This window comes from Mycobacterium sp. 852002-40037_SCH5390672, from assembly GCF_001665875.1.
Classification (GTDB): domain Bacteria; phylum Actinomycetota; class Actinomycetes; order Mycobacteriales; family Mycobacteriaceae; genus Mycobacterium.
This window is the reverse complement of record NZ_LZTA01000059.1, coordinates 1-57,671: the sequence shown is the minus strand read 5'-3', so window position 1 is coordinate 57,671 and position 57,671 is coordinate 1. Positions and strand designations below refer to the sequence as shown.

48 protein-coding genes, 2 tRNA genes and 2 pseudogenes (1 of these 52 running past the window's edge) are annotated in these 57,671 nt (G+C 65.7%); 20 read left to right on the top strand and 32 right to left on the bottom strand.

From position 1 onward, the window contains the following. Nucleotides 1-1,170, top strand: the 3' portion of a protein-coding gene (locus A5782_RS09625) for an NRAMP family divalent metal transporter (RefSeq protein WP_067098564.1). 510 nt of this gene lie to the left of the window's left edge; 1,170 of the gene's 1,680 nt are visible here — the last part of the coding sequence; the start codon falls outside the window, past its left edge; its stop codon occupies nucleotides 1,168-1,170. Here the strand turns inward: A5782_RS09625 and A5782_RS09620 are convergent. Then, nucleotides 1,160-2,182 (bottom strand): TIGR03617 family F420-dependent LLM class oxidoreductase, encoded by a 1,023-nt coding sequence (locus tag A5782_RS09620; RefSeq protein WP_067098561.1) that lies wholly within the window; start codon nucleotides 2,180-2,182, stop codon nucleotides 1,160-1,162. The genes A5782_RS09625 and A5782_RS09620 overlap by 11 nt on opposite strands. Nucleotides 2,183-2,451: 269 nt before the next feature. Here A5782_RS09620 and phnC point away from each other — a divergent pair, with 269 nt between their 5' ends. From phnC to A5782_RS09600, 4 genes are read left to right on the top strand one after another with little or no spacing between them, the layout of a single operon-like run. Beyond that, complete coding sequence (gene phnC / locus A5782_RS09615; RefSeq protein WP_067098558.1) at nucleotides 2,452-3,216, top strand: phosphonate ABC transporter ATP-binding protein; 765 nt, start codon at nucleotides 2,452-2,454, stop codon at nucleotides 3,214-3,216. Further along, nucleotides 3,216-4,097, top strand: a complete 882-nt coding sequence (phnD, locus tag A5782_RS09610) for a phosphate/phosphite/phosphonate ABC transporter substrate-binding protein (protein ID WP_067098556.1) — start codon at nucleotides 3,216-3,218, stop codon at nucleotides 4,095-4,097. Before phnC ends, phnD begins: the two co-directional genes overlap by 1 nt. Then, entirely contained in the window at nucleotides 4,094-4,933 is an 840-nt protein-coding gene (gene phnE / locus A5782_RS09605) for a phosphonate ABC transporter, permease protein PhnE (protein ID WP_082942855.1), read from the top strand. The genes phnD and phnE overlap by 4 nt, the downstream gene beginning before the upstream one ends. Next, nucleotides 4,930-6,000 carry a phosphonate dehydrogenase gene (locus tag A5782_RS09600; protein WP_067098552.1) on the top strand — a complete coding sequence of 357 codons (1,071 nt, stop codon included), beginning with the start codon at nucleotides 4,930-4,932 and terminating at the stop codon, nucleotides 5,998-6,000. Before phnE ends, A5782_RS09600 begins: the two co-directional genes overlap by 4 nt. A gap of 8 nt (nucleotides 6,001-6,008) precedes the next feature. Here A5782_RS09600 and A5782_RS09595 read toward each other — a convergent pair whose 3' ends face one another. Together A5782_RS09595 and htpG are read right to left on the bottom strand one after the other, a co-directional pair. After that, on the bottom strand, nucleotides 6,009-6,224 hold the full coding sequence (locus A5782_RS09595; RefSeq protein ID WP_067098549.1) for a hypothetical protein: 216 nt from the start codon (nucleotides 6,222-6,224) through the stop codon (nucleotides 6,009-6,011). A gap of 69 nt (nucleotides 6,225-6,293) precedes the next feature. Further along, nucleotides 6,294-8,231, bottom strand: coding sequence for a molecular chaperone HtpG (gene htpG / locus A5782_RS09590; RefSeq protein ID WP_067098546.1), 1,938 nt, complete (start codon nucleotides 8,229-8,231; stop codon nucleotides 6,294-6,296). 117 nt (nucleotides 8,232-8,348) lie between these two features. On the opposite strand from htpG, the gene A5782_RS09585 reads away from it, so the two are divergent. Together A5782_RS09585 and A5782_RS09580 are read left to right on the top strand one after the other, a co-directional pair. Next, complete coding sequence (locus A5782_RS09585) at nucleotides 8,349-8,969, top strand: TIGR03085 family metal-binding protein (protein ID WP_067098542.1); 621 nt, start codon at nucleotides 8,349-8,351, stop codon at nucleotides 8,967-8,969. Nucleotides 8,970-8,987: 18 nt separating this feature from the next. Then, a complete protein-coding gene (locus A5782_RS09580) occupies nucleotides 8,988-9,899 on the top strand; it encodes an NAD(P)H-binding protein (protein WP_067098538.1) in 912 nt (303 codons plus the stop codon). Between the two features lie 13 nt (nucleotides 9,900-9,912). Here the strand turns inward: A5782_RS09580 and A5782_RS09575 are convergent, their stop codons facing one another. From A5782_RS09575 to A5782_RS09565, 3 genes are all read right to left on the bottom strand, one after another. After that, a complete protein-coding gene (locus A5782_RS09575) occupies nucleotides 9,913-11,445 on the bottom strand; it encodes a class I adenylate-forming enzyme family protein (RefSeq protein ID WP_067098535.1) in 1,533 nt (510 codons plus the stop codon). A 19-nt stretch (nucleotides 11,446-11,464) separates the two neighbouring features. Then, the gene (locus A5782_RS09570; RefSeq protein ID WP_067098532.1) at nucleotides 11,465-12,307 is read right to left on the bottom strand and encodes an acyl-CoA thioesterase domain-containing protein; all 843 of its coding nucleotides are present in this window, start codon (nucleotides 12,305-12,307) and stop codon (nucleotides 11,465-11,467) included. A 120-nt stretch (nucleotides 12,308-12,427) separates the two neighbouring features. Then, the gene (locus tag A5782_RS09565; RefSeq protein WP_067098528.1) at nucleotides 12,428-13,141 is read right to left on the bottom strand and encodes a VIT family protein; all 714 of its coding nucleotides are present in this window, start codon (nucleotides 13,139-13,141) and stop codon (nucleotides 12,428-12,430) included. A gap of 223 nt (nucleotides 13,142-13,364) precedes the next feature. Here A5782_RS09565 and A5782_RS25325 point away from each other — a divergent pair, with 223 nt between their 5' ends. Then, complete coding sequence (locus tag A5782_RS25325; RefSeq protein ID WP_082942854.1) at nucleotides 13,365-14,045, top strand: chitin-binding protein; 681 nt, start codon at nucleotides 13,365-13,367, stop codon at nucleotides 14,043-14,045. A gap of 98 nt (nucleotides 14,046-14,143) precedes the next feature. Here A5782_RS25325 and A5782_RS09555 read toward each other — a convergent pair whose 3' ends face one another. From A5782_RS09555 to A5782_RS09535, 5 genes are all read right to left on the bottom strand, one after another. After that, on the bottom strand, nucleotides 14,144-14,779 hold the full coding sequence (locus A5782_RS09555; RefSeq protein WP_067098521.1) for a class I SAM-dependent methyltransferase: 636 nt from the start codon (nucleotides 14,777-14,779) through the stop codon (nucleotides 14,144-14,146). Continuing rightward, entirely contained in the window at nucleotides 14,776-15,708 is a 933-nt protein-coding gene (locus tag A5782_RS09550; RefSeq protein WP_067098518.1) for an SAM-dependent methyltransferase, read from the bottom strand. The genes A5782_RS09555 and A5782_RS09550 overlap by 4 nt, the downstream gene beginning before the upstream one ends. Before the next feature lie 525 nt (nucleotides 15,709-16,233). Further along, nucleotides 16,234-16,665 (bottom strand): nitroreductase family deazaflavin-dependent oxidoreductase, encoded by a 432-nt coding sequence (locus tag A5782_RS09545; RefSeq protein ID WP_067098507.1) that lies wholly within the window; start codon nucleotides 16,663-16,665, stop codon nucleotides 16,234-16,236. A 109-nt stretch (nucleotides 16,666-16,774) separates the two neighbouring features. Further along, nucleotides 16,775-17,101, bottom strand: coding sequence for an STAS domain-containing protein (locus A5782_RS09540; protein ID WP_067098504.1), 327 nt, complete (start codon nucleotides 17,099-17,101; stop codon nucleotides 16,775-16,777). Continuing rightward, entirely contained in the window at nucleotides 17,101-19,671 is a 2,571-nt protein-coding gene (locus A5782_RS09535) for a SpoIIE family protein phosphatase (RefSeq protein WP_067098501.1), read from the bottom strand. Before A5782_RS09535 ends, A5782_RS09540 begins: the two co-directional genes overlap by 1 nt. A 239-nt stretch (nucleotides 19,672-19,910) precedes the next feature. Between A5782_RS09535 and A5782_RS09530 the strand changes: the two genes are divergently transcribed. Genes A5782_RS09530 through A5782_RS09520 form a run of 3 tightly spaced genes read left to right on the top strand, consistent with a single transcriptional unit; the run spans nucleotide 19,911 to nucleotide 29,226 of the window. Next, nucleotides 19,911-28,199 (top strand): BTAD domain-containing putative transcriptional regulator, encoded by an 8,289-nt coding sequence (locus tag A5782_RS09530; RefSeq protein ID WP_067098490.1) that lies wholly within the window; start codon nucleotides 19,911-19,913, stop codon nucleotides 28,197-28,199. Then, the gene (locus A5782_RS09525) at nucleotides 28,196-28,897 is read left to right on the top strand and encodes a Type 1 glutamine amidotransferase-like domain-containing protein (RefSeq protein ID WP_067098487.1); all 702 of its coding nucleotides are present in this window, start codon (nucleotides 28,196-28,198) and stop codon (nucleotides 28,895-28,897) included. Before A5782_RS09530 ends, A5782_RS09525 begins: the two co-directional genes overlap by 4 nt. A gap of 26 nt (nucleotides 28,898-28,923) precedes the next feature. After that, nucleotides 28,924-29,226, top strand: a complete 303-nt coding sequence (locus A5782_RS09520) for a hypothetical protein (RefSeq protein WP_067098484.1) — start codon at nucleotides 28,924-28,926, stop codon at nucleotides 29,224-29,226. 71 nt (nucleotides 29,227-29,297) lie between these two features. On the opposite strand, the gene A5782_RS09515 is transcribed toward A5782_RS09520, so the two are convergent. Next, nucleotides 29,298-30,215 (bottom strand): YgcG family protein, encoded by a 918-nt coding sequence (locus A5782_RS09515; RefSeq protein WP_067098483.1) that lies wholly within the window; start codon nucleotides 30,213-30,215, stop codon nucleotides 29,298-29,300. 219 nt (nucleotides 30,216-30,434) lie between these two features. Between A5782_RS09515 and A5782_RS09510 the strand changes: the two genes are divergently transcribed. Together A5782_RS09510 and A5782_RS09505 are read left to right on the top strand one after the other, a co-directional pair. Then, nucleotides 30,435-31,841: an aldehyde dehydrogenase family protein gene (locus tag A5782_RS09510; protein ID WP_067098482.1), complete on the top strand. Its 1,407-nt coding sequence runs from the start codon at nucleotides 30,435-30,437 to the stop codon at nucleotides 31,839-31,841. 103 nt (nucleotides 31,842-31,944) lie between these two features. After that, nucleotides 31,945-32,018, top strand: a tRNA-Cys gene (locus A5782_RS09505). A 114-nt stretch (nucleotides 32,019-32,132) separates the two neighbouring features. On the opposite strand, the gene A5782_RS09500 is transcribed toward A5782_RS09505, so the two are convergent. The 8 genes from A5782_RS09500 to A5782_RS26075 all read right to left on the bottom strand — a co-directional run bounded on the left by A5782_RS09500 (nucleotide 32,133) and on the right by A5782_RS26075 (nucleotide 39,118). Next, entirely contained in the window at nucleotides 32,133-32,519 is a 387-nt protein-coding gene (locus A5782_RS09500) for a YchJ family protein (protein WP_067098480.1), read from the bottom strand. A gap of 20 nt (nucleotides 32,520-32,539) precedes the next feature. Then, nucleotides 32,540-33,286 carry a hypothetical protein gene (locus A5782_RS09495; protein WP_067098477.1) on the bottom strand — a complete coding sequence of 249 codons (747 nt, stop codon included), beginning with the start codon at nucleotides 33,284-33,286 and terminating at the stop codon, nucleotides 32,540-32,542. Continuing rightward, entirely contained in the window at nucleotides 33,283-34,251 is a 969-nt protein-coding gene (locus A5782_RS09490; protein ID WP_067098474.1) for a VWA domain-containing protein, read from the bottom strand. The genes A5782_RS09495 and A5782_RS09490 overlap by 4 nt, the downstream gene beginning before the upstream one ends. Then, nucleotides 34,248-35,234, bottom strand: a complete 987-nt coding sequence (locus tag A5782_RS09485) for a hypothetical protein (RefSeq protein ID WP_067098471.1) — start codon at nucleotides 35,232-35,234, stop codon at nucleotides 34,248-34,250. Before A5782_RS09485 ends, A5782_RS09490 begins: the two co-directional genes overlap by 4 nt. Next, nucleotides 35,225-35,698 carry a hypothetical protein gene (locus tag A5782_RS09480; RefSeq protein WP_067098468.1) on the bottom strand — a complete coding sequence of 158 codons (474 nt, stop codon included), beginning with the start codon at nucleotides 35,696-35,698 and terminating at the stop codon, nucleotides 35,225-35,227. Before A5782_RS09480 ends, A5782_RS09485 begins: the two co-directional genes overlap by 10 nt. Then, nucleotides 35,688-36,566, bottom strand: a complete 879-nt coding sequence (locus A5782_RS09475) for a DUF58 domain-containing protein (protein ID WP_067098465.1) — start codon at nucleotides 36,564-36,566, stop codon at nucleotides 35,688-35,690. Before A5782_RS09475 ends, A5782_RS09480 begins: the two co-directional genes overlap by 11 nt. 17 nt (nucleotides 36,567-36,583) lie before the next feature. Further along, entirely contained in the window at nucleotides 36,584-37,585 is a 1,002-nt protein-coding gene (locus tag A5782_RS09470) for a MoxR family ATPase (RefSeq protein WP_067098462.1), read from the bottom strand. 156 nt (nucleotides 37,586-37,741) lie between these two features. Then, on the bottom strand, nucleotides 37,742-39,118 hold the full coding sequence (locus A5782_RS26075) for a hypothetical protein (RefSeq protein ID WP_156623868.1): 1,377 nt from the start codon (nucleotides 39,116-39,118) through the stop codon (nucleotides 37,742-37,744). A 242-nt stretch (nucleotides 39,119-39,360) separates the two neighbouring features. Here A5782_RS26075 and A5782_RS09460 point away from each other — a divergent pair, with 242 nt between their 5' ends. After that, nucleotides 39,361-40,134 (top strand): potassium channel family protein, encoded by a 774-nt coding sequence (locus A5782_RS09460; protein ID WP_067098456.1) that lies wholly within the window; start codon nucleotides 39,361-39,363, stop codon nucleotides 40,132-40,134. Between the two features lie 10 nt (nucleotides 40,135-40,144). On the opposite strand, the gene A5782_RS09455 is transcribed toward A5782_RS09460, so the two are convergent. The 6 genes from A5782_RS09455 to A5782_RS09430 form a co-directional block, all read right to left on the bottom strand. Continuing rightward, a tRNA-Ile gene (locus tag A5782_RS09455) sits at nucleotides 40,145-40,218 on the bottom strand. A 147-nt stretch (nucleotides 40,219-40,365) separates the two neighbouring features. After that, entirely contained in the window at nucleotides 40,366-40,746 is a 381-nt protein-coding gene (locus tag A5782_RS09450; protein WP_067098617.1) for a DUF732 domain-containing protein, read from the bottom strand. A gap of 381 nt (nucleotides 40,747-41,127) precedes the next feature. Continuing rightward, on the bottom strand, nucleotides 41,128-41,550 hold the full coding sequence (locus A5782_RS09445) for a hypothetical protein (protein WP_067098453.1): 423 nt from the start codon (nucleotides 41,548-41,550) through the stop codon (nucleotides 41,128-41,130). Nucleotides 41,551-41,898: 348 nt separating this feature from the next. Continuing rightward, nucleotides 41,899-42,756: a carboxymuconolactone decarboxylase family protein gene (locus A5782_RS09440; protein ID WP_067098451.1), complete on the bottom strand. Its 858-nt coding sequence runs from the start codon at nucleotides 42,754-42,756 to the stop codon at nucleotides 41,899-41,901. 40 nt (nucleotides 42,757-42,796) lie between these two features. Continuing rightward, the gene (locus tag A5782_RS09435) at nucleotides 42,797-44,170 is read right to left on the bottom strand and encodes a metallopeptidase TldD-related protein (RefSeq protein ID WP_067098448.1); all 1,374 of its coding nucleotides are present in this window, start codon (nucleotides 44,168-44,170) and stop codon (nucleotides 42,797-42,799) included. Between the two features lie 102 nt (nucleotides 44,171-44,272). Continuing rightward, nucleotides 44,273-45,790, bottom strand: coding sequence for a TldD/PmbA family protein (locus A5782_RS09430; RefSeq protein ID WP_067098612.1), 1,518 nt, complete (start codon nucleotides 45,788-45,790; stop codon nucleotides 44,273-44,275). Between the two features lie 58 nt (nucleotides 45,791-45,848). Between A5782_RS09430 and A5782_RS09425 the strand changes: the two genes are divergently transcribed. The 3 genes from A5782_RS09425 to A5782_RS09415 are packed head-to-tail and all read left to right on the top strand — an operon-like array spanning nucleotide 45,849 to nucleotide 48,881. Continuing rightward, nucleotides 45,849-46,733: a carbohydrate ABC transporter permease gene (locus tag A5782_RS09425; RefSeq protein WP_067098445.1), complete on the top strand. Its 885-nt coding sequence runs from the start codon at nucleotides 45,849-45,851 to the stop codon at nucleotides 46,731-46,733. Next, complete coding sequence (locus A5782_RS09420) at nucleotides 46,720-47,544, top strand: carbohydrate ABC transporter permease (RefSeq protein ID WP_067098443.1); 825 nt, start codon at nucleotides 46,720-46,722, stop codon at nucleotides 47,542-47,544. The genes A5782_RS09425 and A5782_RS09420 overlap by 14 nt, the downstream gene beginning before the upstream one ends. Beyond that, entirely contained in the window at nucleotides 47,541-48,881 is a 1,341-nt protein-coding gene (locus A5782_RS09415) for an extracellular solute-binding protein (RefSeq protein WP_067098435.1), read from the top strand. Before A5782_RS09420 ends, A5782_RS09415 begins: the two co-directional genes overlap by 4 nt. 7 nt (nucleotides 48,882-48,888) lie before the next feature. Here A5782_RS09415 and A5782_RS09410 read toward each other — a convergent pair whose 3' ends face one another. The 3 genes from A5782_RS09410 to ddaH are packed head-to-tail and all read right to left on the bottom strand — an operon-like array spanning nucleotide 48,889 to nucleotide 52,488. Next, nucleotides 48,889-50,343: an amino acid permease gene (locus A5782_RS09410; RefSeq protein ID WP_156623867.1), complete on the bottom strand. Its 1,455-nt coding sequence runs from the start codon at nucleotides 50,341-50,343 to the stop codon at nucleotides 48,889-48,891. 28 nt (nucleotides 50,344-50,371) lie between these two features. After that, nucleotides 50,372-51,622, bottom strand: coding sequence for an ornithine--oxo-acid transaminase (gene rocD / locus A5782_RS09405; protein WP_067098429.1), 1,251 nt, complete (start codon nucleotides 51,620-51,622; stop codon nucleotides 50,372-50,374). Further along, nucleotides 51,619-52,488, bottom strand: a complete 870-nt coding sequence (gene ddaH / locus A5782_RS09400) for a dimethylargininase (RefSeq protein WP_067098425.1) — start codon at nucleotides 52,486-52,488, stop codon at nucleotides 51,619-51,621. The genes rocD and ddaH overlap by 4 nt, the downstream gene beginning before the upstream one ends. Nucleotides 52,489-52,612: 124 nt before the next feature. Here ddaH and A5782_RS09395 point away from each other — a divergent pair, with 124 nt between their 5' ends. Beyond that, on the top strand, nucleotides 52,613-53,059 hold the full coding sequence (locus A5782_RS09395) for an Lrp/AsnC family transcriptional regulator (RefSeq protein WP_067098422.1): 447 nt from the start codon (nucleotides 52,613-52,615) through the stop codon (nucleotides 53,057-53,059). A 16-nt stretch (nucleotides 53,060-53,075) separates the two neighbouring features. On the opposite strand, the pseudogene A5782_RS09390 reads toward A5782_RS09395, so the two are convergent. The 3 genes and pseudogenes from A5782_RS09390 to A5782_RS09380 all read right to left on the bottom strand — a co-directional run. After that, a pseudogene (locus A5782_RS09390) lies at nucleotides 53,076-53,423 on the bottom strand (hydrolase); the annotation flags it as partial. Nucleotides 53,424-53,554: 131 nt separating this feature from the next. Continuing rightward, a complete protein-coding gene (locus tag A5782_RS09385; RefSeq protein WP_067098416.1) occupies nucleotides 53,555-54,409 on the bottom strand; it encodes an energy-coupling factor transporter transmembrane protein EcfT in 855 nt (284 codons plus the stop codon). Next, on the bottom strand, nucleotides 54,406-56,448 hold the full coding sequence (locus A5782_RS09380) for an ATP-binding cassette domain-containing protein (RefSeq protein ID WP_197694176.1): 2,043 nt from the start codon (nucleotides 56,446-56,448) through the stop codon (nucleotides 54,406-54,408). Before A5782_RS09380 ends, A5782_RS09385 begins: the two co-directional genes overlap by 4 nt. A gap of 108 nt (nucleotides 56,449-56,556) precedes the next feature. Between A5782_RS09380 and A5782_RS09375 the strand changes: the two genes are divergently transcribed. Continuing rightward, on the top strand, nucleotides 56,557-57,045 hold the full coding sequence (locus A5782_RS09375) for a MarR family winged helix-turn-helix transcriptional regulator (RefSeq protein WP_067098409.1): 489 nt from the start codon (nucleotides 56,557-56,559) through the stop codon (nucleotides 57,043-57,045). A gap of 129 nt (nucleotides 57,046-57,174) precedes the next feature. Beyond that, nucleotides 57,175-57,561: pseudogene (locus A5782_RS25300) on the top strand (FHA domain-containing protein); the annotation flags it as partial. Between the last annotated feature and the right edge of the window lie 110 nt (nucleotides 57,562-57,671).

The window sequence follows — 57,671 nt, the reverse complement described above, 5'->3', positions numbered from 1 at the left end:
TCCAAATACGTTGTGGTACCGATCTCGGCGGTGGCGTTGGTGGCGATCATGGCCAGCGGCAGCTTCCGTCGATGGGAGCGGGCCATGTTCGTTTTCATCGCCGTCACGCTGCTGCAGATCCCGATGCTGCTCATGTCACACCCGCAATGGGGACATGCGGCGAAGTCATTTGTCGTGCCTGGCATTTCGGGTGGGATCAGCTCGGATGCGGTGCTGCTGATCATCGCCATCGTCGGCACCACCGTGGCACCGTGGCAGCTGTTTTTTCAGCAGTCCAACGTCGTCGACAAGCGCATCACGCCCCGGTTCATGGGCTACGAACGCGCGGACACGGTGCTGGGCGCCTTCGTGGTGGTGGTCGGCGCGGCCGCGCTGATGATGACCGGCGAATGGGCGGCCCGCTCCACCAACACCATTGGCGGCTTCACCGACGCCGGTGCTACGGCGCATCTGCTGGGCGAGCACCGCCCGGTACTCGGCTCGATCTTCGCCATCGTGCTGATGGACGCCTCGATCATCGGGGCCGCGGCGGTGACTCTGGCCACCAGCTACGCCTTCGGCGACGTGTTCGGACTGAAGCACTCGCTGCACCGCGGCTTCGCCGACGCCAAACAGTTCTACCTGTCCTATACCGCGATGGTGGCGCTGGCCGCGGCGATCGTGCTGATTCCCGGCGCCCCGCTCGGGTTGATCACCACCGCCGTTCAGGCCCTCGCCGGCCTATTGTTGCCCAGCGCCAGCGTGTTTCTGCTGCTGCTGTGCAACGACCGAGAAGTGTTGGGGCCCTGGGTCAATCGGGCCTGGCTCAACTGGGCCGCCGGGCTGATCGTCGGCGTCCTGCTACTGCTGTCGGGGATCCTGATGGCTACCACGCTGTTTCCGGACCTCGATGTCGTCGCGGTCGCGGGCTACCTGACGCTGACCCTGGTCATCCTCGCGGCGGCCGCGGCACCGGTGCTGCGCTTGCTGGCTCGCCGGCAGCCTTCGCGACCCCAGCCCCAGCTTCCGGCCCGCGGCGTCGATCGCAGCACCTGGCGCATGCCGCCGCTGGCACTGCTCGAACCGGTCACCTGGTCGGCCGGGACCCGACTCGCGATGATCGCCCTGCGCGCCTATTTGGTTGTCGGGGCGTTGCTTCTGGTGGTCAAAGCCGTCCAGCTCAGCCGCTGACCGCTTGTATCCGGCGGGCAACCTCGCCGTACCGCTCGAAGCGCTCCTGATCGGCAACGGAGTTGTACAGCACCAACCGCGTTGCGGTCCCGGCGTATTTCTCGGTCAGCGCATCGGCCAACCCCTCCCAGGTCGACTCGGTGGCGAAAACCGCGATGTGATCATCGCTGACCTGGGCGGCCATGCCGGCGAAGTCTCCGGCCTTCTGCTTCTCCCTTATCCGGGCGGTCGTGCCTTCGAAACCCGCCTCATCCCAGATGAACGCGTAGTTGGGCGTGCTGCCGTAGAAGGCCATGCTGGCGCGCACGATTTCGCGCTGCTTGTCACGCTCTTCATCACTGTCGCCGACGACCGTCATGACGGGCACGATGATCGCGAGGTCCGACGCTGAACGACCCGCTTTCGCCGCCCCTTCGCCGACCGTCGGTAGGACGTGGCGGGCCAGGTAGCCCGGTTCACCGATCGGATGGACGTGAACCCCGTCTGCCACTTCGCCCGCCATCCGCAGCATCCACGGATTGACCGCTGCGATATCGACTTTGGGATCGGGAGCGTCGATGGGTCCCGGGCTCCACTGCGGGGTGATGAAGTCGAGATCGTAAAAGTCGCCGTGGTGGTCGAGGGTCCCGGACCGGAAAGCCGCGAAACACGCCTTCACGGCGAGTAAGTAGTCGCGTAGCCGGGGTCCGGGCCGCTCGAAGGCCGTGCCGTAACGTCGCACCACGTGGGTGCGCACCTGCGTTCCCAGGCCCAGCCGGAACTTCCCTTTCGTTGCCTCCTGCAGTTCCCACGCCGCGGCGGCCGTGACGAAGGGACTGCGCGGAAAGGCCACTGCGACGCCCGTCGACAATTCGAGATCGGGCGCGGCCTGCGACGCCACGGCGGCGTTCAGGTATGCGGTGCGGCCGGTCTCGGTGAACAACAAACCGGAGAACCCGGCGGATTGTGTCCGCCGGGCAAGCTCACCGATGTGGCCGAGCGGCTGGGGAATCGTCATCGCGTCGACGTGCATGGTGGGAGCGTACGTCGGGCCCCCGCGTCGACTGCGTCGTATCCCGCGCAAAGGCGCCGGAATCTACCGTCCAGAGGTATACGCCAACCGACCCCCAAACGATCACTGCATGAACAACATCGGGGCGCTCGGCGTACAGATACTAACTTCTCGTCCGTTCGAAAGTCTTTTGACAAGAGGGTGTTTCGAGCCGCACTCGTCAAGTAGCGTAGGCACGTCGCCGGGTTCGGTGCCAATATCAGCGCGCTCGATCGGGGTCTTGGAGGACGGTGATCCAGCTATACGACGTGAGTGTGCGTTACGAGGCCACCATCGCGTTGCACCCGCTGACTATCGGATTCCCGGCGGGCAGCTTCACCGTCTTGCTCGGCCCGTCAGGGGCCGGCAAATCGACCCTGCTGCGGTGTATGAATCATTTGGTCACCCCGACCAGCGGACACATTGAAGTGGCCGGCATCGGCCCTCTTAACAGCAGCTCGAGTATTCGTGCACATCGGCGGCGTACCGGCATGATTTTTCAACAACATCAGCTGATCGGTCGTCACACCGCGTTGCGCAATGCCCTGCTCGGATGCATGGCGTCAACCGGTGTCCTGCAGGGGTTTTGGCGGACAAATCGCACTGAGACGTACCGCGCGCTGGCGGCTCTCGATCGCGTCGGACTGTTGACGAAAGCCATGGTTCGCGCGGATCGGCTCAGCGGCGGCGAGCAACAGCGGGTAGGTATCGCCCGTGCGCTGACCCAGCAACCCGACATCGTCCTCGCGGACGAGCCGGTGGCCAGCCTCGACCCGGAAACCGCCATCAGCGTCTTGAGCATGCTCCGCGACATCTGCCAACAGGACGGCATCACCGCCGTGGTCAGTCTGCACCAGGTGGAGCTCGCGCGACGCTTCGCCGATCGCATAGTCGGGCTGTCCGCCGGCCGCCTGATCGCCGACGCACCGCCCAGCGAGATCGACTCGACCCAGATCGACCGGATCTATCGCCATACCGACAACTCCCCGACAGCTCCGACGACAAAGGAATCCTGATGAAGGCCGCGCGCATCTTGATAACCGCACTGCTTGCGATCGTCCTCGCCGCTTGTGGAAGCTCCCACAGCCAGACGGCGCCTAATCCGTCGTTACTGCGAGTTGCGTTGCTGCCCGACGAAAATGCCAACACAGTGATCCAGAACAACCAACCGCTGAAGAATTACCTGGAATCGAAACTCGGTAAGCAAATCGAATTGGTGGTCACCACGGACTACTCGTCGATGATCGAGGCCATGCGGCACGGACGACTGGAGCTGGCATACTTCGGCCCGTTGTCCTATGTCCTCGCAAGATCGAAAGACCCCGGCATCGAACCCTTTGCCGCCGTCGTCGAGGAGCGCGGTGGGCCGCCGGTGTACCACGCGCTGGTGATCGGCAATGTCAGCCAGGGCATCAACACAATTGCCGACCTGAAGGGCAAAACGATGGCCTACGGGGACCCGGCCAGCACCTCAAGCCACCTCATCCCGAAATCGATGCTGGCAGACCAGGGATTGCGGGCCGGGCAGAACTACCAGGAGCAGTTCGTCGGCGCTCACGACGCGGTCGCTTTAGCGGTGCAGAACGGCAACGCCGCGGGCGGAGGCATCAGCAAACCGATCTTCGAGACCTTGGTGCAAAAGGGCACGATAGATGCGGCCAAGGTGAGGGTCGTCGCCGAGTCGAAGCCATACCCGAACTACCCCTGGACGATGCGAAGCGATCTGGACCCGGCGCTCAAGACCTCCATCGCGAACGCCTTTCTGGCCCTTCAGGATCCCGCGGTGCTCAAGCCGTTCAAGGCAGTCGCCTTTGCGCCGGTGACGGATGCGGACTACGACGCGGTTAGGCAGCTGAGCACACAGCTGGGGCTTGACCTCAATTCACTCAGCCGATGACGGTTGCAGCGCGGCGCGCTCGGCTGAACCCCGAGGTCGTGAACGCCGAGTATGCGGCCATCGTGCGCCTTGAGCTACGCCGACGTGTCCGTTTCATCCTCGTTGTTGTGGCGGTAGTCGCGGCCGTGCTCGGCTGCTGCGCCTATACCGGACTTCTGGACGCTCGCCGGCTGAACGACGGGGTCCCGGCGGTGTTTTCGCTGATCGGTGAGATGTGGCCCCCGGACTTCAGCCGCGCCGGTTCCTGGCTCGCGCCGCTGCTGGACACGATGGCAATGAGCGTGGCAGGAACCTTCATCGCGATTGTCCTGTCATTTCCGCTTGGACTCGCTGCCGCCCGCAACACGACGCCGCACCCGCTGGTGTACCACCTCGCCCGAACGATGCTGAATGGCCTTCGCGCGATACCTGAACTCATCATGGGGATCGTATTCGTGGCCGCCGTCGGCTTCGGGGCATTGCCCGGGGTGCTGGCGCTAGGGCTGCACTCGGTAGGCATGGTGGGCAAGTTCTATGCCGAAGCCATCGAACACGTCAGCCCCGCCCCGGTTGAAGCCGCACGCGCGGTAGGAGCGCGTCCGGCCCAGGTCATCGCGCACGGGTTTCTGCCGCAAGTGCTGCCGCAATTAGCGGACGTGTCAATCTACCGCTGGGAGTACAACTTTCGGGCCTCGACCGTGCTCGGACTGGTCGGCGCCGGCGGCATTGGCTTCCAACTCATGGCCGCGCTGCGGGTCCTCGAGTACCGGCAGGTTTGCGCGATCATGCTGGTCATCTTGGCAACAGTCACCGTCGTGGATAGCCTGAGCGGCTGGTTACGAAGCCGGTTCGTATGAATACGACTCACCCGCAGCCCTTTCGGGTCGTCATCACCCATCGGGTTCACGCCGACGTGCTTGACCTGTTGGGCCAATCGTGCGAAGTCTCGGCCAATCAGACATCCAACAGTCCCACGCGAGACGAATTGCTCAGCAGATGCCGCGATGCTGACGCGCTGGTGGTGTTCATGCCCGACCACATCGACGAGGAGTTACTACAACACAGTCCTCGGCTGCGGATAGTGGCCGGCGCGCTCAAGGGTTACGACAACATCGACGTCGACGCGTGCACGGCGCGTGGCATCTGGGTGAGCTATGTCGAAGACCTGCTCACCGGCGCGACTGCCGATCTCGCGGTCGGCCTGTTGATCGCGCTGGACCGCCACCTTCTCGCGGGCGACAGCATCGTCCGGTCGGGGCAACATCGTGGCTGGCGGCCCGAACTTTATGGTGGTGGACTGGCCGGCAGGCAGATCGGGATCGTGGGCATGGGGGCGGTCGGGCAGGCGGTCGCTCATCGACTGCGAGCATTCGACGCGCAATTGCTGTATACCGACCCGACGCCGCTACCAGTCGCCGGCGCGAAAGAGCTCGGAGCACGAGCAGTGCCGCTCGAGACGCTGCTGACGGACAGTACCGCCGTGGTGGTTACGGCGCCGCTCACCGACCACACCCGCCACCTCATCGGACCGGCGGCGTTGGGGCGACTTCCCCGCGGGACATTGTTGGTCAATGTGGGCCGCGGGTCGGTGGTGGACGAAGATGCCGTAGCCCGATCCCTAATGACGGACCACCTGGGCGGCTATGCGGCCGATGTGTTCGCTTTTGAGGACTGGTCAGATCGAGACCGGCCCCGACACATTCCCGCTGAACTTCTCGCGCACGACCGCACCGTGTTCACTCCCCACCTGGGTTCGGCGGTCCGCGAGGTGCGCCGCCAGATCGAACTCGCGGCGGCGCGCAGCGTTCTCGATGTTCGCGATGGCAAGCGACCTTCCATTGCGGCGAATTTCATCACGGGATCTGGGACTGACGACGCCGACCACCAAACCGGCCGACCTGAGCATGTCGACCAAGGCTTTTAGAGCAGCTCTCAGCGTTTCGTTGGCCGCCGGCTCACCGGGGCGGTGAAGCCTTCGGTGTCATCGAAGAATGCCCATTGTCCGTCGTCGTTGACCTCCATGCGCCAACCCAGTTCGGTGTTGCCGCCCACCGAGTTGACGAACCAGGCGTGCGCGGCCTCGGCGTGGGCAAAATTTTTCGTCGCGACGACCCGGCCACGTGGGTCGATAACGCGAAACTCAGGCATGGGATCTAATTTATCCCTGCCTGCGCGTTTTCAATCCCAAAAATCGCCTATTTACCGGTAAACACTGGGCTACACCGTGCGGGCCAGGCGGTCGACGAGGATCTCGGCAAACCTCGCCGGATCGTCGAGCACCCCACCTTCAGCGAGAAGTGCTGTGCCATAGAGCAATTCCGCGGTCTCCGCGACCGAAGGGTCGTCGCTTCGGTCCTGGTGCGCTTGGCGCAGGCCGGTGACGAGCGGATGGTTGGGATTGAGTTCGAGAATCCGCTTCCCCACCGGAATGTCCTGCCCGGAAGCCCGGTAGATGCGGGCCAGCGCCGGCGTGATTCCGAAGGCATCGGTGATCAGGCAGGCGGGCGAGTCCGTCAGGCGGGTGGACAGCCGAACTTCCTTGACGTGGTCGGTCAAGGTGTCCTTCAGCCAGGTGAGCAGGTCGGCGAATTCCTTCTGCTGCTCTTCGCGCTCGGCCTCGCTCTGGTCGCCCTCGGAGCTGAGGTCCACCTCGCCCTTGGCGATCGACTGCAGGGGCTTGCCGTCGAACTCGGTGACGGTTCCCACCCAGACCTCGTCGACCGGGTCGGTGAGCAAGAGCACCTCGTAGCCCTTGGCTTTGAACGCCTCGAGGTGCGGCGACTTCAGGATCTGCTGACGCGACTCCCCCGTGGCGTAGAAGATCTGCGACTGGCCCTCCTTCATGCGCTCCACGTATTGGGCGAGCGTGGTGGCTTCCTCCTCGCTGTGCGTCGAGGCGAATGAGGAGACCTGCAGCAGCGCCTCCTGGTTGTCGAAGTCCGACAGCAGGCCCTCCTTGACGACCCTGCCGAATTGGGTCCAAAAGGTGCGATAGTCCTCCGGACGCTCGGACTGCAGATCCTTGATGGTGGACAGGACCTTCTTGGTCAACCGACGCCGGATGGCCTTGATCTGCCGATCCTGCTGCAGGATCTCGCGCGACACGTTGAGTGACATGTCCTGCGCGTCAACGACGCCCTTGACGAAGCGCAGGTATTCGGGCATGAGCTCTTCGCAGTCGCCCATGATGAACACGCGCTTGACATACAGCTGAATCCCAGTCTGGCCGTCCCGGTTGAACAGGTCGAACGGGGCGTGCGACGGGATGAACAGCAAGGCCTGGTACTCGAAGGTGCCCTCGGCCCTCATCGCGATGACCTCGAGCGGGTCGTCCCAGGCGTGCGCGACGTGCTTGTAGAACTCCTTGTACTCCTCCTCGGAGACCTCTTCTTTGGGCCTGGCCCACAAGGCCTTCATCGAGTTGAGGGTCTCGGTCTCTTTTGCGACGGTTTCCTCACCGCCCGCCCCCTCTTCGTCCGGGGCAGCCGGTTCCCGCCGCTCGACCTCCATCCGGATGGGCCAGGCGATGAAGTCGGAGTATTTCTTGACCAGGCTCCTGATCTTGAACTCCGCGGTGTAGTCGTGCAGTTCGTCCTCGGCGTCCTCGGGCTTGAGGTGCAGGATGACCGACGTTCCTTGCGGAGCGCCGTCGACCGATTCGATGGTGTAGGTGCCCTCGCCGCTCGATTCCCATTTGGTGGCCTCGCTCTCGCCGGCCTTGCGGGTGAGCAGTTCGACCTTGTCGGCGACCATGAAGCTCGAATAGAAACCGATACCGAACTGCCCGATGAGTTCCTCTGAGGCCGCGGCGTTCTTGGCCTCCCTCAGTTCCTTGCGCAGCTCGGCGGTGCCGGACTTGGCCAGCGTGCCGATCAGATCCACCACTTCGGCGCGCGTCATACCGATGCCGTTGTCGCGGATGGTCAGGGTGCGCGCATCCTTGTCCACGTCGATCTCGATGTGCAGGTCGGAGGTGTCGACGTCCAGGTCCTTGTTCCGGAACGCTTCAAGCCGCAGCTTGTCCAACGCGTCGGAGGCGTTGGAGATCAACTCCCGCAGGAACGAGTCCTTGTTGGAGTAGACGGAATGGACCATCAGATCCAGCAGTTGCCGAGCCTCTGCCTGAAACTCCAACTGCTCGACGCGGGCGTTCATGAGTTCTCCTACATCTCCTTTCACAGGACCGTGACGGACTCAAATTTACCGAGCCGCCGACCATTGGTGTTGGGCGGACCCGTCCACTTCGGGAGCGACGGCCTTTACCCTGAACGCATGTCTGTTGCTCAACGCGAACGCGCCGCTCTCGTGGAAACCATGCGCGGCGTCGGTCCGGATGCACCCACCCTGTGTGAAGGCTGGACGACCCGCGACCTGGCTGCCCACCTGGTGATCCGTGAGTACCGTCTCGACGCAGCGCCCGGCATCGTGATTCCCTTCTTCGCCTCCCATACCGCCAAGGTGCAAAACCAGGTGACCGAGCAGAGCGATTGGGACGAGCTGGTCGGCAAGCTCTCCGCCGGCCCGCCGGTCTACTCCCCGCTCAAACTGCTCGACCCGGTGGCCAACGTGGCCGAGATGTTCATTCACCACGAGGACGTGCGTCGCGCGCAGCCGGGCTGGCAGCCGCGCTCGCTGGAGCCCGCCCTGGGCAAGATGTTGCGTCGCACCCTGCCGCTGATGGCCCGGCTCACCCTCGCGAAGGTGCCCGGCCGGGTGGCGTTGCGTACCTCAGAGGGCAAGACGGTGCTCACTTCCGGTCAGGGGCCGGCGGTCACGGTGACCGGGGCGCCCGAGGAGCTGCTCCTTTTCAGCGTGGGACGCCAGGCCCAGGTCGATTTCGACGGCGACGCCGCGGCGGTGCAGGCCGTCCGCGATGCACCCAAGGGCCTATAGGCGTAGCGATCGTCGATCGTGACAGGTCCGCTGTATCTGATCACTGGTGCCGGCGGTGGCACCGGTGGGGTGAGCCGGCTGGTGGTTGAGCAACTGTGCGGGCGCGGTGGTCGGGTGCGCGCGCTGGTGCACCACGACGACGAGCGAGCCGACTCGCTGCGCGACCTTGGCGCCGAGGTGGTGGTCGGTGATCTGACCGATCCGCAGAACGTCGTCGCCGCGATGACCGGCGTTGATCGCATGTTCTTCTCCATGAGCGTCTCGCCCGACTACCTGCAGGCCACGGTGGTCGTGTGTGATGCGGCGTTGGAATTGGGTCGCCTCGAGGTGTTCGTGAACATGTCACAGATGACGGTTTCGCAAATGACACTGACGAGCACCGGCGAGTCTCGTCAGCATCGCTTGCACTTCCTGGCCGAGCATGTGCTGAATTGGTCCGGGGTGCCGGTAGTGCACATCAGACCGACGGCTTTTCTTGACAATCCGATGTTCACGCTGTTTGCGGTTCCGTCACTGCGCGAGCGAAGCGTTCTAGCGCTGCCATTCGGTGCGGGCCGGACTTCGCCCATCGCCGCCAGCGATGTTGCACGCGTGGTCTCAACTGTGCTGTTGGATCCGGCCGAGCGCATCGGACGCGTCTATGAATTGACCGGTCCGGAAAGTCTCGACATTGATGGTTTGGCCGCGCAATATGCCCTCGGATTACACCGGTCGATCACCGGCACCGACGTCCCGCTCGATACGTGGGTTGAGGAGATTCTCCAGCCCCTTGGTCTGCCGGCACACCTTCAGCAACACCTCACCACGATGGCGCGGCTGCACCGATCGGGTCGATACGACCGCGCGACCGATGACGTCGAAAAGCTCACCGGCCGACCCGCGTTGACCGTCGCGCAATACATCGCCGAGAATCCACAGCTGTTCTCGTAGCGGCCTACCAGAGTCACCCAAAGGACTCGCGCAGCTCTTTTTTGATCACCTTGCCGAATTGATTGCGCGGTAGCGTATCGACGACCACCAGGTGCTCGGGGTGTTTGTAGCGGCTAAGTCCCCGTGATTGACAGTGTCGCACAAGAGATTCCAAGGACACGCCGCCTTGGGTCGCGGGCACCACGACGGCACAGACGCGTTCGCCGGTGCGCGGGTCGGGAATCCCGATCACGGCGACATCGGCGACGGCGGGATGGGTGGCCAGCGCGTTCTCGATTTCGAGGGCCGAGATGTTCTCCGCATTGCGGATGATCGCGTCCTTGGTGCGACCCGTGACGCGGACATTGCCGTCGGCATCGATCAGGCCGAGATCGCCTGTGCGCAACCAGCCGTCGCTGTCGAAGGCATCGGCGTCAAGTTTCGGATCGGCGTAGCCGAGGAAGCACTGGGGCCCCTTGAGCTGTAGCTCTCCTTCCTGTCCGGCACCCAGTGCGACGCCACGGCTGTCGACCGTGCGGACCCTGACACCCGGCACGGGCGGCCCGACGGTATGGTCGAGCACCTCGGGCGCAGCGGTCAGTGAGGGTGAGGTCGCGCACGGAAACTCGGTCATTCCCCAGGCATTGGCGATTCCAGCCACGCCGAAGGTTTCGCGGACCTGACGCCCCAGTTCGGCGGTGACGGGCGCGCCTCCGGCCAGGCAGCCCCGGACCGAGGGAAACAGCGGCCGATCACCTTGGGCCCATTGGGCTTCGAGGAACGCGACGAAGAATGGTGTTGCGGTGCCCAGGAACGTCGGATTGTGCGCGGCGATGGCCCAGGGTGTGGTGGCCGGGTCGAACGCCTCGAACAGTGCCAACCGCATGCCGGTCAGCAACGCGGTGGCCAGCATCGCGGCCCCGCCGATATGTGCGATCGGGAAGGCGATCGGATCGACGTCGCTGCTGGTGGCTCCCACCATGCCCACCACTCCGGTCGAGCCGGCGATGACCGACGTGTCGGTATGACGGATCCCTTTGGGGGTCGCGGTGGTTCCCGAGGAGTAGTAGATCCAGCGAGCGTCGTCGGCGGATCCCGGAGGCGACTGGAGGGCGGCGGTGTCGGCGCCGGGTAGCCGCAGCTCGCCGGCGGCCGGAGGGGTCGCCAGGTCGAGGCTGATCACCTCAAAGCCCCTATCCCGCGACAATGCCCGCGCCAGCCCACCATGATCGAACCCGCGCCAAAACTCCGGCGCCACAAAGAATTCGGTGTCCAGTTGGCCGGTGATGAAGCCAACCTCCCTTTCCCGCAGGATCGGGATGATCGGGTTCTGGACCGCACCGAGTCGGGCGAGTGCGGCCATCACCACCATGGTTTCCAGGGTCGTGGGCAGCTGCCAGGACACGACAGTGCCTGCGCGGACTCCTCGTTCGGCGAGGGCGGCAGCGGTTGCGCATGCGGCGTCGTGCAGCTGACGCGCGGTCAGACTGCGGCCATGCTCGTCGGCCAGGAGTGGCCGGTTCGATCCTCGGTGTGCCGCGTCCGCGATCAACGACCAGAACGTCACCGTGCCGATCCTCCGATCCTCACCCGGCTGACGGCATCGTAGAGGGGGGACGAAATCCCGAGTGCGCGACGGCCACCGATACCCCAGTGCCGATCGGCCCCTTCGCGTCCACCAGCACCGCCGAGCCGCTGGCGACCCCGTCATGGCTGTGATGCGTCAGGGAGGCAAGCCCGATGTGGTCCCCTTCGGGCAGCCGACTCAATGTGAGCGTGTAGTCGACATTGATGAACTGCAGGGAGTTAGTGCCCCAGTTGGCAATCGAGGCCGTGATGTCGCCGGCCATCGCCACGCGGGTGAAGGCGGTCAGTGGTTCGTCGTCGATCAACGGGCGCGTCTCGTGTATCCACGTGTATTTCGGGCCATTTGTCTGAGGCCAGTCCGGATCCGGATTCTGGACGTCGGCGCCCCAGCCGTAGGTCCGCATGAACAGTGTCGAGTAGGCCTCGTCCAGCGGGATCGGTGGCATCTGCACCGGTGGCGACCAGACGTGGCCGTCGGGCTGCGCGCCGCGCCGCAAAAACAGTGCGCTCGCCTGTGCCACGGGGTCGCCGTCCTGGGTGATCACGGCCTCGACCAGCCGTAATCGACGCCGGTCGTGCCGCATTCGGGTGTGCACCTCGAGCGGCGTCAAGGCCGTGGGCCGCGGCAGGTCGACGGTCAGGCGCGCCGGTTGGAATTCCGCATCTTGGGCCGCATCCTCGACCGCCCATGCCAGTAGTCCGCCGACGACATGGCCGCTTAGCGAGGGCCCCCATCCGCCGCGCGCGATTTTGGTTGGGACGAGGTAGTTTTCGTCGCGCACAAAGTACGGCGCCGGTTCCGCCCATTGAGCTTCATTCGGCACGATATTGGGCTCGGCCACTGTATGACCCTTCGCGTGATGGGATTGCGGGCTCAGCTGAGTTCCGCAACTGTGGATGTTACAGTTGCGCTTCCAGTCACTGCGTGCGCACCGCGCCGCGACAGCCGGACGGTCCCGCAATCAGCCGATCGCGGCGCCCACCAGATGACCGATCACGTAGGTGACGGCCAACGCGAGACTGCCGCCAATCGCGTTGCGCAGCACTGCCCGGCCTTTTTGGGCTCCACCCAAACCGGCCGAGACCGCACCGGTGATCACCAGCGCCGCCAGTACCGCCGCGACGGTGACGGGAATCCTCCACGTCGTCGGCGGGGCCAGGATCGCGATCAACGGCAACAGCGCGCCGATCGCAAACGAGAGCGCCGACGACGACGCCGCCTGCCAGGGGTTCGTCAGCTCCTCGGGATTGATGCCCAGTTCGACCTCGGCATGGGCGAGCAGCGGATTGTGGTCGGTGAGTTCCTCGGCCACGGTGCGAGCGGTCGCGGGCGTCAGGCCTTTTGCTTCATACAGTGCGGCGAGCTCGTCCAGTTCGGCCGCCGGATCCTCGCGCAGTTCGCGACGTTCCTGGCTCAACAGCGCCTTCTCGGTGTCGCGCTGGGTGCTCACGGAGACGTATTCACCCAGCGCCATCGACACCGCCCCGGCGACCAGGCCGGCACTTCCGGCGGTCAATATCGGGGCGCGTTCGGCGGTGGCAGCCGCGACCCCCACCACGATGCCCGCGGTGGAGACGATGCCGTCGTTGGCGCCCAGGACGCCCGCGCGCAGCCAATTCAACTTCGACGACACCGAACCGACGTGGGGTTCGTGCGGATGCGGCCCACTCGACACGGCCGCAACGATATAGAGGAAAACCCTGGCCGACTAGCCAACATAGCCTTGCCAAACGAGCCCGCGCGGGAACTCACGGCTGCGTCGCGGTTGGGCCCGGCCAAAAGTTCTGCATCGGCGGGTCACAGCTCGTCCATAGGAAAGCTATCTAGCGTCGGGGTTGTAACGGGGGGTGTTTCAAGGAATTCCCTTGCAAAAAACCCCTAGGGATAGGTGAAGCATCATGAAGTTGAAGCAACTTGTCGGAGGGGTGACCATCGCCGGGGCGCTCAGCGCTGCGGCGCTGGGAATGGGCGCCGGGTTTGCCAACGCTGCTCCCGGGGCGCCACAGCCTCCGGGCAATCATGGCGGGGCGGCGCCGGGTGGCGTCCACCCGCCTACTGGCCCCAACGATCCGGGTGGTCCGGGTGGTCCGGGTGGCCCGGGTGGTCCCGGCGATCACCCCGGCGGACCGGGTGGACCGGGTGGTCCCGGCGGTCCCGGCGATCATCCCGGCGGGCCGGGCGGCCCCGGCGATCACCCCGGCGGCCCAGGTGGTCCCGGCGATCATCCCGGCGGACCGGGCGGTCCCGGCGATCACCCCGGCGGCCCAGGTGGTCCCGGCGATCATCCCGGCGGCCCAGGCGGCCCCGGCGATCACCCCGGCGGCCCAGGCGGCCCCGGAGGCCCGTGGCACGGCGACGACCATCGGGGCTACTTCCACGGGGCACCATGGGGCGATGGACCTGGCCCTTGGGGGCCCGGCGAGCCGCCGCGGCCGGCATGGGATCGACCGCTCCCCCCGCCCGGAGGGCACTGGGACTACGGCCCGATCAACTACTGGGGCTACAACGAAACGCCGTATTGGAACCCCGGTTTCAACCAGTGGGGATTTGACTTCTTCGGAGTGTGGATCCCGCTGTGACGGTTAGCTGACACGACGCCCGCTTCGCCGCTTGGCGAGGCGGGCGTCGTCGTTCGTTTATGTCATTGCGGCCGAGGAGTTTTCGCTCGGTGCTGGTCCTAGTTTTTAATGCCGACGGTCAACAGGTCGGACACGAGGCGCGTCCATACCGGTCGCGGAATCCGGTGTTGATCGCTGATCACAAACCCGGCGTTTTCGAACAACGTCCGCATCTCGGGTGCGGATGCGTTGTGTTGGGGCTTCCACCGAGAGTCCGCAGATGACTGCAGCCGCCGTTGCCGCGTACTCAGCGCCGAGACGGCTACCAGCCCGCCGGGTGCCAGCACACGGTGGAATTCACGCAGCGCCGCCGGCTGGTCGAAGAAGTGAAAGGCTGAAGTCGTCACGACGGCATCGAGGGCACCGTCGTCAAAGGGAAGCTGCTCGGCCGGGCCGCGCATCCACTGGACCCGATCCGACCTGGCGCGCGCCTGCCCGAGCATGCCATCGGACATGTCGACGCCATAGATTTCGTCGGGCTGCAGTTCACGCTGGATCCGGTCACTAAGAATCCCTGTGCCGCAAGCGATGTCAGCGATCTTGCGAGCACCGTGTTTGCGCAGCTGGGCGATCACCTCGTTGTGCGGAGGTCGGTACACCCACTGTTGCAGGAACGGCAGATCGTAAGCCGGCGCGAGAAAGCTCCACATCCGAGTGACGGCCTCGTTGAGCCCTCGGCGCTGCGGTGCGGTCATTTGTTCAGCACCGAGCTGTAGTAGATGGTGTCGGCCACCGACACGGAGTCGTTGGTCTGCGGGATCGCGTCAAGACCGGAGTCGGCCAACAGCTGAGTCATCCGGATGCCCTCCGACCGCCATCCCAGGTCGTCCAGATAGACGGCGACGTCGTTGCGCTCGCCCTGGTAGCCGAGCTCGCCGAATTCCAGGTCGAAGCCGTGCTCACGCCATTTCGCGGTGGCCCTGCGCATCATTTCCTGGGCTTTCTCCGTGTCTACCTCTGACATGTCCGGAATAGCTTCGCACGCCAGCCGGCTACCGCCGGCGCTGAGTTCGGTGATGTTGCCCAGCAGGCGATCTTGCGCCTCCGGCGGCAGATACCCGAAGAGGCCCTCCGCGATCCACGCGGTGGGCCGACTCTTGTCAAAGCCAGCCTCTACCAATGCCTTTGGCCAGTCATTGCGCAGGTCGACGGCGACCGTACGCAACTCGGCCTGCGGGGCGGCGCCCAGTTTGGCCAGCGTGGCGGCCTTGAATTCGATCACCTGCGGCTGGTCGATCTCGAACACCCTCATATCGGCCGGCCAGGCCAAGCGGTAGGCGCGCGCGTCGAGACCCGACGCCAGAATCACCGCCTGCCGGATCCCGGCCTGCGTCGCGGCGTGGAAGAAGGAGTCAAAGAATCGGGTCCGCGCCGCCATCGCGACGGGCATGTGCTCAAGCTTCCAGCCGGATTCGTGGTCGTCGACGTCTGCGGCCGCCAGGTCGCCGGAGACCCACCGTGTGAAAAAGTCCACCCCGACGGCACGAACCAGCGGCTCGGCGAATCGGTCCTCGATCAGCGGATTGTCGGCGTTGGTCGCGATCGCTCGGGCGGCTGCGACCATCGTGGCGGTCGCGCCCACACTGGTGGCCAAATCCCAGGTGTCGTTGTCTGTGCGTGGCATGCGGCTGTTGTCTCCCTCGGAATCACAGGTTACTTAGCCGGTATAACGACTGGCGGACGCGTGGAGTTCCCCCGTGTCCGCCGCCCAGCTATTTCGCCAGCAAGAGCGTCGCGTTGCCGCAGCCGGGCGGCGTTCCTAGTGTGGTCCGGGGCGCCCGGGCCCGCCAGGACCGCCGGGGCCGCCCGGTCCCCCGGGCCCGCCCGGCCCGTTTGCCGCCGGGAGCAAGAACACGCATTGGTTCAGCTCGGCGCTCCAGCCCCACCCCGGGGCGCATTCACCATCGGCCCGGTTGATCGCCGGCGTTGCGATCACTGTCACCGGCAACCCGGCCAACACGAGAGCGACCGCACCGACCACGCAACGCCGCAGATAATGTCTCATCGCCGACCTCCCTTTGTGCGTTCGGGCAAGCAGGCGTGTGATGACTGGTCGCATCCGGCCGAACCCGCGTTCATCATTGTGCGGCAATCAACCCCGTTGTCGTGCCGAAGTGGTGAGCCTGAATGCCGTTGCGGGCGCGAGCCTTCAGTCGGTCATCAATTCGAAGACCGGGATGAGCCGATCGGTGCGTTGCTGGTATTCCCCGAACCCCGGGGCACGCTCGACCACAACCGAATAGACCGAATCCCTTTCGTCACGCGGCAATTCGCGTGCGGTCGCGGGCTTCGCAGCCTCGGAGCCGATCTCGACGGACACGCGAGGATTGGCGCGAATGTTGTGCACCCAGGCGGGATTGTTGTCCCGGCCCGCCGCGGAACCGACGACATAGATTTTGTCGTCGATGTCGAAGTAGGCGACCGGATTGACCCGTTGGGCGCCGCTGCGCGCTCCGGTCGAAGTCAGCAGCAGCAGCGGGAATCCCTCGAATTGCCCGCCCACTTTGCCGCCATTGCGGCGGAACTCGTCGATGTTCTGCTCGTTGAATTCACGTTCCGCGCTCTGCGCGTCGTCACCCATTACGCCATCGTTGCATGCGGCGCGGGCCTCGGCCGGGATCCGCCGAACTTACGCTGTGTCGCAGGAAGATTGACTCTACCGATCAACTTCTGCCGGACACTGCCGCTCGTCACAGCCCCGCGGTCGGCGGCGCAGGTTCGATCGTGGTCAGTTCGCTCAGGCCACTAATTCTCAGGACGGACATCAGGATCGGGTTGGCGAGGAGCTCGATGCGATCTGCGTGGGCGGCGAGGGCGCTGATCGCGGCGCTGTCCAGGTACTCCACCGCGCTGAGGTCGACCAGTAACGCGCCGACGCTGCCGGTGGCCTCGGTGGTGGCGCCGGCCAGAGCCACGTTGAACGCATCGATATTGCTCAAGTCGATTTCCCCCGCGACGACCAGCATGAATTTCCCGTCGCTGCCGCGCGCGGTGTCAAGCGTGAGCGGGGTCGTCATCAGGTGATCCTCGTCGATAGGTGAACTGTGGTGCCGTCGTTGTCGGGCCGGATGTCGACGTCGTGCATGAGACTTCGCATGAGGGGGATGCCCCGGCCGCGGTGCGGATAAGAAGCGGGTTGCGGAGCCTTCCACGAGCCGGTGTCGGTGATCGTCAACTGGACCGCGTCGCCGGTTGCGATCGCGCCGAGGCGAATTGTGCCCTGGGGTCTGTGGCGATGACCGTGCTCGATGGCGTTGGCGACAGCTTCCCCGGCGGCGACGAGCACGTTCAGGGTTTGGTCGGGGTCTAACCGGGCCCTGGTCAGCCAGTTGCGCAGGGCGCTGCGGGTCGGCGCAAGCTGGCTGACGTCGGCGGGAAAGTTCAACTCCAACGGGGCCGGGTGGCGATAAAGCAACAGCACGACGTCGTCCTGGTACCCACCGCTCGGCGCCACGCGTGACATGACCTGGTTCGCCAGATCGTCCAGTGTCAAAGCGCGGGAATCCTCCGCGACGCCGGCGACGCGGGAGATGCCATGGTCGAGCGGAACGCGGCGACGTTCGACAAGACCGTCGGTGTAGAGCAGTAGTGTCGAACGCGCGGGGATGGTCACGCGGGCTTCCGGACGGGGCCAGTCACCCCGTATCCCCAATGCGATGGTGTGGCCGTCGTCGAGCATCTGGGTGCTGCCGTCGCCGTGCACCAGAATGGGCGGCGGATGACCGGCGCTGGAGTAGACCAGTTCACCGGTTTCGGGAGTGAGCACCGCGCAGACTGCGGTGGTGCATTGGGCACCGGGCAACCGCGCGGCGAAGCGATCCAGCCCCGCGAGAGCTGCACCGGGACTTGGGTTTTCGAACAACAGCGCGCGGCAAGCACTGCGCACCTGGCCCATCACGGTGGCGGCGGCAAGGCCATGTCCGACACAGTCGCCGACGATCAAGGCGATGCGTCCGTCTTCCAGGTCGACAATGTCGTACCAGTCACCGCCCACCTGTAGGGGTCGCGTTGCGGCCTGATAGCGCACCGCGAATCCGGCGGGCAGATCAGCGGGGCCGAGGATCGCGTGTTGGAGGGCCAGCGCGGTTTCGCGCTGCTGGTCGACCTGGTGCACCCGCTGCAGACCCTGACCGAGGCGGCCGGCCAAGACGGTGAGCAAAGTCTGGTCCTCGAGGGTGAACGGGCGCTGGTCGGCCAGATCGATCCACACGACGAGCACGCCCTCGGGGTGCTGCAGCGCGATGCCCGCCGTCCCGGGCTGCGACGCGCTGGAAGTGAGGAGATCGCCGTCGCGCAGTGAGGTGAGCGCCTGCTGGGTGTGCAGTGGCAGCTCGGCCCATGGTGTGGGCTCGCCGACCGACACCACCTGGGGTGCACCGAACGCCGTTTCCGCGGACGAGCTCTGCGTGGGGAAGGTGACGGCCAGAACGCGGCGCGCCCGCCATAACCGGCGCAGTTCCTCTGCGGCGGCGTGCAACGCGTCCTCGACCGTGTCGGCCTGGGCCAACTCCTGGTTGAGCGCGTGTTCGCGACCCGCGGCCAGTGCCAATGCGATGGCCGCGTGCCGGGCGAAATCACTGACCAGATCGAGGTAATCGTTGCCGAACACGGGCTGATGCGGATCGCGCGCGACGGCGATGACGCCAAGCACCGCACCGTCCGCAATCAGCGGCATGACGATCGCCGAGCGTTCACCGACGTCGGTGAATCCCTCGATCGGGTATTCGAAGGAATCAGTGATCAGCGGCAGGCCGCGGCGCGCAACGCCACCCGTTGTCGAACCGTCCATCGGAACCTGCCGGCCAATCACCTCCGAGGAGTACCGGCCCGCCGTCGCGGCCACGACCAGGGTGTCGACCTCTTCCACTGGCACTTCCGGCTCCCGGGGAACCAGCAAGATCGCTTGTTCGGCACCGGCCAGCTCCAGCGCCCGGTTCACGATGAGCTGCAACGGACCCGTCTGCGGGTCGCCGGACAGCAACGCGGTCGTGATCTCGCGACTGGCCTTCGTCCATTTCGCCGCTTCACGCTCTCGCTCGAAAAGTCGGGCGTTGTCGATGGCGGCCGCCGCCGCCGTGGCCATCGCTCGTACGGCGCCTTCCTGCGAGTCGGAGAAGACTCGACCCGGCCGGTCGTCGGCCAAATACAGGATGCCGAAGTTGGCCGCCCGCACAGTAATCGGGATGCCAAGGAGCGCATGCATCGGCGGTTCGTGTCCGCCCATCCCGGCGGTGTCGGGATGGGTGCTCAGATCATCGACGCGCAGACCATCACCGACCGGAAGATCGCCGAGGCGCCGCGCAATGTCGGCGTCGATTCCCGCACACACGAAAGAAACGAGCGCGCCGTCCGAGGCGCGTATGCCCAGGGCGGCGTAGCGGGCGCCGGTCAACTCCATCGCCGCTTGGAGGACGCGACGCAGCGTCACATCCATCTCCAGATCGGAGCCGATCTCGACGATGACCCGCACCAGTTGTTCCATCTGGTCGCGCGCTGCCACCAGCTCATCGAGCTGGTCATGCATTCGACTCACCAGTTCGCGCCGGCCCTGCCAAGTGAAGGCGGAGTCACTCCGGTCGCTGTCCATAGGTACCCACGGTAACGGGTCGGTTGTACGCCGATGCCTGGACCGCACGACCCCAGTACCACGCTGCGCTCCCTGGTGCACGGATTGGCGAGTACTCGCTCAGTAGCTGGCCAACATTTGCCGAGCTCACATGAAGGTTGCGGGCGCTGAACGAACTGCAGGCAGTATGGCTTTACCCGATCTTGACCAGGTATTGAATTGTCCCGCCGAAGATAGCTGACGTGAGTACGCTTTCATCGGTGGAACTGGGGGTTTTGGGACTTCTCCAGGTCCGGCAAGACGGGGCGCCCGTCGCTATACCGGGCGCGAAGCCGCGCGCCATCCTCACGATGCTCGGACTGCACGGAGGCTCCGTAGTTCCGGCCGACACGCTCGTCGAGTTGCTCTGGGGTGAGGACCCGCCGCGCACCGCCGCCAAAGCCCTGCAGACCCACGTCTCCTCGATACGCCGCGCCCTGGGCGACGGCTTTGTCTTGACGCATGGTGCGGGTTGGACCCTCGCCGAGAGCGAGGTTGATGCGTCTCGTTACAAATCGGCGGCCCGACTGGGCCGCGACGCCGCCGCGGCGGGCGACACCAGCCAAGCGGTGGCCCGCTTCGAGGAGGCCCTTGCGCTCTGGCGCGGAACCCCCGAACTTCCCGATGGCCGGCGCGGAACATCGGAAAAGACGCGGTGGATCGAGAGCCACGCCGCGCTGGTTGAGGATCGAGCAGACGCGCTGCTTGCCACGGGTCGCGCCGCGGAAGTGATCGGCGACCTCGAGGCCGCAGTCGCTGAGGCCCCACTGCGGGAAAGGCGATGGGGCCAGCTGATGCTCGCCCTCTACCGGGCCGGCCGACAAGGTGAGGCCCTGGGCGCCTATCAACGGGCACGATCGCTGCTTGCCGACGAGCTGGGGGTCGATCCGGGGCCGAAACTTCGTCGCCTCGAGGCAGCGATCGTCGCACAGGACGCCTCACTGGATGTCGTTGTGGCACAACATGCTCCGTCGGTGACGCGCGCCGTAACTTTTCTTCTGACCGACATCGAGGGGTCGACAGCCGCCTGGGAGTCGAACGGCGATGCCATGGCGGTGGCGCTCGCACGCCACGACGAGCTGGTCGAACAGGTGGTCACGTCACGCGGAGGACGGCTGATCAAAACGCGCGGTGAAGGCGACGCGACGTTTTCGGTCTTCGACCGGCCTTCTGCGGCCGCCTCCGCTGCCGTTGAGCTGCAGGACGCGATCGCGCACGAGCCGTGGACGTCGCGCGACCCCGTGCGTGTCCGGATGGCACTGCATACGGGCGAGGTCGAGCTTCGGGACGGCGACTACTTCGGCAGGGCAGTAAACCGGGTCGCGCGGCTGCGGTCACTGGCCGAGGGTGGCCAGATCCTCTGTTCCGGCGCGACCGCCGAACTCGTCATCGACACGCTGGCCGACGACGTCATGCTCACCGATCTGGGGATGCGTCAGCTGAAGAACCTCGCGCGCCCCGAGCATGTTTTCGAACTGCGACTGGAAACCGCTGCGGAGCAACAAGAATCGCACGTACCCGAAGCAGTGCCCCTAAAGCGTCCCGCCCTTCCCGCGGTACTGGTGGGCCCGGGGCCATTCGTCGGACGTGGCCGCGAACTCGAAGGGCTGCTGTCCGCATGGCAGACCGCGCTGGCCGGCGGTGTCCGCATGGTGCTGGTCGCAGGTGAACCCGGTGTCGGCAAGACACGTCTGGCCGGCGAGTGGTCGCAGCGGGCGTACGAGCAAGGAGCGGTCGTGCTGTACGGCCGTTGCGACGAGGACCTTGGCGCGCCGTATCAGCCGTTCGCGGAATCGTTGCGTTCGCTCGTGCCGTGTATGGGCGCTGACAGGCTGAGAGGGTTGCGCGGTGTCGAGGCTTTGCTGTCACTCGCGCCCGGGTTGACCGATGTCGTGCCCGATCTGGCTCGCACGCCCCAATCGGATCCCGACACGGAGCGCTACGCGCTTTTCGATGCCGTCGTTGCGCTACTGGAAACCGCGTCCAAGAGCGCCCCGGTCCTTCTCGTCCTTGACGATCTGCACTGGGCGGCCAAGCCGACGCTGCTCCTCCTGCGGCATCTGCTGCGCTTCGGGGACCACGCCCGCCTCCAGATCGTTGGCACCTACCGCAGCACCGATCTCGACCGCGCCCACCCCCTGGCGGCGATGCTCGCCGATCTTCACCGCGATGGCACAGCCAATCGGCTCAGCCTCAGCGGCCTCGACGAGCACGAAGTGACCACCTACGTCGCCGAGGCCGGCTACGACGACGAGGAACTCGCGCACGCACTGGCCTCGGTCACGGGCGGTAACCCCTTCTTCCTCATCGAGGCCCTGCGCCATGTCGATGAGAGCGGCGGCGTGTGGGACCAAAGCACCCTGCCTCAGGGCGTGCGGGAAGCCGTCAGCCGCAGGCTTTCTCGGCTTCCGGCCGAGACCAACAAAGCCCTTGCCGCAGCCGCGGTTGTCGGCAGCCGGTTTGCGTTGGAACTGGTCGAACGGGTGGTTGGAAGCGACCTTATCGATGCGTTCGACGAAGCGCGCCAAGCCGGCATCGTCATCGAAGAGCCCGGCGGGTTCTACCGGTTCAACCACGCCATCGTTCGACAGTCCCTACTTGCCGAGCTGGCGTCCGTGCGGCGCATGCGATTGCACCAGCGCATCGCCACAACCCTCGAGATGTTGCCCGGCGCCGACGATGAGCTGCTGGCCGAACTGGCTTATCACTATTTCGAATGTGCTTGGGCGGGAAACGCAGCCAAGGCGGTCGCCTACTGCCGGCGCGCCGCTGACCAGGCGATGGCACGACTCGCCTACGAAGGCGCCGCCGACCTCTACCACCGCGCCCTGCATGCGCTGGAGGAGATCGACGACGAGCTCCCCGACCGTGACGACCAGACCGTTGAGCTATTGGTCGCGCGTTGCGAGGCTTTGTTGGCCGCGGGCGACGTGGCCACCGCAGCTGGTGCGGTCTCTCTATTACAAGCAGCGACAGTGGATTCGGCCCGACTGGCGGCCTGGGCGACATGCTTCGATGGTCAGCTGTCGATGTTGGTTCACCCCGAGCGGTTGGACGAGGTCGAAGCCGCCTTAGGTGCGGCCGCCGCCAAACTCGCCGAACTGGACGACGCTGCGGGAGAAGCCAAGGCGCACACCGTTCGCGCCGGGTGCCTCGCTCGTCTTGGGCGAATCGGTGACTGCGAGGTCGCCCTGGACGACGCCCTGACCGCGGCGCGGCGCGCGCGCGAACACCGCCGGGTGAACGCGGTGCTGGCGGGTGCTCCGCTCGCGGCGCTGTGGGGCCCCAATCCGGTTCCGCGTGCGGGCGGACGGTGTCTTGACGTCGTGCGGTTGCTTCGGATCACGACCGACTCCCCGGCCGTCGAGGCGACCTCGACGCGATGCCAAGCCGTGTTGGAGGCGTTTCGCGGCCGTGCGGCGGCGGCCCGGCGGATGATCGACTCGGCCCGACGCACGGTCACCGAGCTCGGCCTGCGTCACGCGCGGCTGGAAGTTGAGCAGTTCGCCGGCATCGTCGAACTCATAGTCGGCGATGCTGCCGCCGCGGAGCCGCATCTGCGCAAGGCATACAGCGGTTTTCGGCGCCTGGGCCTGGACGCTGACACGGCCGAGACCGCCGCGCTGCTGGGCCGTGCATGTCTGGCGCTCGGCCGGGAGTCTGAGGCGGGCGAATTATGCACGGAGAGTGAGCGTCTCGCCGGCCACGCGCTGAAGGCGTCGATAGCGTGGCGCACGCTTAGGGCACACTTGCTGGCACGCGGCAATGACTACGATGCGGCTCGGCAGGTTGCCGAGGCTGCAGTGAAGTTGGCCGAGCGCACTGACGCCCTGGTCGATCACGGTGACGCTTGCCTGACGCTGGCAACGGTTCTGAGGGCCGCAGGCGACATCGCGAGGGCACGAGTCGCTGCCGAGCAAGCGATCGGCCTCTACGAGCGGAAAGGCGCTGCGGCCCTTGCCGACATGGCGCGCGACATTCTCGGCGCGCAGGTCAAGCCGAGCGCGCCGGGTCTAGCCGAAAAACCGACCGTCGAGCTTGACAACGCGTGCGCGCGCGTGGGCGAACGCGTGCTGGCTGCTATTCATCGCGAGGACTGGGACGAGCTCGAGCTGCTGTTCGCACCCGAGGCTTCGATCGAGAGTCGCCGAAAGATCGTCGGCAACACGCTCGCATCGGACTGGGTGCGACATGCGGTGAGGCACGATCTCGAGACGGACGCCATGCGGATCGACCATGTCACGATAGCCGCTCGAGGCGAGCGGCTGGCTCTCTCTCGATTGATGGTGGCCACTGGCGACGCGACGCCCGGAGCGCCGCCGGACGAATTTCTTCAGCTGTACGCCATCGACCAAGAGGGTCGAGTCGCGCTGCAGATCTGGTTCGATGTTGAAGACATCGACGCGGCGATCGCCGAACTCGATGCAGCGCATGCACGTTTCGAAGAGACGCCACAGGTGCGACAGCTCACAAACGCCGCAACGCGCGCATACGAACGCTTCTGGTCGTACTTCGCCGCCCGCGATTGGAACGCCGTAGCAGCGATTGTTTCCGTCAGCCTTTCCGGCGCCGACCACCGGCGGGTGGTAAATGCAGGAGACCGAGGTAGTCGAGAAACCGTGATCGAGGATCTGCAGGTGGCTGCCGACCTCGGATTCACGATATGGATGGTGGACGTCGTGGCGATCCGGGGCGAGCGGCTCGCCCTCACTCGGGTACGCGCGTCCGGTCGTGATCCCGAGACGATTCAAAACGATGCCTTCAATATCGTCGAAATCAACGCCGACGAGGAGATCACGTCGATCGTCGTATTCGACCTCGACGACTTCGACGCCACCGTAGCCGAACTCGATCGCCGATACCTCGCCGGCGAAGCCGCGCCGCATGCGCGCACGTGGTCAGCCGTCGCGGGAAGTTACGCAGCGCTCAACCGACACGAGCCACCATTGACCAAGCCCGGCTGCGTCAACGTCGACCACCGACGGGAGACAGCGTTCGGGCCGGGCGACGTGACGGCATACATCGACGCCGGGTGGAACTTCGAGCAAGACATCAACATCTATGCCGAGCAAGCGCATCGGCTGAGCGACGTCGGAACGGTCATCACATATGCGGCTTATGAGACCTCGCAAGAGGGTCTGGAGGCGGAGTGGCGCGGGATCGCGGTTTTCGCGGTCGAAGACGACATGGTCACTCGGACCGACGTCTTTGACGAGGCAGACCTGGATGCCGCGATCGCGAGGTTTGATGGGCTCGAGCCGAAGACGCGGCGGCTTGAGAACGCAGCTAGCCGATCGTACGAACGCATGCAAGCGTGCTTTGCGGCGCGCGACTGGGACGCTTTGGCGGACACACTCATTGATGACGTTCACAACGAAGATCGCCGCCGAGTGGTGAACGCCGGTGTGCAGCGGGGCCGAGACGCCTCGATCGAAGATGTGCGGTCGGCCGCCGACCTCGGAATCACGCACGCAACGTCTGACGCCATTGCCACCCGTGGAGAGCACTGCGCCCTCATCCATGCGCGGTTCTCGCAGGGCGACGAGAAACCCGAGACGTTCTACGTCCATGCCCTCCACGCTGTCGAGATCGACGCCGACGAACGGCTCAAGGCACTCATCATGTTCGACCCCGACGACATCGACGCTGCGTTCGAGGAGCTCGACGCGCGGTACCTCGCCGGCGAAGCGACAGGCTACGCACGCACGTGGTCGGCGATTACGCGAAGCTGCGCATCGCTCAATCGGCGAGAAGCGCTCCCGACCACGCCGGATTGGGTGAACATCGATCGCCGGCGAGGGATATCGATTGCGCCCGGTGAAATGCCCGAGTGGCTCAGCGCCGCGTGGAATCGTCCGTCTGATCTGAGCGTTTTCATCGAGTCGGTGCATCGTTTGAACGACCACGGAGCGGTCGTCACCCACATGGCGCATGAGACTTCGCACGACGTTTCCCTCGCCGAATGGCGTGTGATCAACGTACAAACGGTCACGGGTGATCTGATCGATCGATTAGAAATGTTCGACGAGAACGATATTGACGCCGCGATCGCGCGGTTCGAACAGCTGACCCGGCCAGTGCCGCAACTTGAGAATGCGGCAAGCCGTGCGAACAAGCGGTTCCAGGGTCTGTTCGCTGCCCGCGACTGGGAGGGTCTGGCTCATGGACTGGCCGACGGCATCTCCCACGATGATCGCCGGCGGGTGGTCGGTATGGGAGTGCGGCAAGGCCGGGAAGCCGTGATCGCCGAGATCCGAGCGCTTGTTGCAATCGGCGTGACGACCGCGGTTTCCGACGTCATCGCAACCCGCGGACAGCACGTCGTCCTCAGTCGGTTCCGAACATTTGGCCGCGACCAGCGACCCGAGGCCTTCCACACCGAGACCCTTGAGGTCGTTGAGATCGATGCCGACGAGAGAATCGCGGCGCGCGTCGTGTTTGACGTCGACGACTTCGACGACGCCGTTGCCGAACTCGATGCGCGGTATCTCGCCGACGAGGCTGCCCCTCACGCCCGCGCCTGGTCGATTTTGACAGAGGCCTTCGCGGCGTTGAACCGGCGGGAAATCCCTGTGACGACACCTGATTGGGTGAACATCGACAACCGACGACTCGCACCGATCGGCGCGGGAGATTTGGGAGCGTATCTCCTTGCTGCTTGGGAACCCTCGCCCCAGGGGCGCATCTACATTGCGGCTGTGCACCGGCTGAGCAGCAGCGGCGCGGTGGTAACCCACGTGGCAATCGAGACCTCACCAGAGGGCTTCGACGCCGAATGGCAGGTAGTCGACGTTGTGATGTTCGACGGCGACCGAATCACCCGCACAGAGCTTTTCGACGAGTCAGACCTGACGGGCGCCCTCAACCAATTTGAAACGAATCAGGCGGCACGACGACCGGAAAATGCGGCAAGCCGACTGTACGAGCGATTCAGGTCGTGCTACGCAGGTCGCGACTTGCAAGCGATAACCGAGATGTTCGCCGACAACGTTTGCACCGAAGACCGTCGCCGAGTAGTGAATTCCGGCCTCCGGCATGGTAAAGATGCTGTGATCGCCGCGATTTCGGCGCTGGCGGAGCTCGACATTGACCTGGTGGCGGACGTGATCGCGACTCGGGGGGCGCGCCTCGTCCTCAGCCGTGTCCAAGCCTCTGGCTCCGACCAAGGATCCGATGGATTTTACGTGGTCGGTCTTGACATCTTAGAACTCGACGCCGGCGGCCGGGCCGTGGCGCGCGTCGTGTTCGACCTGGACGACAGTGACGCGGCGTTCAAAGAACTTGACGCCCGATTCGTCGCAGGCGAAGCAGCTGCACATGCAGATACGTGGTCTGTGATAGCCGGCGTCCACGTGATGTTCAACCGGCATGAACTTCCCCCAGCGGACTGGGTGACCATCGACCACCGGCGAGGCACACCATTCACTGCCGGCGACATGACCTCAGCCATTCACACCCTCTTCGATCTCACGCCGGACTTCCAGGTCCATATCGAAACCGTCCATCAACTCAACAGTTTCGGGGCGGTGATCACCAACTGTGCACACGGGTCCTCGCCCGATGGCCTAGACGTCGAATGGCGCATGGTGATGCTTCACATGGTCGACGGCGATCGACTCACCCGTTGCGAGGTCTTCGACGAGACAGACGTCGACGCCGCGGTCTTAAGGTTCGACGAGCTGCACCGCCCGGCACGGCGACTGGATAATGCAGCAAGCAGGGCGGAAGACCAACTCTTTGCACGTTCGGGAACCCGTGATTGGGCGGCGGTAGCCGAGATCCTCGCCGACAACAGTTTCGTCGACGATCGTCGTCGAGTGGTGAATGTCGGCTTCTGGGACGGTCGCGATATCGTGATAGCAAACATGCAAGCCCTGGCCGAGGGCCTCGCGCACGTAACTTTGACAGTCATCGCAACTCGCGGGGAGCGCCTCGCTCTGATCCGTATCCGCTCCTTTAACCCCGACTTGCGGCAGGGGGAATTCGTCGTCGAGATGCTGGGAATCGCCGAGACCGACCCCGACGGGCGGATTGCGGCCCACGTCTTTTTCGACGTCGATGACGTCGACGCTGCCTTTGTGGAGCTCGACAAGCGTTATCTCGCAGGAGAATCCGAGGAATGCGCACATACTTGGTCGGTTATCGCACGGGAATGCGCCGCGTTTGACCACCATGAACTCTTCGCAGCGGACTGGATCACCATGGACCACCGGCAGCTCGCTGCAATCGATGCGAGCGATCCGCAAACAGCCATGCGCGCCCTCTGGGACTTCACTCCGGACTTTAGGATCCACATCGAGGCGGTGCATCGGTTAATCAGTTTCGGAGCGGTCGCCACCTATGCGGCGCAAGGGACCTCACCAGAAGGACTCGACGCCGAGTGGCGAATGATCCAGGTCCTGGCTATCGATGGCGACCGCATCAACCGCTGCGAGCTTTTCGATGAGACAGATCTCGATGCAGCACTCGCGAAGTTCGACGAACTCATCGTCGAAGACCAGCCAAAGTGACAGCGCCACGACGCCAACCGCTCTATCTGCTGGCGGACAGTCAGCTGCTGTTCTGGAAGCGTGACGATCGGCTGCTTCTCGAGGCAGCCCTCGATGGATTAGACCGGGACAGGCGACTGAGCGCAGCCTATATCGGCGCCTCCAACGGGGATGGCCCGGAGTTCTACGAAATCTTCGAAGCGGCAATGGATTCCCTGGGAATCACCGACCGCCGCATGGTCGATTCGTCGTTCGGCCCCGACGCTCGCGCCTTCCTGGAACGTGCCCAATTGATCGTCCTCGCGGGCGGCGATGTGCGTCTGGGCTGGAACACGTTCGAGAAAACCGGCATGAAGGACGTGATTCTGGACCGGCATACCAAAGGGGCTCTCCTCGTGGGCATTTCGGCCGGCGCGGTCCAACTCGGACGCTATGGGATCGTCGAGACGCCGGAGTCCGAAACAACCGAGCTGCTCGACGTCTTCAACCTAGCCCCCGTGGTCATCGACGCACACGACGAGCGGGCCGGGTGGGCGCGGCTATCGCGGGCGATTCACACGCTCAAGGGGTCGGCTACCGGGCTCGGGATCCCCGCCGGCGGCGGGGTCATCATCCATACGGATGGCACCATCGAGTCCCTGCGACATCCCGCGCACAAATTCACTTTCGAGGGCACGCGCGTCGTGCAGTCGCGGCTGCACACCGAAGTGGGCAGCTGAGGGCTTTGGCCGGGGCCTGAAGACCCTTGACGACCCCCAAAACCGCCTGCAATCGTTCGGCGAGGGACCATGACACACGCCTTCGGCTGGGCGCCGATCTCCGCGTCATCCTGTGCGACGCGGACGACGCCACCCTGGTCGCGCGACTCGAGCGGCGCGCCACGGAACAAGGTGTCGTCTCGGATGCGCGGATCGAGCTGTGGCCCGAGCTGCGAGCCGCGTTCACGCCTCCCGATGAGTTGCCGTCGGTGCTGCGGGTCGACGCGACGCGGAATTTGGAGGAGACCGTCGAACGGGCGCCGGCGCTGCTGCGCGCTTCCTACCGCTAACGGACGCGCGCGTGATGCTCCACACACCAAAACGCCTGCGGCTCAGCGGTCGCCGATGTCGACCCCACCGATCACCGCGTCGCTGCGCCGCCTCGTCGTCGTGGCGTGCGGTGCGCTGCCAGGACGTCGGCGTTGGCCAGCGTTTGCGCCTGAGCCGCCAGGGTCGAAGCCCTGTTGGCGTAAGCGATTGCTTCGGCGTCATTGCTCGTTCCTTTGCCGTGCGCCGCTGCCAAATGTCGTTTCGCGTCGTCGAGCCGGGCCTGCGCTTCGGAACCGATGTTGGCGCGATGCCTCGCGATGTAGTCGGAGATTTGGCGCAATCTGCCCTCCGCGGTGGACAACGCCTGCGGCAACGAATGATCGCCCTCAATGGCCACCTGCCCACCGCCAGTGCTGGCGTGCCGGCGGCGGCGTGCGCGAAACAGCAGGAAGAGCAGCGCGATGACGACCACGACGACAACGACGCCAATCGCGATCGGCAGCCAGCCCGATTTTGACGAGCTGGCCGGCTTTGGCGGACTCGCCGATTTGTCCAACCCGTCAGCCGCCGCGACCGCCACACCGCCCCAGTCTTTAGCGCCCAGCACGGGCTCAATCTGGTTGCTGCGCAAGCTGTTCAATTCGGCCGACGTCATACCCTGCACCTGCGGCGGCACACTGAAGGCGTACAACTTGATGTTGGTGGCCACGGCCAGCAACACGTCGTGGTCGCCCATCCCGCTGGCGCTGCGGGTCCGGTCGGCCCAGTTGTCGGGTTTGAACCTGGAGAAGTTGTCGACGTAGACCACCCACAGTTGGATGTGCCGGTCGCGGTAAAGCCGGTCGAGCGCCGAGCCGACCGCTGCCCGGTCCGAAGCCGTCAGCACCCCGGTGCTGTCAGTGATGTGGTCGGTGAGCTTGGCCGGCGGCTGGGCGCCGGCCGGGGTTGCCCACAGCAGTCCCGCCGTGAGGATCGTCAGGACCACACCGAACAGACGAACAACCCGCATACGGGTAAATCTAGCCGTCATCTCGTGGTTTCGGGCAGGGGTATCACACCGCGACCAACAATTCATGACTCCCTCTCCAGCACCCCGGTGACCAGCAGAATCGACTTGTGTTTTACACCCGGGCATGACCCGCACGCGTACTGGACACCATTTGGTTAAGCGCGTAACCTCTGTCGCGCGACGACAGCATTTCCCGCGAGCGAAGGGCCATGAGGAACATTGAGTAACACCATTGCGGTCTTCAACCCGTCCAACGAGGAGCAGATCGCGGAAGTCCCCGATTCCGACCAGGCGGCCGTCGACGCGGCGGTGGCCCGGGCACGCGAGACCTTCGAGTCCGGTGTGTGGCGCAAGGCGCCCGCGTCGCACCGCGCGAACGTCCTCTTCCGCGCCGCGCGCATCATCGAAGAACGCACCGACGAGCTCGCCGCGCTCGAAGCCCAGGACAACGGCATGAACACGACGGCCGCGCGTCACATCATCCCGGTGTCGGTGGACATGCTGAAGTACTACGCCGGCTGGGTCGGCAAAATCCACGGGGAGTCGGCCAATCTGGTGTCCGACGGTCTGCTCGGTACGTGGGAGACCTACCACACCTTCACCCAGCTCGAGCCGGTCGGCGTCGTCGGCCTCATCATCCCTTGGAACGGGCCGTTTTTCGTCGCGATGCTCAAGGTCGCGCCCGCGCTCGCGGCGGGTTGCAGCGCGGTTCTCAAGCCCGCCGAAGAGACGCCGCTGACCGCGCTGAAGCTGGAGGAGATCTTCCGTGAAGCGGGTCTGCCCGACGGCGTCCTGAACGTCATCACCGGCTACGGCGAGACGACGGGCGCCGCGCTCACCGCACACCCGGACGTCGACAAGATCTCGTTCACCGGGTCGACGGAGGTCGGGCGGCTGATCGTGAAGGCGGCCGCGGGAAACCTCAAGCGACTGACGCTCGAACTCGGCGGCAAGTCGCCGCTGATCATGTTCGACGACGCCAACCTCGACAAGGCCATCATGGGCGCGGGCATGGGCCTGCTCGCCGGGTCGGGGCAGAACTGCTCCTGCACTTCGCGCATCTACGTCCAGCGCGGCATCTACGACAAGGTGGTCGAAGGCCTCGCGGGGTTCGCCCAGATGCTGCCGATGGGGGGCAGCGATGATCCCGATTCGGTGCTGGGGCCGCTGATCAGCGACAAGCAGCGCAAACGCGTGGAAGGCATCGTCAACGACGGTGTGGCCGCCGGCGCGCAGGTGGTCACCGGCGGTAAGCCGATGGACCGCAAGGGTTACTTCTACGAGGCAACGATCGTCACCAACACCACACCGGACATGCGGCTCATCAAAGAGGAGATCTTCGGGCCGGTGGGCTGTGTGATCCCGTTCGACGACGAGGACGAGGTGATCGCCGCCGCGAACGACACTCACTACGGGCTGGCCGGGTCGATTTGGACCGAAAACCTCAGCCGCGCCCATCGCGTTGTGAATGAGCTTCGCGCGGGCCAGATTTGGGTGAACTCCTCGCTCGCGGCGGACCCCTCGATGCCGATCAGCGGCCACAAGCAATCGGGTTGGGGCGGCGAGCGCGGCCGCAAGGGCATCGAGGCTTACTTCAACACCAAGGCGGTCTACATCGGCCTCTGATCGGCTCGGCGCCGGGTTGTTGCCGCACTGCCGGTCAACGAAATGATCGGGCCGAGGAAAACTCTGGGCTATAGCTGCGTGCGCTGGCAGGGTAGCGACTTGTGCGGGTGTGGCTGAGTGGCTAGGCAGCGGCCTGCAAAGCCGTACACACGGGTTCAAATCCCGTCACTCGCTCCAAGAAGGCCAGGCCTCTAGACGGGCGAAGCAGCGGCGGAAGTCAGGGCAGGGCGGGCGGAGTCACGCGGAATGTCTCTCCGGCCGCCCGCTTGACGTCTGCGTTGAACGCGTCGGCTACGAATCTTGCGCGACCGCGTCGAGGTAAAACCATCGGCCGGCGCGGCGTTGGAAGCGGCTGCGCTCATGCAGACTGCCGGGGCGGCCCGCGGACTCGAACCGGGCAGTGAATTCCACTTCCCCCAAATCGTCGTCTGGACCACCCGCGACGATGTCGCTCACGTCGAGGCCGGTCCAGATGATGCCGGGATCGACGGTCACGTCGGCCGGTCTGGTGCGCGGATGCCATGTGCGGAACAGATAGTCGACGTCACCATAGGCGAATGCCGAATACCTCGAACGCATCAACTCCGCGGCCGTGCGGGCCTGCAGCTCGCCATCGTGTAAAGGCCCGCAACAGGTGCGAAAGCCTTTGTCGCTGCCACAGGGACACGGTTCGTTCATGTCAAGAGCCTGACAGAGCCCTACGGTGACTCCCCCGGCGGCGCGGCGCCCGCCGCGTCCTGCAGTACCTGCTGCAACTTGTCGAGCGGGTCGCCGCCGGCCGGGTCGAGCCGGCGTGGCGGGATCTCCCGGCCGTCAGGTGTGACAGTGACCAGCGGCGGCGGCGGTGGAGGTGGCGCCGCCGGGGGCGGTGGCGGTGGCGGCGGTGGTACCGCGGGCGGCGGCACATTGAGTCCAGCCCTCTTGGCTGCCAACCGGTTCGCCGCGTCGTCGCGGATGGCGCGCCGTTGCGGGTCGGGGTCGCTGTTGCCGAAGAAACAGGCGTGGGGCGCGGCGTCGACGACCGACAGCGCGCTCACATAGCGTTCGTCGGCGCGTGCCCGGTCGCCTGCCGCGGCGGCCCGGTCGCCCTGGGTTTCGCGGACCAGTTCGAGGTTGACGCGTACTGGGCAGGAGCGTGCGGCATCGGTTCGGGCAAGCGCGGCCGAGAACTGAGCGTCGGCATCCTCAAGCCGGCCGTCCAGCACGGCGGCCGCGCCCGCGGCGAACGGCGCATTCGCCGGTTCCACGACGTTGACCACGCCGAGGACCGCCGCATCGGTGCGCACCGCGTTTCCGTCGCCGCGGGTGAAGGAGGACACGGCCGAGTTTCCCGCCACTACAACGGAAACCAGTTTGACGATGACCAACAGCGCGACGACGGTCAGCGGGGCCGAGTAGATCAGTAGCCGTCGCCGCAACCGCAACCGCACCGGTCTGCGCGTCACGATGCCAGGTCCCGCCGTGCGATGCGGCCGCGTCGGAACTCGCGGACCGAAAGGTAGATTTCGGCGAGCAGCAGGCCTGCTGCGAGCAGCGCGGGCAACCAGTACAGCTCAGTCCGGTCGGTGGCCTCGACGCGGTGTGGCGCCTCGGGCAGGTGGGGTTGGAAAGGTTGGCCGGGATCCCGGTGTAGGTAGGGCACGTTGAGTTGCCCGGCGATTCGGTGCAATTCAGGTTCGTTGATCGCGTCGTCGCCGCCGTAACCCAGCACCGCTCCGCCGCCCACCGACCCCCGCGTGAGGTCGAAGTCGCCCTGCGGAGTGCGCGAACCGGGCGCACCGGAACCGAAGTACAGCACCACGTTCCGCGAACCAGGATATTGCTGTGTTGCCTGGATTAGCTGGTATCGCAACACGGATCCCGCTGCTGCGGCGTTGATGTCGGCACCGCTTTGGCCGGAGCTGAGAGCCGCGATGGTTGGACGCAGACTCCAAACATCGGCGGACAGCGGCCAATCCAACGAGGCCCGCTCGGCGAAGGAAACCAGCGCGTATCGTGCCGCCGGGTACTGCGTGATCAACGCCGCGATGTCGTCGCGCATCCCCGCGGTCCGCGGCTCGCCGGTGCCGTAGTCCTCGACGGCCGAACGATCGACGATCAGGAACACGTTCAGATTCTCGCCGGCGACGGCCTTAGTGCCCGTGTGGTTTTCGTCGTCGCGAAATCCCGGACGGGTGCTGGCCACGATGAGTAGCAGCACCGCCAGGGTCACGCCACTCCAGCGCAGCACCGCGCGGCGACGACGAAGCCCCGCCGTCGGTGACGATGCGGGCCGAGCAACGGGCCGCTGAGGAACCGAAGAATCCGAGTTCGACACAAGCACCCGCCACAGCGCCACCGCGCGGGCCAGGACAAGCGCACCGATGACGACCGCGAGGATTGCCCAGGGCAGCAGAGGCTGAAACGTCATCGGCGCAACACCAATAGGGCCACCGAGAGCAGGGCTGCCGACAGCAGCGCGATCGCCAGGGGTACCACAGGATCGTCCTGGAAGTCCGCTGTCACGACGGTGCCGTCGGCTCTGCGCGCCGGCGGAGCGTGCGCCCGAATCTCGTTGAGCGCGGTGGTCACCGATTTCGAGCCCGACGCGAAGTGCCGGCCGCCGGTCTGATCGCTGAGCGCGACCAGCGACCCGCTCGCGGGCGACGGGGTTGTGTCAATCACATTGACTTGGGCCCCGGCCCGCTCGGCCAGGTTCCGCACACTGCCGTCGGTGAACAGCGCGGCACGCTGCTCATCGGCGGCGCGAAGATCTGAGGGCCCGAGATAGATGATCGACCGACGCTGCGTGGTGCGCTGCTCGTCGGTGGGGAATCCTGAGAGACAGAGCGCCAGAACATCATTCACACTTGCGGCGTAGTCGGTGTAGGGCACCGGCGGGGCGAACGACGCCGACTGAGCCGACTGAGCCGTCTGCGCGCCGGCGTACTCGCCGAATCGCGCTGCTGCGTACTGGTGGTCGCGCGTCAGCGGCACCAGACGGCGGTTGACCGATGTCAGGCCGATGCGTTGGGTCTGGGGCGACGTGGCGGCCTGGCGCGCGAAGTAGTCGAGCAGCTCGGCCGTCGACGCATCGGTCACCGGCTGCCCGACGCACAGCATGATGTCCTCGGGGTGAGCGGCGTCGAAATCGTTGCTGGCCACGGTCGGACGGGCCGCCGCCCACGTTGCGGCGCCGAACATGACCGTCAGCACCACCAACGTCACGATTGTTGACAGCGAGCGCAGCCGGGCCACTTTCGCGTACTCGGGCAACCGGGTCAGCCGGGCCACGTTGGCCAACGGGCGCAGGCGCCGGCGAGCCGCGGTCATCGGTAGCAACGCCGCCAACGCCACGACTGCGACGAAGCCGGCCGATCCGGTGGCCGCTATCGGCCACCACTTCAGGTCCACGAGAGGATCAACTCCTGCGCCCGGGCGCTCACGTCGTCGACATCGATTTGCGTCTCGGCGTTGAATTGCCCGTCACCGAGCTGGGTCAGCAGCGGCGCGGCAGCGGCCAGGTTCCCCTCGGCCACAACGGCGAGCTGCAGGTACTGGGCACGCTCGCCGGTCATTTGATGCAGGAAGCTCCGCACCGTCCGGCTGATCGCCGCACACGCCGCCGGAGCCGATATCTGACCGGCATCGTGCTCGTCGGCGATGTTCTGCACGCAGCGGGCGAACCGATTGCGGATCAGCCAGGCGTGCATTCGCCGCACGACGGGGATGCGCCGCAAGCGTTGCGACGGCAGCGTCCACACGAAAACACCTGCATACCAAGCGATGACGGCGACCATCAGCAGCAGGGCCAACCACAGCCACCACGACGAGTACGGTTGCGGGCCGAATACATGGTGCAGCAGATCATCCGGCACGAGCGGCCACCTCGGTCAGGCGCACGAGTTCGCGTCGAATATCGTTGCTGCCGGGGATAATCGCGTGCGGAATCGCGTGGGCGGTCAGGAACGCGTCGAGGCGGTGGCGGCGGGTCTGTTCGGCCCGGCGATATGCGGCGACGACCCGCGGGCCGAGGTCGGCACCATTCAGGACGAAACGACCGGTGGCGACGTCGTACCCGTCGGCGTTGTCGGGACCCACCGCGGGCATGTCCGACACCATCGCCCACATGATGTCGTGGCGCCCGCCCAGTTTGGTGAGCACTTCGCTGAGCCGGTCGGCCCCATGCTCGTCCAGGTCGGGCTCGTCGGACACCACAATGATGAGCATGGTGTGCCGGTAATGGGTTGCGACGTAGTCGAGTTGGGCGGTGACATCGCTGCGGCCGGGCCCGGTCGACGTGTGTTGGTACCAGCGGTGCAGAAGTCCCTCGATGTGCGACTCGCCGCGCTGCTGCGGGATGTTCACACAGCCGCGGCGGTCACCGTAGACCATCCCGATCTGATCGGATCGCCGTAGGCCGATCAAGCCCACAGCACCCATGACGTGCGCCGCGACGTCGCGTTTGTACTCTCCGCTCGGGGCGAGCGCCGACATGTTGCGACCGGCATCGGCGACGAGCAGGATCTTGTGATGCTTTTCGGAGACGAACCGCTTGATGAGCACGCCGCCCGACCGCGCGGAGGCCTTCCAATCGATGTCGCGCACGTCGTCGCCAGGAACATACGGACGCAGATCGTCGAATTCCATGCTGCGCGTATGCAATAGCGCGTAGCGGCCACCTTCGAGCAGACCGCGGGTGTCGGTGCCGAAGTGCGCCTTGGCCCGGTTGAGGTGCTTACCCAAGACGACCGTCTGGCACCTTAGGGGACCCTGACGGCCCGCAACGCGGCGTCGACCACGACCTCGGGGGTGATATCGGCGCTGGCCGCTTCGAATCCGAGGATGAGCCGGTGTCGCAGCACCCGGTGCGCGAGCTTCGCGATGTCCTCCGGCAGCACGTGCGCCCGACCCGTTAACACCGCCTGCGCCCGGGCCGCCTTGCAGAACGCGATCGTGGCGCGTGGGCTGGCGCCGTACTCGATCAGGCGTGCGATCTGCTTGGGCAAGGCCCGCTCGGGGTGACGGGTGACGTCGACCAGCTGGCTGGCGTAGAGCATCAGCGCGCGATCCATGTGGACGTGGCGAACCACCTCCTGCACGCGCAGCACGTCGTCGCGGCTGACCACCGGCGCGGTCGGTTGACCCCTGTCGTAGATGCCGGCGTCGATCCGCGCCATCACTTCCACCTCCTCCTCCGGCGAGGGATAGCGCACGATCTCCTTGAGCAGGAAGCGGTCGGTCTGCGCCTCGGACAGCGGATAGGTGCCTTCCTGGTCGACGGGATTCTGGGTGGCGATGACCAAAAACGGATCGGCAAGGGGGTACACCTGCCCCGCGATCGTGGTCTGCCGCTCCTCCATCGCCTCGAGCATCGCGCTCTGGGTCTTGGCACTGGACCGGTTGATCTCGTCGAGCAGCACGATGTTGGCGTGCACCGGACCCAGTTGGGTGACGAACGAGTTGGTCGCCGAATCGTAGATCTGGGTGCCGATGATGTCGCTGGGCAGCAGGTCGGGCGTGCACTGGATGCGTTGGAAACGGCCGTGAATCGACTCGGCGAGCACCTTGGCCGCGGTCGTCTTGGCCAGGCCGGGCACGCTTTCGAGCAGGATGTGACCGCCCGCGAGCAGGCCGATCAGCAGCGACTCCCGTAGGTCGCGTTGCCCGACGATCTTGGCTGCAAAGGCCTGGGAAACGGCGTCGACGATCCCCCGGACGCCGTCGATTTCACGCTGATCCGGTTGTGTCCGTGCTGTAGTCATACGCCCGCTGGGATACCCAGGTGCTGATTTTCCACACGTCGACGTGCGCGAACGCCTGCGCGCATTCGTTCCCGGTGTTCCCGAGCGTAAGGCCACTGCGAAATTCGACGTGATTTTTCGCAGTGGGCTGACGCTCGTCGGTCTGAAAGAGACCGGCTACGGCCTGTTCCCGTGCGGCGGCCGTCTGGTTTTGGCTTCAGCCTCAAGCCGCAGCCAGATTGCCCGCGCCCGCGCCTCGGCGGCCCGAGCTTGGGCTTCGGCGGCTTCTGCTCCCGCCCAGATCTCGGCGGCCCGAGCGCGGGTTTCGGCGGCTTCCGCGCGCGCCCGCGACTCGGCGGCCAGGGCCTCGGCTTCCGCGGCTTCGGCGCGCGCCCGCTCCCGCGCCCGCGCCTCGGCGACCAGCGCTTGGGTCTCGGCAGCTTCTGCGCGCGCCCGCGACTCCGCGACCAGGGCTTCGGCTTCGGCGGCTTTTGCGCGCTTCCGAGCATCGGCGGCAAGCGCCTCGGTTTCGGCGGCTTCTGCCCGCTTCCGCGATGCGGCGGCCGTCGCTTGCGCTTCGGCGGCTTCTGCCCGTTTGCGCGCCTCGATGGCCAAGGCTTCGGCTTCGGCGGCTTTTGCGCGCGCCCGCTCCCGCGCCCGGGCCTCGGCGATTAGGGCTTCGGTCTCGGCGGCCTCTGCGTGCGCCCGCGCCTCGGCAGCCAAAGCTTCGGGTTCGGCGGCTTTTGCCCGCTTCCGCGCTTCGGCGGCCAGGGCTTGGGCTTCGGCGGCCTTGGCCTGTTTCCGGGCTTCGGCGGCCAGGGCCTGGGCTTCGGCGGCTTCTGCCCGCTTGCGCGCCTCGGCGGCCAGAGCTTCGGCGGCCGCGGCCTCTGCACGCGCCCGCTCCCGCGCCCGCGCCTCCACAGCGAGCGCTTCCGCTGCGGCGGCCTCTGCCTGGGCCCGCGCTTCGGCGGCCACCGCTTCGGGTTCGGCGGCCAACGCTTCGGCCGCGGTGGCTTCTTCCTTTGCCCGCGCCTCGGCGGCCAGCGCTTCGGCTTCCGCGGCCAGAGCTTCCGCTTCCGCGGCCAGGGCTTCGGCTGCGGCCGCGTCTGCCCGCCCTCGCGCCTCGGCGGCCAGCACTTCGGCTTCGGCGGCCAGGGCCTGGGCGGCGGCGGCTTCTGCGTGTGCCGCCGCGTCGGCTTCCACCGTCAGACGCGGCGGCTGCTGCTTGGACTGCGTCCTGGGTTGGTTGACGAGCGCCTGGCGGTTCGGCTTCTTGGCGCCGGCCGCGGCCCGCGCCTTTTCAGCCACTCTGTACGGGCCGGCCAAGAAATCAATCAATATCAAAGCCACGCCGGCCAGCAGCGCCAGCGGCAGCGCCACGGATGGGCGCGTGACCATCCCCCAGATGCCGGCGACCGTCAACGGCGCCGCGAACAGCACCGCGGCCCCCGGATAGCGACTGCCGAGTTCGAGGATCGTTGCGGGTACCGCGGAAGCCCGCGCGACCAAAGGGAGCCGATCCGGCCGACTACCGACGACTTCCTGAGATCCCACGATCCCTCTCCTTCACGGAGATGCTGGCACATAAGAGTACTGCGCAGAGGGTCGCGGCGCTGGCTTAAATGTTTGTGTCTCGGGTAGCAATGTCGCCTCGCAGTCAGCGCATCAGCCGAACGGCCCAAAAATTTTCCAAAGCGGCTCTGATCAGCTCGGCAGGCGGCATACGCTCCCTTCGGCGAATCGGGCAACGTCACCAACCACGAACGCTCGAAACAGAGAGGTTTGGGCAAGTCGTTATGAGTTCACAATCGACGCTCGAACGCTGGGAACATCGCACAGAATGGCCGCTCGCCTGTGTCGCCGTCCTTTTCCTGGTCACCTACTCCGTGAAGGTGCTGGCTCATCCTGGTGGGCTTACCTTGCGCGCGCTGGACGTGATGTTGTGGGCGCTTTGGGTGGGGTTTACCGTCGACTATTTGATCCGGCTCATGCTGGCCCGCCAACGATCGCGGTGGTTCGTCCGGCACATATTGGACTTCGTGATAGTCGCCGTTCCATTCCTACGGCCACTTCGCTTGCTGAGATTGGTCCTCATCGTCGCGGCCCTGCAAAAAGCGTTCGGCGATGCCGTACGCGGGCGCATCGTCATCTACACCGGTACCACCGCCGTGCTCCTCGTCTATGCAGCGTCGCTCGCCGTTCTTCAAGCCGAACGTTCCGACCCAAGCGCCCACATCAGAAATTTTGGCGACGCAGTCTGGTGGTCGATCACCACGATCACCACCGTCGGATACGGGGATTTCTATCCGGTGACCACACAGGGTCGGCTGGTTGCGGTGTTGCTCATGATCGGCGGTATCAGTCTCATCGGCATGATCACAGCGACGGTGGCGGCTTGGATCGTCCATCGCGTCGCGGAGGAAGACACCACAACGCAGGCCGCGACCGCCGCGCAAATCGACGAGCTACGCACGCAGATCACGCACCTCACAACGCTATTGACCGATAGTGCTCGCAACTCGCTTGAGGTCAGCGGGGGTGCTGCAACCACCACCCGAGCCACAAGATAGGAGTTTTAAGTGGGGCGGGCGGGGCTCGAACCCGCGACCAACGGATTATGAGTCCGCGGCTCTAACCAACTGAGCTACCGCCCCCGACGGGGTAGTTCCGTAGGAAACCGTAGCCGAAGACCGAAGTCAGTGTCCGTCGGGCGGCGCCACCGCCTCTACGGGGAATGACACGCTCGGTGGGCGCCCCGTTTCGGCGGCGCCCACCGGCAAAACACCTCTACGTCCTCGCGATTAGGCGGGAGCCGGTCCCGGCTGGCCGGCTTGATTCTTGATCTTGGGAATCATGTCGGGCGCGTAGACGTAAATCGCCGACTCGACCTCCCATTCGGCCTGGGCCTGATTCATCGGCGTGGTGCGGGTGATCATGTTGATCAGCTCCTGGCCCTCTCCGTACGGATTGGGGTTGGCCCGAACCTGATCGGCGAACCAACGCCCCTCGGCGGCTTCGCTGCAGTCGTTGAAATCGGCGTTGTGCACCATCTTGTTCTGCGCCAGCAGTTTGATGTACTGATCGTCGGCGGGACTCATGCTGCACGAGGCCGAGGCTTGTGGCGCTGACGCCACAGCACCACCGAACATGGCAGCCCCCAGCGCAATGCCGGCGGCCCCCACCGTCAGCACCTGCACGCGCGATCGTGTCGTTGTCACTCCTCCGGACCCCCTTATCGTGGAATTTGCTACCTTCCCGTCCGTGACACAGACCGGGTACCACCGGCGATCAGCCCGGCAAACGACGATTCACGCAAACAACGGGTGAACAGCAATTACCTAAAATTACTGTGCGAGAAACTATTCGGATCTAAAGCGGTAACGGTGCGAGCCCAGTGCGAGCGACGCGGCGCGCCTACCGAAGCCACCGACCAAGGATCCCGTTGCCGTAGCTTTGGAGTTAGCTGGACCAACCAAATCGTAAACGGCCGGAGGGCTAAGCCCTCACGGCCGCTTACGTTTGAAATACACGAAACCCGTTGCGCCGCAGCGGCGCTCGCCTGCCTAGGACTCGGACGGCCAGCTTGCTTTCGCGGCCTGATCCTTGATCTTCGGGATCATGTCCGGCGCGTAAACATAGATCGCCGACTCGACCTCCCACTCGGCCTGAGCCTGGCTCAACGGCGTGGTGCTGGTGATCATGTTGACCAGCTCCTGACCCTCGCCGAACGGATTGGGGTTGGCCCGGACCTGGTCGGCGAACCAACGCCCCTCGGCGGCCTCATGGCAATCGCTGTAATCGGCGTTGTGGACCATCTTGTTCTGCGCGAGCAGCTTGATGTACTGATCGTCGGCCGCACTCAAACTGCAGGTAGCCGAGGCGAGTGGAGCTGACAGCACGGCGCCGCCCAGCATCGAGGCACCCAGCGCGACGCCGGCACAGACCGATGACACTCGTAGGCGCGAGCGTGTACCGGTGCTTGTCATTTCCGAACCTCCCTCTGCGCGGGAAACGCACTCGCTTCCGACGCAACCCAAGCTAGAAATCCTGCAAACAACTGACACGGAAAGCCATCCGGACCGCGGGCCAATGACGCACGATCCATGGCCATCCGCCTCGGGCCACGCTGCCGTCTCGTTACCGTCACTTCTCGGTGTCGTATCAGTGTCGGCGAACGGGCTAAAAGTAGCGAACGACCCCCCCGCACAGCGGAAACGTACGCTTGCGGGCCAGTGTACGAATGGTTAACATTTCGTGCCCTCGGCCCAGGGCCAGGAGGCGGCTGCCCCGTCGAGCAGCACGGCTCGGTGCCACCGGGCGCGCACCCGCAAACGTCAGCTAAATACGGTCTGGCCATCGGCGTCGAGCAGGTACCGTTCGGTACCGTTCTCGACGCGCGGCGCATCGGCGCCCAATGACACGGCGACTTTATTGCTCGCATTTCGCATGATGTCAAAGGTGAGCTCGACGGCCTCCGCCTCGGAGAACCGGGAGCGCACCTCGGCGACATCGTCGGCGACGAGGTGCGCAGGGGTCCAAATTAACGCATCGGCGTAGCGGAGCGCTGCTTTAGCGCGGTCGTCGAGCAAAGTCGACGATTCGAAGCGCTCAACCTCCTCGTACAACGTTTCCGAACCGCCGGCATCGAGAGCGCCCCCCTCGCGTAGCGAGCTGCACAACCGGCAATTGTGCTGAGCCGCGCCACGCAGCCGCACCAGTTCGGACGTGACGGGGTCGAGCGCGCGCATTCGCGCCACCGCGATTAAAAAGTCGTTGAACACCGGATCCGACGGGTCGGTGGTGTGATCCCACGCAATCGGACCGTCCACCCAGCCCAGGTACTGCGCACCGACCTCGAGCGCTTCGAGCCCGGCCCGCACCCGCGGGATGAAGTCGGCGATGTACATCTGCACGACGACGTCAAAGGTGGCGTCCCCGAGTTGCTTCCACAACCGCGACCGCTGCTCGGCGGTAATCGACGAGACGTCGGCGCTGAATTGTTCGGCGAATTCGGCGACGGCGGTCTCGGCTTCCGATTCCGGCTCGCCCACCTCAATGCTCGCGGGCAACGGTGGCAGCGACATCGTCTGCGCGCACACCCGACGAACCAGCGCCGCAATGCGACCGTCGCCGGGGGATAACGACACCAACCGCGTGAGCTGGTCTTCTCGAACCGAAACCGGAGCCGCCATTCGTCACACGCTAGAACGCGCGGTGGCGGGCGGCAACGAATTACTGGGCCTGGCTCACCGAAGACATGTGGAAGTCGGGTATGCGCAGCGACGGCATCGCGGCGCGGGTGGCCCAATCTCCCCATTCGCGCGGCAGGGTCTTTTCGCTGACGCCGGCCTCGGTGGCCCGTCGCAGCAGGCCCAACGGACTCTCGTTGAACCGGAAGTTGTTGACCGCCGCGCTCACCTGGCCGTCCTCGATGAGGTAGACACCATCGCGGGTCAGCCCGGTGAACAACAGTGTGGTGGGGTCGACGACGCGGATGTACCACAACGTGGTGAGAAGCAGGCCGCGTTCGGTGGCCGCGATCATGTCGTCCTGACTGGCGCTTCCTCCGGTCATCACCAAATTGTCGGCGGCCACCGCGACGTCGGCATCGTATTTGGCGGCCGTGGCCCGCGGGTAGGCCAACGCGTTGATCACCCCGTCGCGGATCCAGTCCACCTGGTTGATCGCCATGCCGTTGTCGAACACCGACACCGTCTCCGAGGAACTGCTCACCGCGACGAACGGCGTGCAGGCGAGGCCGGGCGCCATGGGATCGGAGAACAGCGTCAGCGGCAAGTCGGTGAGCCGCTCCCCCACCCGGGTTCCGCCGCCGGGCGCGGAAAACGCTGTCCGGCCCTCCTGGGCGCCGCGGCCGGCCATCGACCACGCCATGTAAATCATCATGTCTGCCACCGTCGACGGCGGCATGATCGTCTCGTAGCGTCCTGCCGGCAATGCGACGCTGCGCTGCGCCCAGCCCAGCCTCGTCGACAGCTGCTCGAGCAGCGAATCCGTTGGCACATCGACGAAGTCGGGTGTCCCGATGCCCGCCCAGGCGCTCGCCTCGCCGCGTTTGGCGTTGATCTCCACCGCACCGGTGGGCTGGGTGAAACGTCGCCGCAATCCGGTCGACGACGCCAAGAACGTCGTCGAAACACTATGGTGGGCAAAGCCATACAGCCGGTCCTCGCCGCGGAAGCCGCGGCTCAACGAGTCCGCGACGTCGGAGAAGACCAGCGGGCCGGTGCCGGGCACCGGCGCATCCCAATCGACGGGCACCCCGGTATCACCGAGCAGCGGTGCGGCATCGCCGGCCTCGGGCGCCGCGGCGGCCGCCTCCTGTGACGCCGCCACCAGACCCGGGAGCACCCGCGGGTCGGCCTCGCCGGACACCACCGTGCCGATACGGGCGCTGGACCCGCGACGCACCACCGAGACCACCGTCACGCTGCGGCTCACCGAAACCCCGTTGGTGGTCATCGAATTGCCCGCCCAACGCAGGGTCGCCTCTACCTTGTCGGTGACCAGCACCATGGTTTCGTCGGCACCGCCGAGCTTGGCCGCCTCATCGAGCACGAGGTTGACGACATGCTGCGCAGTGATCATCGGCGCCGCTCCTCACCATCGCTACGCTCTGCATCGTCGCCGGCGCGGATCATCGGCGCCGCTCCTGCGCATCGCTACGCTCTGCATCGTCGCCGGCGCGGATCATCGGTCGCCCTCGGAGCGGGTGTTGAGCACGTTGACGCCGCGGAACAACGCCGACGGGCTGCCATGGCTCACCGCCGCGATCTGCCCGGGCTGAGCCTTGCCGCAGTTGAACGCCCCACCCATGCGCCACGTCGACGGGCCTCCCACGGCTTCCATCGAATTCCAGAAGTCGGTCGTGGTGGCCTGATAGGCGACGTCGCGCAACTGACCGTCCAGGCGTCCATCACGGATCTGGAAGAATCGCTGGCCGGTGAACTGGAAGTTGTACCGCTGCATGTCGATTGACCATGACTTGTCGCCGACGATGTAGATGCCGTCCTCCACCCGGCCGATCAAGTCGTCGGTGCTGATGTCGTCGGCCGCCGGCTGCAACGACACGTTGGCCATCCGCTGGATCGGCACATGATGCGGCGAGTCAGCATACGAGCATCCGTTGGAGCGTGGCTGCCCCAGTCGCTGCGCGAACACCCGGTCGAGCTGGTAGCCGGTGAAGATTCCGTCGCGCACCAAGTCCCAGCTTTGCGCGGCCACGCCTTCGTCGTCGTAACCGATGGTGGCCAAGCCGAATTCGGCGGTGCGGTCGGCGGTCACGTTCATCACCGGCGATCCATACCGCATGGTGCCCAGCTTGTCCGGGGTGGCGAACGACGTCCCGGCGTAGGCGGCCTCGTAGCCGATCGCGCGGTCGTATTCCGTTGCGTGCCCAATGGATTCGTGAATCGTCAGCCACAGGTTGGTCGGATCGATCACAAGGTCCTTGGGCCCCGGAACAACGGTGGGCGCCTTGACCTTCTCGGCCAGCAGCGACGGCAGCTGCGCCAGCTCGTCGGTCCAATTCCACACCTCGTCGCCGGCCAAGACCTCCCAGCCCCGACCCATCGGCGGGGCCAGCGTGCGCATGGAATCGAAGCTGCCGGCCGCGGGATCGACTGTCACCGCTTCCAGCGACGGCAGCACCCGCACCCGCTGCTGGGTGATCGAGGATCCGAAGCTGTCGGCGTAGAACGTCTGTTCCTTGACGGCCGTCAGCACGGCCGACACGTGATTGATGCCGTCGGCACTCAGCAGCCGCCCGGAGTAGTCCTCCAGCACGGCGATCTTGTCGGTCGTCCAAATGTCGAACGGGTCGATCCGGTAGTTCGACACCCAGTCCGCGTCCGCGTAGACGGGCTCGGGCGCCAACTCGACGCGCTCGCTGCTCAGCGTCGCCAACGTGGTGGCCACGTGCACCGCGCGCCGCGCGGTCTCGGCGGCCACCGACGGCACCAACTCCGCATGCGAGGCGAATCCCCAGGTGCCGTCGACGATCACCCGCACCGCCAGCCCAATCTCACGATTGATCACCGCGGTCTCCAGTTCCCCGTCGCGCAGCTGGATGATTTCGGTGACGATGCGATGAACCCGCAGGTCGGCGTGCGTCGCCCCGGCCGTTTTGGCCGCCGAGAGCGCGGCGTCGGCCAGGCCGTGGCGCGGCAGGTCCAGGAAGGCGGCATCGATCCCCCGGTTCGGTGTCACCGTTCCACCGTAACGGCCGGTCACCCCAAACCCCGGCGGCGCCCGCTTTAATTACCCCATGGCCAGCGCGGTGCTGAACAAACAACCTCGATCCACCGCGCTGGGCTACGCGCTGCTGGCGCCCAGCCTGTTCGGCCTGCTCGCCTTTCTGCTGCTGCCCATCCTGGTGGTGCTCTGGCTGAGCCTGTGCCGATGGGATCTGCTCGGCCCACTGCATTTTGTCGGCCTGTCCAACTGGCGGTCGGTGCTGACCGACGCCGGGTTCGGCAACTCCCTGATCGTCACCCTCATCTTCGTGGCGATCGTGGTGCCGGCGCAGACCGCGCTGGGATTGCTGGCCGCGACCATGCTGGCCCGCCAGCTTCCCGGCACCGGCCTGTTTCGCACCCTGTATGTGCTGCCCTGGATTTGCGCTCCGCTGGCCATCGCGGTGCTGTGGCGCTGGATCCTGGCGCCCACCGACGGCGCTGTGAGCACGGTGCTGGGACACAGCATCGGGTGGCTGTCGGATCCCAGCTTTGCGTTGCCGCTCGTTTCGGCGGTGGTGGTGTGGACCAACGTCGGATATGTCTCGTTGACCTTCCTGGCCGGCCTGCTGGCCATTCCCGACGACATCCACGCCGCCGCACGCACGGACGGCGCCACCGCGTGGCAGCGGTTCTGGCGCATCACCGTGCCCATGCTGCGCCCGACGACCTTCTTTGTGCTGGTGACCGGGATCGTCAGCACCGCACAGGTTTTCGACATGGTGTACGCACTCACGGGCGGCGGGCCGGCCGGCAGCACCGACCTGGTGGCCCATCGCATCTACGCCGAGGCCTTCGGTTCGGCGGCCATCGGCCGGGCGTCGGTCATGGCGGTGGTGCTGTTCGTCATCCTGATCGGCGTCACCCTGGTTCAGCACCTGTACTTCCGGCGACGGATCAGCTATGACCTCACCTAGTCGCCCCACCAATGTGGTGATCTACGCCGGGCTGTCGCTGGGCGCGTTGATCACGCTGGCGCCGTTCGCACTTGGATTGATGACGTCCTTCACCTCGGCGCACCAATTCGTCACGGGCACCCCGCTGCAGCTGCCCCGACCACCCACGCTGTCCAATTTCGCCGATCTGGCCGGAGCCGGGTTCGGCCGCGCGGCGGCGGTGACCGCCTTGGTGACGGCGGTAATCCTGGTGGGCCAGTTGACCTTCTCCGTGCTGGCCGGATACGCCTTCGCGCGCCTGCAGTTCCCCGGGCGTGACGCGTTGTTCTGGATCTACATCGCCACGTTGATGGTGCCGGGGACGGTCACGGTGGTGCCGATGTACCTCATGATGGCCCAGCTCGGTCTGCGCAACACGTTCTGGGCGTTGGTGCTGCCGTTCATGTTCGGCTCGCCGTACGCGATCTTCTTGCTGCGTGAGCACTTTCGGATCATCCCGAACGACTTGATCAACGCCGCCCGCCTGGACGGGGCCAACACGTTGGACGTGATCGTGCACGTGGTGATCCCGTCCAGTCGCCCGGTTCTGGCCGCGCTGGCGTTGATCACGGTGGTCTCGCAGTGGAATAACTTCATGTGGCCGTTGGTGATCACCAGCGGGCACAAATGGCGGGTGCTCACCGTCGCGACCGCCGATCTGCAGTCGCGGTTCAATTCCCAATGGACGTTGGTGATGGCGGCGACCACGGTCGCGATCGCGCCCCTGATCGCGCTGTTCGTGGTCTTTCAGCGCCACATCGTCGCGTCCATCGTCGTCTCGGGACTCAAATGACCCGGCCCCGCTTTTCCACCGTGGTCGCGGGAGCGGTTGCGTTGGTCGCGGTGCTGCTGGCCGCGGCGGCGGTGTTGCTGGATTACTCCGGCCAGCCCCACGGCGGCAAGACCGTCGTCACCGTGCGGGTCTGGGGCGATCAGATCGGCGCGGCCTATCGGGAATCGTTTGCGGCCTTCACCCGCGCCCATCCAGACATCGACGTGCACCTGAACCTGGTGGCGTATTCGACCTACTTCAACACCCTGCGCACCGACGTGGCCGGCGGCAGCGCCGACGACATCTTCTGGTTGTCCAATGCCTACCTCGCCGCGTATGCCGACAGCGGCCGGCTACTGAACATCGGTGAAGCGCTTGGGCGCAAGGCCGCCGCGGATTGGGAGCAGCCAGTCGTCGAGCAGTTCACCCGCAACGGCGTCTTGTGGGGCGTGCCGCAGCTGACCGATGCGGGAATCGCCTTGTACTACAACGCGGACCTTCTCGCCGCGGCCGGCGTCGATCCCGCCCAGCTGAGCACCTTGCGGTGGAGCCCAGACGGCGGCGACACATTGCATCCCCTGCTGGGCCGGCTCACGGTCGACGCCGACGGAAATCGCGGAGACACACCACGTTTCGATGCTGGACGGGTGCGCCAGTGGGCATACAACGCGGCCAATGACCCCCAAGGCATCTACCTGAACTACATCGGCTCGGCCGGCGGCGTGTTCCAGCGCGGCGACACGTTCGCGTTCGACAACCCCGCGGCCGTGACGGCCTTTCGGTACCTGGTCGACCTGATCAACCGCGACCACGTCGCGCCGCCCGCCGCCGACACCAACGACAACGGCGACTTCTCCCGCAACCAATTCCTGGCCGGCAGGATGGCGCTGTTCCAGTCCGGTACCTACAACCTGGCGCCGGTAGCCCGCGACGCCCGCTTCCACTGGGGTGTGGCGATGATGCCCGCCGGCCCGTCGGGCCGGGTCAGCGTCACCAACGGCATTGCCGCGGCGGGCAATGCGGCGACGAAGCATCCCGACGCGGTGCGCCAGGTGCTGGCCTGGATGGGCGGCAAGCAGGGCAATGAATATCTGGGCCGCTACGGCGCGGCCATCCCCGCGGTGTCATCGGCCCAACTCGTGTACTTCCAGTACTGGGCCAGCAAGGGTATCGACGTCACGCCCTTCTTCGCCGTGCTGAACGGTCCGCGCATCGCGGCCCCCGGCGGTGCGGGATTTGCCGCCGGCAATGCCGCGCTGCAGCCGTACTTCGACGAAATGTTCTTGGGCCGCGGTGATGTCGCAACGATGTTGCAGCGGGCTCAGGCGGCGGCCAACACCGCCGCAGCGCGCCAGTGAGGCCTCGTCACCGGGCATCGCCCAGTGACGGTTCGACCGTTTCGTCGTTGAGCGCGCTGTGGTGGCGACCCCAGACGAAATAAAATATCAACGCCAGTAACACCCATCCGGTGAACGCGATCCAGGTATACCAGTGCAGGCTGGCGAGGATGTACCCGCAGGCCGCCACCGAAAGGATCGGCGTGACGGGATAACCCGGGACCTTGAATCCCCGCGGCAGGTCGGGCTCGCGCACCCGTAAGACGATCACCCCGACGGATACGACGACGAACGCGGTGAGTGTGCCGATCGACACCATGTCGGCAAGCTTTTGCAGCGGGATGAAGGCGGCCAGGGTCGAGGCCGCGATGGCGACGATCACCGTATTGTGCACCGGGGTCATGGTGCGCGCGTTCACGGTCGCGAATCTCGCGGGCAGCAGCCCGTCACGACCCATGGCGAACAGGATGCGGGTCAGGCCGTACATGGTGACCAGGGTGACGCTGAAGATCGAAATGACCGCTCCGGCAGCCAGAATCGTGCTGGCCCAGCCGCCGTGGGTGACGTTGTCGAGAATCGTGGCCAGCCCGGCTTCCTGCTGGCCGGCGAAGTTCTGCCAGGGCTGGGTGCCCAGCGCGGCCACTGCGACCAAGACGTAGACGCCGGTGACGGTCAGCAGCGCGCCGATCAAAGCGCTCGGCATCGTCTTCTGTGGGTTCTTCACCTCATCGCCCGCGGTGGACACGGCGTCGAGGCCGATGTAGGAGAAGAAGATGGTGCCGGCGGCCGAACCGATACCCGCAACTCCGAATGGCGCAAAGTCATGAAGACGGCTCACGTCGAACGCCGTGAAGGCGACGACCGCGAAGACGACGAGCACGCCGAGTTTGATCATCACCATGACCGCGTTGACCTTGGCCGATTCGCTGGCGCCGCGGACGAGCAACAACGCGCACATCACGATCAGCACGACCGCCGGCACGTTCAGATAACCGGGTTGCGCATCCCACGGCGCCGCCGACAACGCTTGCGGCAGTCGAAATCCCACGACGTTGCTCAGCAGCTTGTTCAGGTAGCCGCTCCAGTTGACGGCGACCGCCGCGGTCGCCACCCCGTATTCCAATAGCAGGCAGGCCGCGACACACACGGCCACGACCTCACCGAGCGTGGTGTACGCATAGGAATACGACGACCCCGAAACCGGTACCGCCGAGGCCAATTCGGCGTAGCAGACGGCGGCGAGACCGGCGGCGATGCCAGCGAGGAGGAAGGAGACGATCACTCCCGGGCCGGCTTCGGGGACGGCCTGCGACATGACGAAGAAGATGCCGGTGCCGACTGTCGAGCCGACCCCGAACATCGTCAGCTGAAAAGTGCCGATACCGCGCTTGAGATGGTCGGCGGCACCGTGTGCGACGTGGGCACCCACCACCGGGCGTCGCCGCAGCATCTGCTCTTTCAGGCTGATCGACGTGGTTGGCAAGTGCGCCTCCTGTGGCCGGGTCAGCTGATTATGAAGCAGCCTCCCCTAATACCGCAGCAAGCTGGCCAACCGCCCAGTCGATCTCCTGGGCGGTGACCACCAGAGGTGGAGAGAAACGCAACGTCGAGCCGTGGGTGTCTTTCACCAGTACACCGCGCTCAGCCAGCCGCAAGCTCATCTGTTTACCGGCGCCCAGAGACGGGTCGATATCGACGCCGGCCCACAACCCAAGGCCGCGTACCTCCAATACACCGGCGCCGATCAGCCCTCGAAGCCGCCGATGCAGGTGCGCGCCCAGCGCAGTCGCCCGAGCCTGGAATTCGCCGCGCGCCAGCATCGACACCACGGTGGTGCCGATCGCGGCGGCCAGTGGGTTGCCGCCGAAGGTGGAGCCATGCTGGCCGGGATGCAGTACGCCCAGGATGTCGCGGTCGGCCACCACCGCCGACAGCGGAACCACTCCGCCGCCCAGCGCCTTACCGAGCAGGTACACGTCGGGGACCACCCGCCACCGGTCGCAGGCGAACGTGTAGCCGGTGCGCGCCAGGCCCGACTGGATCTCGTCGGCGATCATCAGCACGTTGTGCTCGCTGCACAGCGCACGGACGGCCGGTAGATAGTCGTCGGGCGGGACGATGATGCCGGCCTCTCCCTGGATCGGCTCCAGCAGCACCGCGACGGTGTTGTCATCGATCGCCTGCGCCAGGGCGTCGGCGTCACCGAACGGCACCGACCGGAATCCCGGTGTGAAAGGCCCAAATCCATCCCGCGCGGTGGGATCCGACGAGAAGCTGACAATGCTGATCGTGCGGCCGTGGAAGTTGTCGTCGGCCACGATGATGTTCGCCTGCCCCTCGGGAACACCCTTGACATCGGCGCCCCACTTGCGGGCGACCTTCAGACCGCTCTCCACGGCTTCGGCGCCCGAATTCATCGGCAGCACCATGTCCTTGTCGCATAGGTAGGCAAGAGCTGCGCAGAAGGGCCCGAGCTTGTCGGAATGAAATGCCCGGCTAACCAACGTAACTGCGTCGAGTTGCGCATGCGCCGTCGCGGTGATCTCGGGATTGCGGTGACCGAAGTTCATCGCGGAATAGGCGGACAGGCAATCCAGGTAGCGTCGACCATCGACATCGGTGATCCACGCGCCCTCGGCCCTTGCGGCGACCACAGGAAGCGGCGAATAGTTATGCGCCGCACGCTTTTCTACCAACCTGATCGCGGTCTCGATTCGGTTGGCGGTGACCTTCTGCGACGTTTGCGCGTCGAGAATCGTCATGGGAATACCTCCAATGTGCAGCACTTGACGGAACCGCCGCCCTTGAGCACCTCGGACAAGTCGAGGCCAATCGGTTCGAAGCCGGCTCGACGCAGTTGTGCAGCGAAACCTGTTGCTGCGGATGGAAGCACAACGTGCAGACCGTCAGAGACGACGTTGAGACCCAGCACATAAGCGTCGGCCGTGCCGGCCACGATGGCGTCTGGGAACAGCGCACCCAGTTGCTGTTGGGCCGCGGCGCTGAATGCCGGCGGATAGAACGCGATCGTGTGGTCGTCGAGAACAGCCAAGGCGGTATCGAGATGGTAGAAGCGGGGGTCCACCAGCTCCAGCGAGACGACCGGCGCCCGCAGCGCCGCGGAGATTTCCGAATGCGCGCGGCGGTCGGTGCGAAACCCCCAGCCGGCCAACACGATGTCGCCCACCTTCAGCAGGTCGCCTTGCCCCTCGTTGACGTGGCGGGTGAACACGGGCCGGTAGCCGAGCGACGACATCCACTTTGCGTAGGCGCGCGATTCGCCGGCTCGCTCGGCGAACCGAAACCTCGCGACGATCGCGACATCTTGCGCGATGAACCCGCCGTTGGCGGCGTAGACCATGTCCGGAAGCCCGGCGATGGGCTCGATCACCTCCACCTGATGCCCCAGCCGTAGATAGGTCTGATGCAAGTTGTCCCACTGTGCTTGTGCGAGGCCAACATCGACGGGCGTGGCGAGGTCCATCCAGGGGTTGATCGCGTACTCGATGGCGAAGAAGGCCGGCGGTGTCATCGCATACCGGCGCACACTCGGCATGCGGCCGAGCGCGACGGGCCCAGGGGCTGATCGCTCTGCAGCCAGAGGCGCTGCCACCTGTTGCTCCGTCATAAATCAACGATATTTGAGGCGCCTGGAACAATCAAATGACTATCATTGCGCGTTCATACTCGATTTATTGCGTTAGGATCTCGCTATCAACGATTTATTGTTTCTAGCCGGGTAGGGGGTCGCCATGGACCGCTTGGACGAGACCGACGAGCGCATCCTCACCGAGCTGACCGAACATGCGCGAGCCACCTTCGCCGAAATCGGCGAGAAAGTGAATCTGTCGGCCCCGGCGGTGAAGCGTCGCGTCGACCGGATGCTGGACAGCGGTGTCATCAAAAGCTTCACCACCGTCATCGACCGCAATGCACTGGGCTGGAACACCGAGGCTTATGTCCAGGTGTTCTGTCACGGCAGGATCGCGCCCGACAAGCTGCAGGCGGCCTGGGTCGATATCCCCGAGGTGGTCAGCGCCGCGACGGTGACCGGTGCCCCCGATGCGATCCTGCACGTCCTGGCGCGCGACATGCGGCATCTGGAGGCGGCATTGGAGCGAATCCGGTCCAGCGCAGACGTCGAACGCAGCGAAAGCATCGTCGTGTTGTCCAACCTCATCGACCGGATGCGGCCGTAGCGGTAGGTGTCTGCAGTCAGCGCCGGCGAATCAGCCGCGCCAGCCGAGACCGCCGCGAACGTACTGCGTTGGAGCGACGAGATGCGTACGGCCACGGATGATTTCGCTCGGGAACGGATTGGGTCCGGAGGCGTTTGAGTTGGGTCCGCAAATGCTGTCGCAGCTCGTGCAATTGCGGATCCGTCCAACGGTTCGTCGCTTCGATCGGGTCGGCCGTCAGATCGTACAGCTCCCACTGATCGTCGAGCGGAGACGTTCGGTAGGCCTCTCCCCCCAGCCCGTTGGCCGCCAGGTGACGCACTCCCGGTTCGGTCCAGGTGCCCGGATCGTCGAAGGTGCGGACCAGCTTCCACAGGTGCCCGCCGGCCGTTAGCGGCTCACTTGCTGATTGAGCCGAAGTCCGCCAGGACATTCCAGATGTCGTCGACGGCAGCCGCGATGGTGCGGGTGCGCTGGATATCGGTCATCTGCTCACGCAGCGAAACAACTGATTGCCTAATGGAATTGCAGTATCGAGTCGATGACCACTCCAATGGCCCCGGCGGCCGTGGTAACGCCGAGCGCCACCCAGTCCGCCAGTTTCGGCCGGGCCGGTGCGGCCGCCAGCTGGCCGATGCCGCCTCGGGCGGTGATCGCGTCGCCCATCTCGTCCGCGCGTCGCAACGTCACAACGATTGCCGCCGTGAGTAGGTCGATCATGTCCCGGGCCTGCTGCCGCCTGCGGGCCCTGCGGCTGCGCGGTTCCTGGTTGGGGCGCAGTCGCCGGGCGGCGTAGAGCACTTGAAATTCTTCGATCAACATCGGGAAGGCCCGTAACGCGAGCGCCAGGGCGACGGCCCACTCGTCGCTTGGGATCCGCAGCCACCGCAACGGTCGGCCCAAAGTCGCCAGCGCCGGCCCCATTTCGGCGACGTTGGTGGTCCACGACAGCATCGCGCCCAGGCCGATCAACACGATCGACAACGCGGTGACCCGCACGAAGTGCAGTGTTCCGCCCAGCCCGATGTGCACCCCGGCTATCTCGATGACCGGACTACCGGCGCCGAGCGCGGCAGTTATAGCCCCCACGGCCAGGGCGATCCATATCCAACGCCGCGGCGAGGGCAACGCGCCGCGGGGAATGTGGGCGAGCCGCGCCGCAGTGATCAGCAAGACCAACATCAGTCCGACGGTCGCCCAGCCTGGGTAGAAGGTCAACAGTATCGAAACGCCCAGCACCACCAACAGTTTGGTGCCGGCCCACAATTCGTGGATCTTCGAGGTGCCCGGAACCGGCACCAACAGCACCACCGGGCGGTGAGTTCGCCGGGAGCGGTTCGGTGCCGGGTTGGTGTCCGCGGGTGCGGTCACGGCATACCCCCCGCCGCGGTAGACGCCGTTTCCAGTATTCCGCCACGCAGGAACAGGGTTCGCGGGCAGAGGTCCTCCAGTCCGACGATGTCGTGGGAGATCACCACCACCGTCAGACCTCGTTCCCTGCGCAGGTTCTCCAGCAGCCGCAGCAGGCCGCGCTGACTGGCGACATCCAATCCTGCCAGCGGCTCGTCAAGGACCAACGCCCGTGGGGAACGCGCCAGCAGTCCGGCCAGCACCACACGGCGCATCTGGCCGCCACTAAGTTGGTCGATGCGTCGCTTGCCCATCGCCGGGTCCAGCCCCACCGAGATCAGCGCCTCGGCCACGCGGTCCTCGTCGAGCTGCGAAAAACCCGCTGCGGATGCGACTTCGGCGTCGACATGATCGCGCATCAACTGCAGGCGGGCAGACTGGAACGACAGCGCGACCTCGCCCACGTGTTCGTGGGTGGGCTCGCCATCGATCAGGCAGGTGCCGCTGGTCGGGATCGTCAGGCCGGCCATGATCCACGCGAGCGTCGATTTACCCGAGCCGTTGCCGCCGTGGATCAACACCCCGTCGCCCTGCTCCACCACGAAGCTGACATCGCGCAGGGCGACCTTGGACCACGGTGTGCCGCTGGCGTATTCGTGACCGACATCGATGAGTTCCAGCACCGGAGTGCTCGAGTCGCGACTGATGCCGGCGGCCCTCGCCGGCGCGGTCGCGGTCTCGGCCGTCACGGTGTTGTCCGGCGAGTCACTGAGTTCGATGATGCGGTCGGCGGATGCGGCCTCGTTGTCGTAATGGGTGATGTGCACCAACGCCGTCTGGTGCCGTTTTGCAAGGCCAGACAGCACGCCCAGCAAGGCATCTCGGCCCTGCTGGTCGACCATGGTGGTGACCTCGTCGGCGATGAGCAGCGCGGGATCCCGCGCCAGCGCGGCCGCGAGTGCGAGGCGCTGCAGTTCCCCGCCGGACAAACTTCCGGTGTCACGTTCGGCAAGTCCTTCCAGGCCGACCTCGCGCAGCAATCGACCTACGTCGATATCGGCGTCCGGGGGCAAACCCCAGACCACATCGTCGGCGACCCTGGTACCCAGGACTTGACTTTTGGGGTGCTGCAACACAATCGCGGTGCCCCCCACCTGACCGAGTCCCACACTTCCCGGGCGGTCGACGCTGCCTGCCGTCGGTGATCGGCCGGCCAGGATCAGCATCAACGTGGTCTTCCCCGAACCGTTGGCGCCGGTGACCGCGATGTGTTCGCCGGCATGAACGTCGAGAGTGACCTCGCGCAGCGCGTCTCGCTCGGCGCCGGGGTAGCGGAATCGCACCTTGTCCAACCGCACCGGCACCGGCCCAACCGGCGTGCCTCGAGTCTGGGCATCGTCGGAGGTGTCGAGCTTGTGGACGTCAGGGACCTTGCGCATCCGTTCCAAGAGGCGAGACAGCGCCGACCAGCTGATGAACGAAACGATGACGACCAACAGGACCATGTACGGGAAAATCAGCAGCGGCCAGTGCTGTATCCCGTCGGCGACGTACCGCTTCAGTCCAACGCCAACACCATGCAGGTGTACCCAATTCAGAAATGCCGCGACCCCGTTCGCGTTGGCGGTGATGACGTCGAAGAACAAGCGCCGCAGCCGGCTCAGCACCGCCAGGACCGCGACCCACCCGGCGCCCCACAGAACACCCGCGATCAACGACAACAGCGCAACCGTCGGTAAGCCGCGGCCTTTGCGTTTGACGATTCCGCACAATCCGCCGACCCAGGCGCAATCGATGAGCATGAACAGACTGCCCAGTCCGGCGATCAAAAACGCGATTATCCCACCAGCTACCGTCGCCGCCATCAGCGCTCGGGGACGATAGCGGTAGGCCAGTAATCCCATGGGTACCGTGCCCAGCACCCCCAGCCCTTGAGCGAACGGGATTACCGCGGCGAGGATCTCGATCGCCGCACAGAGGGCTCCCATTACCGCGGCCTGTGCCAACTCGTTCGGCCGCAGCGACCCTTCCCCAGATCGCCGAAAACGCAGCAAGGTCACTTGGGCGATTCTGCCAGTCGAGAGCAGGAGTGTCCGACGAAGATGGCTTTTGCGCGGCACGCGTCGTCATTTTGGTCTCGCTTAGCAAAGCTATGCAACCATGGATAGATGGACAACGTCGTCGATACCGCAAAGCTCGAGGGAGCGCAGGGACTGGGGGCCGATCTGCTCGCGGTGGTAGCCCGGCTCAACCGCCTGGCCACCCAACGCATCCAGATGCCGTTGCCTGCAGCGCAGGCCAGGTTGCTGGCCACCATCGAAGCTCACGGCGAAGCCCGAATCGGTGACCTGGCCGCCGTCGATCATTGTTCGCAACCCACGATGACCACGCAGGTGCGCCGGCTCGAGGAGGCGGGCCTGGTCACGCGGATGGTCGACCCCGGCGACGCGCGTGCGGTCCGAATCCGGATCACCGCCGACGGCAGGCGCACGCTCAACGCGGTTCGGGCCGACCGCGCCGCCGCGATTGAGCCGCAATTGGCGCTGCTCGCCTCCTCGGACCGTCAAGTACTGATGGAAGCGGTCGACGTGTTGCGCAGGCTGCTCGACAACGCCTCGCTTGCCACCTCCCTGGGCGGCCGCCGCAACACGCTGTGAACGGTGGACGCTGGTGGAGAGCTCGGGCAGGGGTGGACACTTAACCGAGCACGGCGACCGGGCGCCCGAGGGCGGGACAGTCCTGACGGCGAGACCAATCGAGCTGACCGGTGACGAAAGGTGGCGGCCATGCCGACTGAGGCTTCGGCCCTTCCGGCTTCGCTGACCGTATGGGCCGGACCGACGAGGTATGTCTTCAGCCCGGGCCGCGACGTGATCGTGGGCTATGGCCCGGGTTGTGACATCCCGCTGGAGCGTCTCGGCAATCCCCCACAACCGCCGTCGGCGCCCCGCGTGGATGTGATCCTGCGGTTCACGGGGACTCACTGGGTGGCCATCGACCTGAGCCGCCGCGGCATCTTCGCCAACGGATCCCGGGTGCCGACCCTCGAAATCCGCGATGGTCTGGAGATCACGATCGGGGATCCCCAGCGCGGTCCGCGCCTGGCCTTTCAAACCGCGCCGTCCGCCGCCCCTCCAGGACACCCCCCGCCTGGCGGCCTTTCTCATCCCCCACCGAACGCCTGTCTCTTATACACATCTCCGAGCCCACGAGACGCGTAGTAAGCTCGTATGCCGTCGTCTGCTTGAAAAAAAAACGGGGGGGGGGGGGGGGGGGGGGGGGG

Coding starts and splice junctions, on each gene's coding strand:
- phnE (WP_082942855.1), top strand. CDS start 4,094: ATGACGGTTGCAGCGCGGCGCGCTCGGCTGAACCCCGAGGTCGTGAAC.
- A5782_RS09395 (WP_067098422.1), top strand. CDS start 52,613: ATGGACCGCTTGGACGAGACCGACGAGCGCATCCTCACCGAGCTGACC.
- A5782_RS25325 (WP_082942854.1), top strand. CDS start 13,365: ATGAAGTTGAAGCAACTTGTCGGAGGGGTGACCATCGCCGGGGCGCTC.
- A5782_RS09600 (WP_067098552.1), top strand. CDS start 4,930: ATGAATACGACTCACCCGCAGCCCTTTCGGGTCGTCATCACCCATCGG.
- phnD (WP_067098556.1), top strand. CDS start 3,216: ATGAAGGCCGCGCGCATCTTGATAACCGCACTGCTTGCGATCGTCCTC.
- A5782_RS09420 (WP_067098443.1), top strand. CDS start 46,720: ATGACCTCACCTAGTCGCCCCACCAATGTGGTGATCTACGCCGGGCTG.
- A5782_RS09535 (WP_067098501.1), bottom strand. CDS start 19,671: ATGGACAGCGACCGGAGTGACTCCGCCTTCACTTGGCAGGGCCGGCGC.
- A5782_RS09460 (WP_067098456.1), top strand. CDS start 39,361: ATGAGTTCACAATCGACGCTCGAACGCTGGGAACATCGCACAGAATGG.
- A5782_RS09445 (WP_067098453.1), bottom strand. CDS start 41,550: ATGACAAGCACCGGTACACGCTCGCGCCTACGAGTGTCATCGGTCTGT.
- A5782_RS09425 (WP_067098445.1), top strand. CDS start 45,849: ATGGCCAGCGCGGTGCTGAACAAACAACCTCGATCCACCGCGCTGGGC.
- A5782_RS09470 (WP_067098462.1), bottom strand. CDS start 37,585: ATGACTACAGCACGGACACAACCGGATCAGCGTGAAATCGACGGCGTC.
- A5782_RS09435 (WP_067098448.1), bottom strand. CDS start 44,170: ATGATCACTGCGCAGCATGTCGTCAACCTCGTGCTCGATGAGGCGGCC.
- rocD (WP_067098429.1), bottom strand. CDS start 51,622: ATGACGATTCTCGACGCGCAAACGTCGCAGAAGGTCACCGCCAACCGA.
- A5782_RS09375 (WP_067098409.1), top strand. CDS start 56,557: ATGGACAACGTCGTCGATACCGCAAAGCTCGAGGGAGCGCAGGGACTG.
- htpG (WP_067098546.1), bottom strand. CDS start 8,231: ATGAACGCCCGCGTCGAGCAGTTGGAGTTTCAGGCAGAGGCTCGGCAA.
- A5782_RS09490 (WP_067098474.1), bottom strand. CDS start 34,251: ATGACGTTTCAGCCTCTGCTGCCCTGGGCAATCCTCGCGGTCGTCATC.
- A5782_RS09440 (WP_067098451.1), bottom strand. CDS start 42,756: ATGGCGGCTCCGGTTTCGGTTCGAGAAGACCAGCTCACGCGGTTGGTG.
- A5782_RS09545 (WP_067098507.1), bottom strand. CDS start 16,665: ATGGGTGACGACGCGCAGAGCGCGGAACGTGAATTCAACGAGCAGAAC.
- A5782_RS09540 (WP_067098504.1), bottom strand. CDS start 17,101: ATGACGACCCCGCTCACGCTTGACACCGCGCGCGGCAGCGACGGGAAA.
- A5782_RS09585 (WP_067098542.1), top strand. CDS start 8,349: ATGTCTGTTGCTCAACGCGAACGCGCCGCTCTCGTGGAAACCATGCGC.
- ddaH (WP_067098425.1), bottom strand. CDS start 52,488: ATGACGGAGCAACAGGTGGCAGCGCCTCTGGCTGCAGAGCGATCAGCC.
- A5782_RS09515 (WP_067098483.1), bottom strand. CDS start 30,215: ATGCGGGTTGTTCGTCTGTTCGGTGTGGTCCTGACGATCCTCACGGCG.
- A5782_RS09415 (WP_067098435.1), top strand. CDS start 47,541: ATGACCCGGCCCCGCTTTTCCACCGTGGTCGCGGGAGCGGTTGCGTTG.
- A5782_RS09555 (WP_067098521.1), bottom strand. CDS start 14,779: ATGACCGCACCGCAGCGCCGAGGGCTCAACGAGGCCGTCACTCGGATG.
- A5782_RS09550 (WP_067098518.1), bottom strand. CDS start 15,708: ATGCCACGCACAGACAACGACACCTGGGATTTGGCCACCAGTGTGGGC.
- A5782_RS09620 (WP_067098561.1), bottom strand. CDS start 2,182: ATGCACGTCGACGCGATGACGATTCCCCAGCCGCTCGGCCACATCGGT.
- A5782_RS09500 (WP_067098480.1), bottom strand. CDS start 32,519: ATGAACGAACCGTGTCCCTGTGGCAGCGACAAAGGCTTTCGCACCTGT.
- A5782_RS09595 (WP_067098549.1), bottom strand. CDS start 6,224: ATGCCTGAGTTTCGCGTTATCGACCCACGTGGCCGGGTCGTCGCGACG.